This window comes from Jutongia huaianensis, from assembly GCF_014384985.1.
GTDB classification, from domain to species: Bacteria; Bacillota; Clostridia; order Lachnospirales; family Lachnospiraceae; genus Jutongia; species Jutongia huaianensis.
Map to the genome: position 1 here is coordinate 115,344 of NZ_JACRSX010000005.1, position 49,673 is coordinate 165,016.

Sequence of the window (49,673 nt, forward strand, 5' to 3'; positions counted from 1 at the left end):
GCATCCCATGAGGTGGATACAATGGGTCAGTTGATCGGACATATTGCAGATAATGTGGCAGAGCTGGATCAGGGAACTCAGGAGATTAAAGGCTCCAGTGACCGTTCAATCGATATTATCCGGGATCTTACAGAATCCAATGACAGGAGTATGGAGGCTGTTAGACATATTTCCCGTCAGGTTAACGCAACGAATGAGTCTGCATTAAAGATCCGGGCAGCTGTTGATCTGATCACTTCTATTGCAGAAGAGACCAATCTTTTGTCTTTAAATGCTTCCATTGAGGCAGCCCGTGCCGGAGAGCAGGGACGTGGCTTTGCTGTGGTAGCGGGTCAGATTCAGAAACTTGCAGAGCAGAGTAATGAGTCTGCCGGAAGCATTGCCGATATTATTGGAGAGCTTTTGAAGGATTCTGAGAATTCCGTACAGGTCATGGAAGAAGTTCAGAAGATTATGAACGAGCAACAGGAGAAGCTGCAGGCAACCAGAAAGCAGATTGCGGAGGTTGGTGATGGTATCAGTGGAGCTGCCCAGGCGGCAGGTATGATCCGCCAGCAGACAGAGCACTGCAATAGTGCCCGTGCCAATGTGGCAGATGTAATCTCAAACCTCTCTGCAATTTCGGAGCAGAATGCAGCATCCACAGAGGAAACAACGGCTTCTATGGAGGAGATGAATGCAGCGATGAATCTTCTGGCAGAGTCAGCAAGGCAGCTTCAGGAGCTGTCCAAGTCTCTGGAGGAGGATATTTCCTTCTTCCGTGTTGATAATATCAGAGAAAATATTCATGGTGTAATCGAGGGGTGAAACGATTAATATAGCAGCAAGAAAGGGACGACAAAATGCTTACATATACAGATGAGATTACGGTGGAGGAGTATAATGACCTGCGACGTTCTGTAAACTGGATCACCGTAAAAGACAAGAGAGCTCAGAAAGCATTGAACAATTCTTTCTATAAACTCATCGCCCGGAAGGACGGCAAGCCGGTTGGAATGGCGAGGATCGTCAGTGATGGAGGCTATACTTATTTTATTACTGATGTGATCGTGCGGCCGGAGTGTCAGGGAGAGCATATTGGTACGGCTCTGATCGACAGGCTTCTGGAGTATATCAAGCGGGATGTAATGGATGATGAGACCGTGATGGTCAGCCTGATGGCGGCATATGAGAGAGAAAGCTTTTATGAGCGCTTTGGGTTTCATACACGTCCTTTCGGCAATCATGGTCCGGGAATGTCTATGTGGGTTTCGCGGATTGCAGACGGAAGTATCATTACTTCATAAGGGCTTTATGATTTTGTTATTTACAGAATTGGCACAAGTGAATAAGTGCCCCAATATTTTGAATTAAACTGATAGTATAAACAGAAAACAGCAGTTTTGAACGGATATCACAAATTTGTGATTTCGTATCAAAGCTGCTGTTTTATTGTTTAAAGCCGGGCAGAGTATCCGAAAAGACAAAAGAGAACTTTCCGGATATCATCGATACGTCAGATAAAGCGGTTGGTGGCAGCGTCATAGCTGTAATCCACTGTTTTTAATTTGTCGCAGATCTGCTGCTGGTCTAAATCCAGTGATTTGCACAGCTCTTCCAGACTTGGATAAAAATCCCGGAGCTGTGTGTTTAAATAACTAACTAACATCATAGGATCATTTGGAATATTCATGGGAATCCTCCAATCTTTCGAGTTCGTTGTATCATTATTTCTTTTTATTTTTTGCAGAGACGTTGATCAGTTCCACAATCTTTTCAATGGAATTGTTGAGCTGGCTTCGCTGCATTGCCTTGATAAAGCGGTCTTTTTCTTCAAAAGCGGTATTTACGGCATTCAGGAGCTTTTCGTTGGTCAGCTCCTCCTCCTGGATCACGATGCTATAGCCCTGTTTCTCGAAGGAGGCGGCATTCAGGATCTGATCGCCGCGGCTTGCCTGAGCGGAAAGCGGGATCAGGATGTTTGGCTTACGAAGGGCAAGGATCTCGCAGATGGCATTGGCTCCGGCGCGGGAGATCATAATATCTGCGGCAGCCATAAGATCTCGTAATTCTTCCTTTATGTACTCAAATTGTACATAGCCCTTTGTGTCCTTGAGGGAATCATCCATCTTGCCTTTGCCGCACAGATGGATGATCTGGAAACGCTCCAGAAGCTGTGGCAGGATCGCACGAACAGCCTCATTGACCCGGACGGCACCAAGACTGCCGCCGATGATCAGGATAACAGGCTTCTCGTCGGTAAAACCACAGAAAGCAAGTCCCTTTTCTTTGCTGCCCTGAAAAAGCTCCTGGCGGATCGGAGAGCCGGTCAGAACGCCTTTGTGCTCCGGCAGATGCTTTAAGGTCTCCGGAAAGTTTGTACAGACTCTGTCTGCGCAAGGGATACAGATTTTATTGGCAAGTCCCGGTGTCATGTCGGATTCGTGGATCACACATGGGATATGACGGGATTTGGCTGCAACAACCACGGGAACAGAAACAAAGCCGCCCTTGGAAAATACCACATCCGGACGGAGGAGCTTTAACAGCTTTCGTGCCTGTCCGTAGCCGCGAATGACTTTGAATGGGTCACTTAAATTTTTCGGATCAATATAGCGGCGCAGCTTGCCGCTGGAGATACCATAATAAGGAATACCAAGCTCCGGGATCAGACGGCTTTCAATGCCTTCGTAGGAGCCGATGTAGTGGACTTCGTAGCCCTGCTTCTGAAGCTCCGGGATCAGGGCAATGTTTGGTGTTACATGGCCGGCTGTACCTCCGCCGGTAAGAACTATTTTTTTCATTTTATATACCAATCCTTTCTTGAAGAATAAACCGATTATTATCTAATTTATTATATTAGTATTGGAGTATTTTATCAACTGAAACTTCGTTTCACAATTTGAACACGGCTTCTACACTTTTTCAACAAGAAATTTGGGTATGATTTGGAACATATTATTCGATTGATTTGTTAGAAAGGTAAGGTGTCATATGAAAAAGAAACGTGGGAAAAAGTTTAAGGTGATTGTCTGTGGAGGTGTTGTTTTGGTTCTGGCAGGAGGGATTCTGGCAGGAAGACATTTTCTTCAGGCAAAAAAAGCCTCCTCGGAGGGAGTGACCGGACAGAGTACAACAACCCTGGCCAAAATGGATCTCACCGATTCCATTAGTGCATCCGGAACCATTGAGAGCCGGAAAACACAGACGGTATCGGCTTCGGTGAATGATGTGACCGTGAAAAAGATTTATGTCAAAGTAGGGGATAAAGTGAAAAAGGGGGATAAGATAGCTCTTTTTGATTCGGATAGTCTGGAGAGCAGTCTGGAGGAAGCACAGGATGCTTTATCGGAAGCACAGAGTTCTGCTGCGTTGGAGATAGAATCTGCGCAGGAGCAGTATGACACCGCGCTCAGTGACCAGAGCTACAATAATACGAAGGCTGCCAAAAATGTGAAGAAAGCGCAAAAAGCAAAGGAAACGGCTGCAAAAGCATTACAGACTGCCAAAAATAAAGTAAAGAAGCTCCAAACCGGTGCAAAGGGGAAGAACAGTCAGGAACTTACGGCGGCAAAGGAGGCTCTGACGAAAGCCCAGGAGGCATATGAGCAGGCAAAATCCGCGCTGGGGACAGCAAAGGACAATCAGACAGATACTGCAAGACAAAATAAATCCTCTGTGACCCAGGCAAAGAGTTCCGTGAGCAATGCCAGAAGCAATCAGACCAAGAGCGTCAAAGAGGCACAGAAAAAGGTTGAGGAAGCGCAGGAGTCACTGGATAAATGTACAGTGACAGCTCCTATGGATGGTGTTGTGACAACGTTAAATGTATCTGTGGGAGACACGTATACCGGTGGAACCATTGCAGAGCTGGATGATACCAGTGGATATACGATTACTACAAGTGTAGATGAATACGATATCAGCGATGTGAAAAAGGGACAGCGTGTGGTGATCCTGACGGAGGCGACAGATGAGGATGAACTGGAGGGTGTTGTAACATTCGTGGCGCCGTCTACCGGCAGCAGTTCCTCAGCAGAAACCACCGGAAATGCCGGGAATACAGGAAACAGCAGCAGTGATGGTTATGAGGTCCGCATTCGTTTGAAAACAAAAGACAGCCGTCTCAAAATGGGTATGACCGCTAAATGCAGCATTATTAAAGAGGAAGCAGATGATGTATATGCTGTACCATATGATGCGGTCAGCGAGGCACAGGATGGCAGCTGTTATATTACAGTGGTAGATAACGATAATACCGGTGATCAGAAAACGGAAAATAATACAGACCGACAAAAGAGTAATGACACTGGCGGACAGGGCGATGACGCCGGACAGATGAATGGAAATCCTGCGGATGATCAGAAGGGGCAGAAGCCACAGGACAGTGACAGTAAAGAGGACAGTGGAAAAAGCAGCAGACAGACCCGGACAAGTCAGATCACAGTAACCAAAGGAATGGAGACTGATTATTATGTGGAGATTTCCGGAGATGATCTGCAGGAGGGATTGGAGGTTGTGGTTCCGACTGACAAGGTTTCTTCCGGAAGTGATTCCTCCTCAGACAAAAACAGCAATGCTCTTGGCGGGATGGGAGGCATGAACGGAGGTGGTATGCCGGACGCTGGTAATATGGGCGGCAAAGGCGGCTTCGGCGGACCGGGAGGTGGAAAATAAATGAAAAAGCGACAAAAGGATTCCGCTGTAATCTCTTTGCATGGGATTGTAAAACGATTTTATATCGGAAAGCCGAATGAACTGGAAATTCTTCATGGGATTGACCTGCAGGTGGAGCAGGGCGAATTTGTATCCATCGTGGGGGAATCCGGTTCCGGTAAATCCACGCTGATGAATATCATTGGTGCGCTGGACCGCCCCACCGAGGGAGAATATTTTCTCCGGGGAAGAAATGTGGGAGAGACAGGAGATAAAGAATTGTCCATGATACGAAATCAGGAGATCGGCTTTGTGTTTCAGACATATAATCTGATTCCACGGACCACCGCTCTGGAAAATGTGGAGCTGCCGATGTTGTATGGCAAGGTGAAAAAGACAGAACGCCGTGCCAGGGCAAAGGAGCTTCTGGAATTGGTGGGGATGGGAGAGAGGATGTTTCATAAGCCGGAGGAATTATCCGGAGGCCAGAAACAGAGAACGGCCATTGCCCGTGCCATGGCGAATGATCCTTCTATCATACTGGCCGATGAGCCGACAGGTGCCCTTGATTCCGAGACCAGCCGGAAGATTATGGATATTTTCCATGAGCTTCACAAGGAGCAGGGAAAAACGATCGTACTGATCACACATTCCGGGGAGCTGGCGGAGGAAACGGACCGGGTTATCCGGATTTCGGATGGCAGAATATAAAAAAGGAGGCAGAAAATGCTGATTTGGGAAAATATCAAGATTGCATGTAAAGCACTGTTTTCCAATAAGCTTCGAGCGTTATTGACGATGCTGGGTATCATTATCGGTATTGGTTCTGTCATTGCGATCATGACGGTGAGTGAATCATTGACCACATCCATATCCGACAGCTTTCAGGAGATGGGAGCCAATAACATTACGGTAGGACTATCCGCCAAAAGTGAGGAAGAAGAGGTTCGTGTCGACGGAATGAGATTTGGAGCCGGTAATCGGAATGCATCTATTACGGAGGATGACAGGATCACGGATGCTATGCTGCAAAAAATGAAAAAAACATTTCAAAACCGGATTTCTGCGGTGGCGATCAGTGAATCGGCAGGATCTGTTACGGTAGAAAAGGACGGTGATTCTGCCAGTTTGAATGTATCAGGCGTAAATAAAGATTATTTTCGAAGTGACAAGGTTACCCTGCTGGCGGGGCGTTCTATCAAAAAAGCTGATCTGGAGGGAAATAAGCATGTCATTATGGTATCGGATCAGATGGTGGAAACCCTGTTTGATGGAGACAATGAAAGTGCATTATGGCAGAAGATCAGTCTGAATATTGATGGGAATTATCAGGATTTCTATATTGTAGGGGTGTATCAGTATGAAAGCGAGGGAACGGTCAGTGACAGTTCGGAGGATGTTACGACAAATGCGTATATTCCGCTGACAACCGCCAAGGAAATCATGCATTCCGATGATGGCTATACGCAGTTTACCATTGTGACAGACACTTCTGTTTCCAGTGTATCGGATTTCGCAGATCAGATCGAGACGTTTTTTACACCTTATTATATGAGTAATGACAATTATGAGATTGCCACATCTACAATGGAGTCAATGACGGAGTCTATGAGTGAAATGATCCGGACCGTGTCACTGGCGATTTCGCTGATCGCGGGTATATCCCTTCTGGTGGGCGGCATTGGCGTTATGAATATTATGCTGGTTTCCATTACAGAAAGGACAAGAGAGATTGGAACAAGAAAGGCGCTGGGAGCGACCAATGGATCGATCCGTCTTCAGTTTATCATAGAATCCATGGTACTTTGTGTGGTGGGTGGCTGCCTGGGAATCGCGCTGGGACTGATCCTTGGATCTGTGGCGGCATCGGTACTGGGATATTCCGCAACGACACCGGTGGCAGCAATTATGATTGCTGTACTGTTCTCTATGGTCGTCGGGGTATTCTTTGGATATTATCCGGCCAACAAAGCGGCCCGGCTGGATCCCATCGAGGCACTGCGATACGAATAAAGCGAATAGAATTTGCCTGGCAACTTTGTGAAAATAAAATAACACCTTCGAAAACGGCTCCAAACGCTGCTTTCGAAGGTGTTTCTTTATGCTTTCTGTTTCTTTTTGCGGTGACTTTCAAAGGAATCTTTCCAGATGGCAGGATGGAACAGGATCAGCAGCGGAAACAGCTCCAGCCGGCCGGCCAGCATATCAAACATCAGTACAAGCTTGGAAAAGACATTGAAATGTCCGAAGTTCTGTGTTGGTCCTACCTTGGAAAGACCGGGTCCCATATTATTGATGGTGGTGAGAACTGCGGTAAAGTTGGTGACCAGATCCTCATCCTCGAAGGAGATCGCAAAGACGGAAAGAGAAAAAATAATCATAAACGTAATAAAAAATACATTGATGGAACGGACGACCTCGTGGTCCACCGGTTTGCCCTCCACATTAATTTTGCGGACGCTCTTTGGATGGATATAACTGTTTAATTCCTTTAAAACAGTTTTAAACATAATGACAATCCGCGACACTTTAATACCGCCGCCGGTACTGCCTGCGCAGGCACCCACAAACATCACAATGATCAGAATGGTCTGGCTGGTCTGCGGCCACAGGTCAAAATCAGTGGTGGAAAATCCCGTGGAGGTGGCAAGGGACGCAACCTGAAAAACGGAATGTGTCATTGCTTCAAATCCGGTTGGATACATGGTACGGACATTTAAGAATATAATCGTTACGGCGATCAGGATCATGGCGAGATAATAATGAATCTCCTCCATAGATATCGCCTTGCGGAAATGACGGTACAGGATATAAAAATAAAAGTTGAAGTTGATACCAAACAATATCATAAAGATGGCAACTACCCATTGTATATAGGGTGAATAGCCCATTATACTGTCATTTTTGATACCGAAGCCTCCGGTGCCGGCAGTACCAAAGGCGGTAGTAAGCGCATCAAAAACAGGCATTTTGCCTGCCAGCAGAAAGATAAACTCAATAACCGTCATGCCAAAATAGATGGTATACAGGATCATTGCGGTATAACGTACCTTTGGTACCAGCTTGCCCACAGATGGTCCGGGGCTTTCTGCACGCATCAGGTTGATACTGGAGCCGCCACTCAACGGGAGGATTGCCAGAAGAAAGACAAGAACGCCCATGCCGCCGATCCAGTGTGTAAAGCTTCGCCAGATCAGTGCAGTGTGCGATAAGCCTTCTACATTGCTGAGAACCGTGGCTCCGGTGGTGGTAAAACCGGAGATTGTTTCAAAAAGTGCATTTTCCCATTGGGGAATCTCGCCGCTGATCCAGAAAGGGATCGCACCAAAAAGACTCAGAATGATCCAGCTTAAGGAGGTGGCAAGACATCCCTCCTTCAAATAAAAGACTGTGTTTTTGGGTTTGCGGTATGTCATAAGCACGCCCAAAAGCATGCAGACACAGGCGACGAGAAAGAAATAGCGTCCTTCTTCCTCATGGTAAATAAGAGATGTAACACAAGGAAGCAGCATAAACGCTGCTTCTATTTTTAGTACATAACCGAGAATATATTTTAATATCGAATAATTCATAACCCTTCATCCTTTATTTCAGAATATCCTGAAGATCATTAAAACCGGTATGGGTAGTTACTACCATAACCGTATCTCCGACCTGAATGGAATCAGAACCGGTCGGGATCAGAATGGATCCGTTGCGGCTGATAAAGCAGATTAACAGATTGTCCTTGAGAGACAGATCCATTAAAGGTATATCTGTGACAGCAGATAGTTCATTGACGCGGAATTCAATGGCTTCTGCACGGGAATCAAACATATGGTACAGTGTTTCGATATTGCTGCCCATAGAATCCTTTTTGGCGCGGACGTATGCAACGATGGTCTCGGAGATGATATACCGGGGGTAAACAACGCTTCCCAGATCCAGACGGCTGATCACGTCCTTAAAATTCATCCGATTGATCTTTGTGATGACTTTCGCTTTGGAAATCTGTTTGGCATGGAGAGTCAAAAGTATGTTCTCCTCGTCAATACCGGTCAATGGAACGAAAGATTCAATCGAATCAATGCCTTCCTCTTCCAGCAGGTCTTCGTCTGTACCATCTCCGTTGATAATGGTAGCTTTTGGAAGAAGCTCACTTAAGACTTCACATCGTTTCAGATCCTGCTCCACAATCTTGACGGAAACGCCCATCGGCAGGAGCTGCTTTGCGAGATAGTATGCCGCTTTGCTGCCGCCAATGATCATGGTACTTTTTACCTGATTTGTTTTGATGCCGATATCCTCCAGAAAAAAGCGACCGTGTCCCTTCGGTGCGACAAAGGAAATCTTATCTCCGCCCAGAAGAAGGGAATCGCCGGATGGGATGTACATGGCACCACTGCGCTCAATGCCACAGATCAATACACTTGTGTTGATCTTTTTACTGAGCATTGCCACGCTCATTCCGTCTAATATATTATTTTCGGGGATTTGAATCTTGATCAGCTCAGCCTGTCCATGGGCAAAAGAATTGACTTCTAATGCGGTTGGCAGATACAGGATCCTTGCAATCTCTCTGGCAGCCTCCAGCTCCGGATTGATGATCATGGCAAGTCCAAGCTTGTCCCGGAGATAACTTGCCTCTCCGCTGTAATCCGGGGTGCGGACGCGGGCAATCGTGGAGCAGTTTGCAACCTGATTTGCCACGGTGCAGCACAGAAGATTTAATTCATCCGATTCTGTTACAGCGATCAGCAGATCCGCAGAGGCAATACCGGCGTCCATCTGAACACGGTGGCTGGCACCGTTTCCGGCTACGCCCATAACATCATAAATGCTTCCGACTTCCTGGACCTTTTTGGCATCCTGATCAATGATCGTAATATCGTGTCCTTCTTTTACAAGCTGTTCGATCAGTGTAAGTCCTACTTTTCCGCAGCCAACGATAATAATATTTAGTCCCTGTTTCGCCGGCTTCTTTGCGATCAACATAAATCTTACCTCCCAAAACAAATACCCGGACGACACACAAAAAACGTGGAAGACAGGGTGACATATCTAAACACTCTATACTATATTCTTTTTTTACACAAGTTTCAAGAAAAATTTGTCCGGAATCATAAGAAAGAATTTTCTGCATAGGATGAAGTAAGGTATGAAATGAGGAGAAACACTCAGTGGAAAAGAAAAAATATGAAAAATATCGGTTAGGTTCATTGTCAGAATGTCTGGAGGAACGCGCCGTTTTGCTGGCACAGTATATGATCGAACATAAAGCAACGGTCCGGCAGACAGCGGCAGTATTCGGGGTCAGCAAAAGCACGGTACATAAGGATCTGACGGAGAAGCTTCCGGCGATCAATCACGCTCTGGCATCGCAGGTACGGGAGGTACTGGATGTCAATAAGTCTGAACGCCATATCCGGGGAGGACTTGCCACGAAAGAAAAATATCTTCTAAAAGAAAAAGAACAGGAGAAATTCCGGAATGCTTATTAAATGCATGGAAAATTCTCCTGCTTCAGGAAGCTCTCTGTCAGAGCTTAAAAACTGTATTATGACTGCTTCTCATTGATGGCACGGATCGTTTCCTGGATATCTTCCCAGGTCAGCTGGTCTGTGCTGAATGAGAGAATGGAATGCAGCGGGGTATCATTATACATTGCCCGCATCATCATTGCTGTTCCGCCACCCATACTGTCATTCTCTTTGTCAGCGGAATCAATAAAGCCGCTTTTGACCATCAGATCATCAAGAGGAGACGGATCGTTTGCGTGATCATATACATCACCGCAGGAGGTAATATCTGTTACGATAAACGGCAGTTTCTGCTCATTTTCCAGATGAAGCGTCAGACGCTGACGTACATCCCTGGAGGAAGCGGAGAGTAACAGTTCATAGTCTCCGGATGGTGCATACCAGTCATGGATCTGTGTATTGTAATAGGAAAAGGAACGTTCATCCAGCTCCAGGGTGATCGTTTTGGTTTCGCCCGGCTCCAGACCGATCTTGGTGAAGTTTCGCAGCTCCTGTTCCGGACGGATGGCATCGCATGCAGCATTTTTTACATAGAGCTGGACAACCTCTTTACCGTATACATCACCGGTATTTGTAATATCTACAGATACCAGGATCTGATCCTGCGGTTTTGCCGTAATGGAAGGGATCACATTTGGCTCGGAACCCTCTGCATTATTTGTGGCAGAGCTGCTGACAGACTGGCCGTTGACGATGAGCTTGGCATTGGAGTACCGGAAGCTTGTGTAGCTGAGACCGTATCCGAATGGGAAAAGGACATCCATTTCCCGTTTGTCATAGTAACGGTATCCTATAAAAATGCCTTCGCTGTAATGGGACTCATTCTGTGCTCCGGGAAAATTCAGATAGGTTGGATTGTCCTGGACACGGAGCGGGAAGGTTTCCGCAAGCTTGCCGGACGGATTTACTTTGCCGTAGAGCAGATCTGCTGCGGCAGCACCGCTCGCCTGGCCGGAAAGATACATTTCAAGTACGCCCTTTACCTCGGAAAGCCAAGGCATACGGATTGGAGAACCGTTGTGCAGGACAACGACGGTGTTTGGCTGTACCTTGCAGATTTCATGGATCAGATGGTTCTGGCTTTCCGGCATATCCAGATGGGTCCGGTCAAAGCCTTCACTTTCAAAGGAATCCGGCAGTCCCGCAAAAATCACAGCGACCTCAGCAGCCTTTGCTGCGTCAACCGCTTCTTTTAACAGAGCTTCGTCTGTCTCATCCTGTTCAGAACAGAAGCCCTTGCTGTAAGTAATGTTTGAATTATCCTTCAGGGCCTCCAGTGCACTTTCCACGCGGAAACAATTAATATGACTGGAGCCGCCGCCCTGAATACGGGGGATTTCCGCAAACTCACCAATGATGGCGATCTTCTGGGATTCCTTTAGAGGAAGGATTCCATCGTTTTTCAGAAGAACAGCGCTGTTGCCGGCCATTTTGCGGGCAAGCTGATGGTGGGCTTCCTTATCATAGGAAGCATTTTCTTTCTTATTAAAATAATATTTATCTACCGCAGTCAGGATCCGTTCTACGGTTTTGTCTAAAGTATCCATAGAAACGGTACCTTTTTTGACTGCTTCTACGATCTGTTTGTCAGTTTCTCCGTGACAGTCCGGCATCTCCAGATCCAGCCCGGCATTTAAGGATTTCACGCGGTTATTCATGGCACCCCAGTCTGTCATAACAAGACCCTCAAAGCCCCACTCATCCCGGAGGACTTTGTTTAACAGCCAGTCATTTTCGCAGGAATAAGTGCCGTTGATGCGGTTGTAGCTGCACATAATGGTCCATGGCTGCGCTTTTTTGACAACCTGCTCAAAAGCGGTCAGATATGTCTCACGAAGCGTACGCTCGTCCACCTGGGCACTGACATTCATACGACGGGTTTCCTGATTGTTCGCAGCAAAATGCTTCAGGCTGGTTCCGACATTCTTTTCCTGAACGCCATTTACAAAGGCCGCACCGATCTCTCCGGCTACATAGGGATCCTCGGAGTAATATTCGAAGTTTCTGCCTCCCAGAGGGGATCGTTTCATATTGATACCCGGTCCCAGAAGAACGGCAACATCCTCTGCCTGACACTCTTCTCCAAGGGCATTGCCTACCTCCCGGACGAGATCGCGGTCAAAGGAGGACGCCATAGAGGAAGCAGTAGGAAAGCCAACGGCGAGAATGCTTTCGGCCCATCCCATATTGTTTCCGACCTCTTCCTGCTTGCGAAGTCCGTAAGGTCCGTCAGAAACCATAATACTCTTTAAGCCGACCCGGTCCACCGCTTCGGTGTGCCAGAAATCTGCACCGGAGCAAAGGCTTGCTTTTTCTTCCAGTGTCATATCCTGTATCATTTTTTTGATGTTCATATATGTCTCCTTTCTTATTATATATAAAATTTATAGAAAGAATTATTCAATAAAACGGAAAAGCTTGACAACCATCAGATTAGATGGTAAGATGGAAAATGCACTTATTGTGGCAGATTATAAACTCAAACAGGTATAACGTATATTATATCATAGTTTATGAGGATTGAAAAGCCACAAAATACTCTACAAAATTAAGGAGTGAAACGGCGATGGAGAAAAACAGAATACGTCCGGTAAAAGTAGGCAATGGTGTGAGAATGAGTTATGCCCATCAGGGAGAAGTTCTGGAGATGCCAAACCTCATTGAGGTGCAGACCAATTCTTACCAGTGGTTTTTGGATGATGGTCTGAAGGAAGTATTTCGGGATATTTCCCCAATCTCTGACTTTGGCGGTCATCTCAGCCTGGAATTTGTTGATTTCAAGCTTTGCAGAGACGAGAGCAAGTACGATATTGACCAGTGTAAGGAGAGGGATGCTACTTATTCAGCACCTTTAAAGGTTAAGGTTCGTCTGCACAACAAAGAGACTGAGGAAATCAAGGAACACGAGATCTTTATGGGTGAATTGCCTCTTATGACAGCGACAGGTACCTTTATCATCAATGGTGCTGAGCGTGTTATCGTAAGTCAGTTAGTACGTTCCCCAGGCATTTACTATGCGATCGGTCATGACAAGATCGGTAAAGAGTTATTTTCATCTACAGTAATCCCGAATCGTGGTGCGTGGCTGGAGTATGAGACGGATTCCAATGATGTCTTCTTCGTCCGTGTAGATAGAAATAGAAAAGTTCCGATTACTGTATTCCTGCGTGCTCTTGGACTGGGCACCAATGCAGAGATCAAAGAGCTTTTCGGTGAGGAGCCAAAGATCCTTGCAAGTATCGAGAAGGATACAACAGAGAATTATCAGGATGGTTTGCTTGAGCTTTACAAAAAGCTTCGTCCGGGCGAGCCGCTTTCCGTAGACAGTGCCGAGAATCTTCTCAATGGTATGTTCTTCGATCCAAAGAGATATGATCTGGCAAAGGTCGGAAGATATAAGTTTAATAAGAAGCTGCATTTCAAGAACCGCATCGTAGGATGCAGACTGGCAGAGGATGCAGTAGATACTGTGACCGGCGAGAAGCTGGAGGCAGGTACACTGATCACAGAGGAGATCGCAGTCCAGCTTCAGAATGCTGCAGTTCCTTATGTGATGGTTGAGCATGAGGAGCATGTGACAAAGGTTCTTTCCAACCTGATGGTTGACCTTCGTTATTATCTCCCGGATGTGGATCCGAAGAGCATTGGTGTGACAGAGGATGTATATTATCCACTGTTAAAGCAGATCCTGGACGAGAACGAGTCTCAGGAGGATATCATCGAGGAGATCCAGTACAATATCTCTGAGCTGATTCCAAAGCATATCACCAAGGAAGATATCTTTGCTTCCATAAACTACAATATTCATCTGGAGTATGGTATTGGTAATGATGACGATATCGATCACCTGGGTAACCGTCGTATCCGTGCAGTAGGCGAGCTGCTTCAGAACCAGTATCGTATCGGTTTGTCACGTATGGAGCGTGTTGTTCGTGAGAGAATGTCCACACAGGATCTTTCTTCCATCACAGCACAGTCTCTGATCAATATTAAGCCGGTAACGGCAGCCGTTAAGGAGTTCTTCGGAAGTTCCCAGCTGTCACAGTTCATGGATCAGAATAACCCGCTGAGTGAGCTGACTCACAAGCGTCGTCTTTCTGCATTAGGACCTGGTGGTCTTTCCCGTGACCGTGCCGGATTCGAGGTACGAGATGTCCATTATTCTCATTACGGACGTATGTGTCCTGTAGAGACTCCTGAGGGACCAAACATCGGTTTGATCAACTCTCTGGCATCTTATGCACGCATTAATGAATATGGTTTTGTCGAGGCTCCTTACCGTAAGGTGGACAAGACAGATCCTGCAAATCCTCGCGTAACCGATGAGGTAGTTTACCTCTCTGCTGATGAGGAGGATAAATATACTGTTGCACAGGCGAACGAGGCACTTGACGCAGAAGGTCATTTTGTGCGTAACAGTGTATCCGGTCGTCGTCGTGAAGAGACATCTGAGTTCCCGAAGAAGGATATCGATCTGATGGACGTATCTCCTAAGATGGTGTTCTCTGTGGCAACAGCCATGATCCCGTTCCTGGAGAACGATGATGCGAACCGTGCCCTGATGGGATCCAACATGCAGCGTCAGGCAGTACCGCTTCTTGTGACAGAGGCTCCTGCGGTTGGTACCGGTATGGAGATGAAGGCTGCGATCGACTCCGGTAACTGTGTGATCGCAGAGGCAGATGGTGTGGTTGAGCGTTCCGCTTCCAATGAGATCATTGTGAAGGAGACAAACGGCACCATTCATAATTATAAATTAGCGAAGTTCCAGCGAAGCAACCAGGGAACCAGCATGAACCAGAGACCTCTGGTCAACAAGGGAGACGAGGTAAAGGCAGGTCAGGTCCTTGCAGATGGTCCTTCTACCTGTGGTGGTGAGATTGCCCTTGGTAAGAATCCGTTGATCGGTTTCATGACATGGGAAGGTTACAACTACGAGGATGCGGTTCTCTTAAGTGAGAGACTGGTTCAGGAAGACGTTTATACTTCTGTACACATCAGCGAGTACAATGCCGAGGCAAGAGATACCAAGCTGGGTGCAGAGGAGATTACCCGCGATGTGCCGGGCGTTGGTGACGATGCACTGAAGGATCTGGATGAGAGAGGTATCATCCGTATCGGTGCTGAGGTTCGTGCCAATGATATTCTTGTCGGCAAGGTTACTCCAAAGGGAGAGACAGAGCTGACCGCAGAGGAGAGACTTCTTCGTGCGATCTTTGGTGAGAAGGCAAGAGAAGTACGTGATACTTCCCTGAAGGTTCCTCATGGTGAGTTTGGTATCGTTGTGGATGCCAAAGTATTTACCAGAGAGAACGGTGATGAGCTTCCACCGGGAGTAAATGAAAATGTTCGTATCTACATTGCCCAGAAGCGTAAGATTCAGGTGGGTGATAAGATGGCTGGTCGTCACGGTAACAAGGGTGTGGTTTCCAGAGTACTTCCTGTGGAGGATATGCCATTCCTTCCAAACGGACGTCCTTTGGATATCGTGCTGAATCCTCTGGGTGTGCCTTCCCGAATGAACATCGGTCAGGTCCTGGAGATTCATCTGAGTCTGGCTGCCAAGGTACTTGGTTTTAATGTAGCAACTCCTGTCTTTGATGGTGCAAACGAGCACGATATCATGGATACATTGGAGATGGCAAACGATTATGCCAATACCCCGCTGGATCAGACAGAGCTTGAGGCAGAAAAGGCAAAGGCTGCAGCGGATGGCGTAGAGTATCCGGCAGACGTTGTTCCTTTCGTTGATAAATATAAAGATATTCTTGATCCGGAGGTTATGAACTATCTGGTAGAGAATAAGGATTACCGTCAGCAGTGGAAGGGTGTACCGATCCGCCGTGATGGTAAGGTTCGTCTTCGTGACGGACGTACAGGTGAGTACTTCGATGGTGAAGTTACCGTTGGTTTCATGCACTACCTGAAGCTGCATCATCTGGTTGATGATAAGATCCATGCACGTTCTACCGGTCCTTACTCACTGGTAACACAGCAGCCTCTGGGTGGTAAAGCCCAGTTCGGTGGACAACGTTTCGGAGAGATGGAGGTATGGGCGCTGGAGGCTTATGGTGCTGCATATACACTTCAGGAGATCCTGACTGTGAAGTCCGATGATGTGGTTGGACGTGTGAAGACATATGAGGCGATCATCAAGGGAGAGAATATCTCTGATCCTGGTATCCCTGAGTCCTTCAAGGTACTCCTCAAAGAGCTGCAGGCACTTGCTCTTGATGTAACTGTTCTGGATGAGAACGGTAATGAAGTACCGATGACGGAGAGTGTAGAAGAGGATAATGCTGAGGACATCAAGCCATTGATCGATGGCGATGCCAACTTTGCATTTGGCAGTGGTGAGTCCTTTGAATCTGCCGGTTTTAAAGAGGGAACTGCAGAAGAGTTAGAGAATGACGACATTTTTGGTGATTTTGAAGCTTCAGAGGAGCCGGATCTGTTATAAGACGAAACTTCGGATTTACACAACCTGGATGTGGAAGAATGGAGGTTACTATGATCGATAGTACTGTAAAGGAAGAAAAGCATATCACATATGATGCGATCAAGATTGGTCTTGCATCTCCGGAAAAGATCAGAGAGTGGTCCCGTGGTGAGGTAAAGAAGCCGGAGACCATCAACTACAGAACATTAAAGCCGGAAAAGGACGGACTGTTCTGTGAGAAGATCTTTGGACCGAGCAAGGACTGGGAGTGTCATTGTGGTAAATATAAAAAGATTCGTTATAAAGGCGTTGTCTGTGACCGTTGTGGTGTCGAAGTAACAAAGGCCAGCGTACGTCGTGAGCGTATGGGTCACATTGAGCTGGCAGCACCGGTATCACATATCTGGTATTTCAAGGGTATTCCAAGCCGTATGGGTCTGATCCTTGATGTGTCTCCAAAGAACCTGGAAAAGGTCCTTTACTTTGCGTCATATATTGTACTGGAGGCGCAGGATGGTATTGGTCTGCAGCAGAAGCAGATCCTCTCTGAGGCAGAGTATCAGGAGGCAAGAGCAAACTATGGCAATGCATTCCGTGCCGGCATGGGTGCTGAGTCTATTATGGAGCTTTTGATGAGCATTGACCTTGAGGAAGAGTCCAATACCCTCAAGGAGGAGCTGAAAAACGCATCCGGTCAGAAGCGTGCACGTATCATCAAGAGACTGGAAGTGATCGAGGCATTCCGTGGTTCCGGAAACAAGCCGGAATGGATGATCCTTACTGTTATTCCGGTAATTCCACCGGATCTTCGTCCTATGGTACAGTTGGACGGAGGACGATTTGCAACATCTGATATGAATGATCTGTATCGTCGTATCATCAATAGAAATAACCGTCTGAAGAGACTGCTGGAGTTAGGTGCGCCTGATATTATCGTCCGCAACGAGAAGAGAATGCTCCAGGAGGCAGTGGATGCCCTGATCGACAACGGTCGTCGTGGACGTCCTGTTACAGGTCCCGGAAACAGACCTCTCAAGTCTCTGTCTGATATGTTAAAGGGTAAGCAGGGACGTTTCCGTCAGAACCTGTTAGGTAAGCGTGTTGACTATTCCGGCCGTTCCGTTATCGTCGTTGGTCCTGAACTTAAGATCTATCAGTGTGGTCTTCCAAAGGAGATGGCTATTGAGCTGTTCAAGCCTTTCGTTATGAAGGAACTGGTAGCAGACGGAACAGCACACAATATTAAGCAGGCCAAGAAGATGGTTGAGAAGCTTCAGCCGGAGGTATGGGATGTGCTGGAGGAGGTTATCCGTGAGCACCCGGTTATGCTGAACCGTGCCCCTACACTTCACCGTCTTGGTATTCAGGCATTTGAGCCGACACTGGTAGAGGGTAAGGCAATCAAGCTTCATCCACTGGTATGTACCGCGTTCAACGCCGATTTCGATGGTGACCAGATGGCTGTGCATCTGCCGTTGTCCGTAGAGGCTCAGGCAGAGTGCCGTTTCCTTCTTCTTTCACCAAACAACTTGCTGAAACCGTCCGATGGTGGTGTGGTTGCCGTTCCTTCACAGGATATGGTACTTGGTATCTACTATCTGACACAGGAAAGACCGGGTGTAAAGGGCGAAGGCAAGTTCTTCAAGTCTGTCAATGAAGCGATCACAGCTTACGAAAACGGCGTGGTTACACTTCACTCACGTATTACAGTCCGCAGAAGCGGTGTTAATGCCGAGGGACAGGTTGAAATCAAAAACATTGAGTCTACTCTGGGACGTTTCATCTTCAACGAGATCCTGCCGCAGGATCTGGGCTTTGTAGACAGAAGCAATCCGGACAATTTCCTGACACTGGAGGTAGACTTCCATGTAGGTAAGAAACAGTTAAAGCAGATCCTGGAGAAGTGTATCGATGTACACGGTGCAACAGGTACTGCTGAGACAATGGATCATATTAAAGCATTAGGTTATAAGTATTCTACCCGTGCAGCAATGACCGTATCAATTTCTGATATGACCGTGCCTGCTGCAAAGAAGGATATTCTGGCAGATGCAGAAAAGACAGTTGAGACGATCACGCGTAAGTTCCACCGTGGTCTCCTGACCGAGGAGGAGCGTTACAAGGCAGTTGTCAATACATGGTTCGCAGCCGATGATAAGCTGACCAAAGCTCTGATGGCTGGTCTGGATCGTTATAATAACATCTTCATGATGGCTGATTCCGGTGCCCGTGGTTCTCAGGCACAGATCAAACAGCTTGCCGGTATGCGTGGACTGATGGCAGATACATCAGGACGTACTATCGAGCTCCCGATCAAGTCAAACTTCCGTGAAGGTCTTGACGTATTGGAGTACTTCATTTCCGCTCATGGTGCCCGTAAGGGTCTGTCCGATACAGCCCTTCGTACCGCCGATTCCGGATACCTGACCCGTCGTCTGGTCGATGTATCTCAGGAGCTTTCAATCCGCGAGGTAGACTGCAGCGTGGGACGTGATGAGATTCCGGGTATGGAGATTGGGGAGTTTGCCGATGGCAAGGAGCTGATCGAGTCTCTGGAAGAGCGTATTACAGGAAGATTCTCCTGTGAGAATATATATGATGACAATGGTGAACTGATCGTAAAGGCAAACCATATGATCACACCAAAGAGAGCAGCACGTATTGTCAAGACAAAGGCAATTATGGATGCCGGTTCTAAGGCGAGAGTCAAGATCCGTACAATCCTGACCTGTAAGTCACACATCGGTGTCTGCGCAAAATGTTACGGTGCCAACATGGCAACTGGTGAGCCGGTTCAGGTTGGTGAGGCTGTTGGTATTATTGCTGCACAGTCCATCGGTGAGCCTGGTACACAGCTTACCATGCGTACGTTCCATGCCGGTGGTGTAGCCGGTGATGATATCACACAGGGTCTTCCTCGTGTCGAGGAGCTTTTCGAGGCCCGTAAGCCGAAGGGACTTGCAATTATCGCTGAGTTTGGCGGTACTGTAAGCATCCGTGATACCAAAAAGAAACGTGAAGTGGTAGTAACCAATAAAGAGACAGGTGACAGCAAGGCATATCTGATCCCTTACGGTTCCCGTATCAAGGTGCTTGAGGGACAGGAGCTGGAAGCCGGTGATGAGCTTACAGAGGGTAGTGTAAATCCACACGATATTCTTGCGATCAAGGGTGTCCGTGCCGTACAGGATTATATGATCCGTGAGGTACAGAGAGTTTACCGTCTGCAGGGTGTAGATATCAACGATAAGCATATCGAGGTTATCGTTCGTCAGATGTTGAAGAAGATCCGTATCGAGAATAACGGTGATTCCAATTATCTGCCGGGTGTTATGGTAGATGCTCTTGACTATGAGGATACTGTAGAGGCACTGACCAAGGAAGGCAAGGAGCCTCCGGAGGGAAGTCAGGTTATGCTTGGTATTACCAAGGCTGCACTGGCAACCAATTCCTTCATGTCAGCCGCATCCTTCCAGGAGACCACAAAGGTTCTGACCGATGCCGCGATCAAGGGTAAGATCGATCCATTGGTAGGTCTGAAGGAGAACGTTATCATTGGTAAGCTGATTCCTGTTGGAACCGGTATGAAGAGATATCGTTCCGTAAAACTGGACTGTGATGAAGAGGCAGAGCGCGAGATTGCAGCAATCCGTGCTGCCAAAGCTGCAAAGTCTGAGGATGAGGACAAGAAGGACGACAAGAAAGATCGTGCAAAAGAGAAAGAGGTTGTGATCGAAGAGGAGCCTGCAAAGGATTTTGCTTCTTCTGACGGAGAATTGGTATATTCTACATCCACAGAGGATGATGGCGATATCGATGCATAATTATTCATAAAATTTTAAGGGACATTTTATCTGCGGATAGAATGTCTCTTTTTTGCTTTATAGAATATTTCTATTATTTATGGAATGTTCCACGCTAAATTGTGAAATGCACCATTTATCAGGGGCTGTAATGAATCTGTAATGTTGCAAACTGCATAAAAATGTGTTAGTATGAACGTATAGGTATAGTGGTTTTGCCTATAATGCAAATTTATATTTTAATAAAAAGGAAGGATAATACAATGAGGAAATTAAAAAAACAATTATTGGCGTCTTTTCTTTCGTTAGCAATGGTTGTGAGTTCCGTAAGCGGAATCGGCATTGCATCAGTGAAAAAGACCGTCAAGGCAGCAGAAACGGATGTGCCAAGTAATATTGGCGAGGAACGTACATTGCCAAGTGGTTTTAAGACCAGGGACAATGGCGAGATGAGAGACAATATGGATTCCGCCGCTTATATGAAAGAAATGGGACTTGGCTGGAACTATGGTAACTCTCTGGATCAGTCTATTGATACCAGCAGTATGACTGAGGATGAAAAGAAAAACGTAGACGTAAATTATTGTGAAACATCTGCAAACAATTCTGCATTAACACAGAAAAATGTAGATACGATCAAGGCATATGGCTTCAACAATGTCCGTATTCCGGTGGCATGGTCCAATCTGATGGATATTTCTGAGGATAAAATGACATATACTATCAATGAAAAGTATTTGGAGCGTGTGGAAGAGGTCATCAATTACTGTCTGAATGACGGATTATATGCAATCGTCAACATTCATTATGACGGTGACTGGTGGGGACAGTTTGGTGACAAGGATCCGTCTGTTCGTGAGCAGGCATGGGCCCGTTACAGACAGATCTGGACACAGCTGAGTGAACGCTATAAAGATTACTCAGACCGTTTGATCTTCGAGTCTGCCAACGAAGAGCTTGGAGATCGTCTGAACGATAACTGGGTTAAACGTGACACCAGCAATAAAACAGGTGTATTGTCCGTTGATGAGCAGTATGAGACAATGAACAAGATCAATCAGGAATTTGTAAATATTGTTCGTAAATCCGGTGGAAATAATGAAAAACGTTATCTGTTGATCGCAGGCTACAGCACCAATATTGAAAGAACCTGTGATGTTAGATTTAAAATGCCGACTGATCCGGTTAAGGGAAATGGAAAAAACAAGCTCAGCGTATCTGTTCACTATTACACTCCTTGGAACTACTGTGGTGGAAGCGAGTATCACCAGACCGAGGGCAGCGCTCCGCGTCTTTTTGACTGGGGTACGGATGCCGATATCAAGGAAATGCATGATAATCTTGATATGATGAGCAAGTTTACGGAGCAGGGGTATGGTGTAATCCTTGGCGAGTTTGGTGTCCAGACAACTGCAGCGGATGGTATTCCGAAATATATCAGTGAGTTTGGAAAATATGCAATCGAAAAAGGAATGGTTCCGGTACTGTGGGATAATGGTACATGGCTTGACCGTGAAAATAATGTGATCGCATTTGACAATGTAGCAGATGCCATTATTTCCGTAACAGGAGCAGAGGGCACCTTTGCAAAAACGGATGTAAATACAGGTAAACCAAAGTATACAGAGCAGACAGATGAAAGTGCATTAACCAAGATCTTTACCTGGGAGGGAAGCTGGAAGAAGAATGGTGGAGACAATAATACCTACTGTAATCCAAAGCTTTCCGTACAGACCAATGATGGAACAAATGACTGGACGTTCCACTGTAATACATATGGATACTGGGCTGTTATTTACTCTGAGGCTTTAAAGAATGTAAAGCATTTATACATTCGTGCAACCTGTCAGGACAATGATATTGACAGTGCGGCTCTTCAGCTTGCACCGGCAGAATTTAGAGCCTCTTATCCTCCGGAAAAGGGACTGTTCGATGAAAATGAAGAGATGTTTAGTGCAAGCAAGGCGGCTCTTGAAAAATGTAAAGCGGGAAAAGCAACAGATGTCAGTGCGGAAGATGAGTGGAGTGGTAAAATCTTTGCGCTGGAAGAGGGCTTCCTGCAGGGAAATGGGCTGTTATGGATTTCTGCCAGTAACAAACCGGTTTTCACAAAGATTGAGCTTTTCACAACGGATGATTTAACACCGGCAGAGTCTAATGCACCGGTCGAAAGTCCAACAGTAACACCAAGTCAGGTGCCATCTGCCGTACCAAGCGCACCGGCTGCACAGGTGCCATCTGCCGCACCAAGCGCACCGGCTGCACAGATTCCGACCCAGACAGCAATTGCAGCTGCACCGGCAAAGGGCGATGTTGTAAAGGACAAAAATGCGTCTTATACGGTTTCCGATGTTAAAAATAAAACGGTAGAGTATAAAGCACCTGCAAGCAAAACAAAGACATCTGCGGCGATTCCGGCGACAGTTAAGGTGAATGGTGTATCTTATAAAGTAACCTCCATTGCCAAAAATGCGTTTAAGAATAACAAGAAGCTGAAAAAGGTAACAATCGGTGCCAATATTACATCAATTGGTGCCAATGCATTCTCCGGTTGTAAATCACTGAAGAATGTTGTGGTGAAATCCAAAAGCCTGAAGAAGGTAGGAAAGAATGCCTTCAAGGGTATCCAGAAAAAAGCAGTATTCAAAGTACCGGCAAAGAAACTGAAAGCATATAAGAAGCTTTTTGGAAGCAAGGCCGGTGTCAAAAAATCAATGAAAATTAAAAAATAGTTTATATTAACGTAAGGCTAGGGACCTGGCAGAAGGATGCCGGGTCCCGTTTTGTATATTAAGAAATATAATATACTATAGACTAAAATGTTTCAGGAGGAAACGATCATGTCAGACAACAATACCAACAGAAACAATCCGCTGTGGGATACTGGGAAAACTATGGAAGAAAGACTGGATTATCTGGTAAAGGAATTAACTTTAGAAGAGAAATTCTCCTGTCTTGGTACAGGCAATCCTGCGATCGAACGGCTGGGTATTCCATCTTTTTTCGTGGGGTGTGAGGGTGCCCACGGTTTGCAGATGCGCCATGATCAGAGCTTTGATCAGGGAGAGCCGCAGCCAACGACGATTTTCCCGAATCCTATTGGGATGAGCGGTACATGGGATCCGGAATTGATCCAAAAAGCCGGAGAAGTTGTAGGAACAGAGGCGAGAGCTGTCTTTGAAAAGGACGGACGAAGGGGCGGCTTGTGTCTGTGGGCTCCAACCATTGACATGGAGCGCGATCCCCGCTGGGGGCGTACCGAGGAGGCGTACGGAGAGGATCCGTATCTGACGGGAAAGATGGCATCCGCCTATATTCGCGGGATGCGGGGAGAAGGAGATAATATACGTTGTGGAGCTACATTAAAGCATTTTTATGCCAACAATGTGGAGGATGGACGTGTCTGGAAGTCTTCTTCTATTGATCCGCGGAATAAACATGAGTATTATCTGGAGCCATTCCGTCGCGCCGTAACAGAGGGTGGCGCCGAGGCAATGATGACCTCTTACAATGAGATTAATGGTGTACCTGCGATCCTGAATCATGAAGTGCAGAAAATTGCCAAGGAGCAATGGGGAGTACATCATGTGGTGTGCGATGGCGGCGATATGAAACAGACCGTAGACTGTCATCATTATTTTGGATCTCATACGGAGACCATTGCCGAGGGATTGAAGGCGGGCATTGACTGCTTCACGGATGATATTGATGCTGTGATCGAGGGGGCAAGAGAAGCTTATGAGCTGGGGATGATCGATATGACAGATATTGACCGTGCTTTGCGGTGTCACTTTAGCACTCTGATCCGGCTTGGCCTGTTTGATCCACAGGAGACTAACCCAAATTACGGACTGAATCTCCCGGAGTTTCAGAAGCTGGCGAGACAGGTCACCGGGGAATCCATTGTGCTGCTTAAGAATGACGAAATCGACGGACAAAAGCTGTTGCCATTGGACTGCAAGCAGGTGACATCCCATCATAAGCTCGCAGTGATCGGACCTTCCGCCGAAGAGTGGTTTCTGGACTGGTACTCCGGCATTCCGCCATATGCCGTGACGCCGCTGCAGGGCATCCGTGATGCTGTCAATGATCCGGAAAATGTAATCTTTGAGTCTGGTGTGCCAAAGTTAAAGATCGCCTGCGGAGATAAATATCTGGGGCTTTTGGAGGATGGAGAGACTCTTGGACTGGTAGAAGAAGAGGAGGCAGAAATCTTTGAGTCCGTTTTATGGGACAAGGAACAGTTGACATTAAAGGCAGAAAGTAATGGACGATATCTGACGGCTCTGGATGGCTGTGATGAAGATGAGATATATCGTGGTGGTATTTTTAAGGCTTCAGCAGACAGAGCATTTGGATGGTTTGTCAAAGAGGTATTCCATGCACAGATAAATATTACGGATTTAAAGGAGTCAGAGGAAAAGGGAATGTCTCTGGCTGTTGGAAGCCGGTTTGCAGAGATTCTGGAAAATGAAGAAGAATTTCTGCTTAAGGCATGGAATGGAGCAGGTCTTTATGTGGACGAGCAGAACCGGATCCGGGTTATGGACGAACAGGGCTTTGCAGAGGATGGAGAAGTGCGTCGTATTGTCAGCTGCACAGATATCCAGGGGCACCAGGTATTTGCAGGGAATTTAAAAATGGACAGAAGGGGCGGCATCTATGAGACGGTGACAGGAAGAAAGTACCGTACTCTTCCGGCACTTTGTCCGGTTCTGGTCAAAAATGGTGTCAAAGAAGCGCAAAAGGCAGCAGCTCAGGCAGAAACGGTGGTTTATGTAGGTGGAGCACATCCGTTGATCACCTGTAAGGAAGAAGTGGATCGGAAGGATATCGATTTTCCGGTGTATCAGAGACAGCTTCTGCAGGCGGTGTACCGGGAAAATCACAGGGTCATCGCAGCGCTTGTGACCAGTGTGCCTTATGCCATTGGCTGGGAAAAGCAGCATTTGCCGGCAATCCTTACGATGGCAGGTGGCGGTATGGAGCTGGGAAATGGTCTGGCAGATATTCTGTTTGGAAAGGAAGCGCCGGCCGGGCGGTTAAATATGACATGGTACTGTGATACAGAGCAGCTTCCGGATATGGATGATTATGACATTATCCAGAAGGAAAGAACATATCAGTATTTTAAGGGAGATGTGCTTTATCCTTTTGGTTATGGCCTGACATATGCACCGACAGAGATAACAGCACTTACAGCAAAGGCTTCTGAGGATGAAAAATATATTGATGTCGCATGCACTGTACGGAATTTGGTACAGACGGGCAATGCACTTCCGGCACAGGATGAAGTGGTTCAGATATATTATACGAAGAAGGAGCCGGTTGTGAAACGTCCGATCCGGACTCTGGCTGCATTTGAAAGAGTGAAGCGGATGGAAGCAGGGGAAGAGAGGAGAGTTTCATTCCGGATTCCGGTTGAGGATCTGATGTATTACGATACGATCCGGCGAAAGAAGCTTTTGGAACCGGGAATTTATGAGATTCAGGCAGGCCATTCTTCTGCTGATATAGACGCTGTGGTTACGGTTGAATTGAAAGGGCAGGAGAGAGGATTCCGGGATGGCGGAAGCTGGCAGCCGGCAGATCACTATGACCGGTCACAGAATGGATTTTTGTGGGAAGGCCATATGGGGTATGACAGTGTTGCACATACAGCGGATGCACATGCACCGGAAGATCTATTTGAAAAAGTAGGCGGCTTGTGGCAAAATATAAATGAGGTGACTAGGGAGGAGCAGGTCGGAGAACGGATCGATGACTGCCTGATCCTGGAGTATGACCGCGTCTGCCTGCCTGCGGAGACGGCATATCTTGTTTTAGATGCAGATGCCGTGCCGGAAAGCACTGTAGATGTATTTATCAATGGGACGCATAATGCAGCATATATTGTGCCGGATTTTGAGGAGCTTTCCGGTGTCGGAGATAATCCCGGATGGGCGGCGGCAGCGACAGCAAAGAATGCACCTCACGGCAGAATATTCCGCCAGCATCTGATACCGGTAGACAATCTGAAAGCAGAAAAGGAACCTGTAACTTTACGACTTCGCTGTCAGGGAGATCTAAAGATCTGCCGCTGGAGGTTTGTAAAAGAAAGTACAAAGTAAATTTAAATCACATTACGTGTAGAACGGAGGATGATATGGAAACAAATTTTATCTGGAAAGAAAGAAAAAGGAATGCTCTGGGTCTGCCATGGACATTCACGAAGTATGCCCTGACGGATGACAGGCTCTTTATCACAAGCGGTCTGTTAAAGACTGTTGAAGACGAGGTGCGTCTGTACCGAATTATGGATCTGTCCCTGAGCCAGACACTGTCCCAGAAGATTTTTGGAATCGGAACCATTCAGGTTTCCTCAGCGGATAAGAGTATGAGAGACTTTGAGATAAAAAATATCAAGAAGCCAAGAGATGTCAAGGAGCAGTTATCCAAGCTGGTAGAGGAAAACCGTGACAAAAAGCGCGTGACAAACCGCGAGTTCATGGGAGAGGATGCCGATTTTGACGATGATGACGACCGGTAGAAATGATTCCCGTTATAAAAAATGTCAAAAAACTCTTTTCATACGTGGGAGGAGTGTGTTATACTAGAAACAGCGATGTGGCAGTCCGTGGGCGAAGTGCGTCCGTCTGTCGATATCAACAATATAATTACAAATATAGGAGGTAACTTTACAATGGCAAACAAATGGGTGTATATGTTTAGCGAAGGCGACATGACCATGCGTAACTTACTTGGTGGTAAGGGTGCGAACCTTGCAGAGATGACCAACATCGGTCTTCCTGTACCACAGGGTTTTACAGTAACTACAGAGGCTTGTACACAGTATTATGAGGATGGCCGTCAGATCAATGACGAGATCATGGCTCAGATCATGGACGGCGTAAAGAAGATGGAGGAGATCAACGGCAAGAAGTTCGGTGACTCTGAGAATCCACTTCTCGTTTCTGTCCGTTCCGGTGCCCGCGCATCTATGCCTGGTATGATGGATACAATCCTGAACCTTGGTCTTAACGATGACGTAGTAGCTACTATGATCAAGGGTAACCCGGATCCAACATTCGAGCGTTTCGTATATGATTCATACAGACGTTTCATCCAGATGTTCTCTGATGTCGTTATGGAAGTTGGTAAGAAGTATTTCGAGCAGCTCATCGACAAGATGAAAGAGGAGAAGGGTGTTAAGTATGACGTTGATCTGACAGCTCAGGATCTTAAGATTCTGGCAGAGCAGTTCAAGGCTGAGTACAAGAATCAGTTAGGTAAAGACTTCCCATCTGATCCTGTAGAGCAGATGAAGCTGGCTGTAGAGGCTGTATTCCGTTCATGGGACAACCCTCGTGCAAACGTATACCGTCGTGACAATGATATCCCTTATTCATGGGGTACCGCAGTTAACGTAATGCCTATGGTATTCGGTAACCTGAATAATGAGTCCGGTACAGGTGTTGCATTTACCCGTGACCCTGCAACAGGTGAGAACAAGCTGATGGGTGAGTTCCTGATCAATGCACAGGGCGAGGACGTAGTAGCCGGTGTTCGTACACCAATGCCAATCGCTCAGATGGAGCAGGAGTTCCCGGAGGCATATGCTGAGTTCGTTAAGGTTTGTGATACTCTTGAGAATCACTACCATGATATGCAGGATATGGAGTTTACTGTTGAGAACAAGAAGCTGTACATGCTTCAGTGCCGTAACGGTAAGAGAACAGCTCCAGCTGCATTAAAGATTGCTTGTGACCTTGTAGATGAGGGACATAAGACAGAGGAAGAGGCAGTAGCAATGATCGATCCTCGTAACCTGGATACACTTCTTCATCCACAGTTCGATGCTGCTGAGCTTAAGAAAGCTACTCCGATTGGAAAGGGTCTTGGTGCTTCTCCGGGAGCTGCTTGTGGTAAGGTTGTATTTACAGCAGAGGACGCTGTAGAGTGGGCTGAGCGCGGTGAGAAGGTTGTACTTGTTCGTCTTGAGACTTCTCCAGAGGATATCACAGGTATGAAGAGTGCACAGGGTATCCTGACTGTTCGTGGTGGTATGACATCACATGCAGCCGTAGTTGCCCGTGGTATGGGTACATGCTGTGTATCTGGTTGTGGCGACATTGTTATGGACGAGGAGAACAAGAAGTTCGAGCTCGCAGGTAAGACTTATACAGAGGGTTCTGAGATCTCTATCGATGGTACAACAGGTAACATCTATGATGGTCTTATTCCAACTGTTGATGCTACAATCGCTGGTGAGTTCGGCCGTGTAATGGCTTGGGCTGACAAGTATAGAAAGCTTAAAGTTCGTACAAACGCTGATACACCTGCAGATGCTAAGAAAGCTCGTGAGCTTGGTGCAGAGGGTATTGGTCTTTGCCGTACAGAGCATATGTTCTTCGAGGAAGACAGAATCGCTGCTTTCCGTGAGATGATCTGTTCTGATACAGTAGAAGAGAGAGAAGAAGCACTTGCTAAGATCCTTCCATATCAGCAGGGAGATTTCGAGGCTCTTTATGAGGCACTTGAGGGTAACCCGGTTACCATTCGTTTCCTGGATCCTCCACTTCATGAGTTCGTTCCTACTGAGGAAGCTGACATCAAGAAGCTTGCAGAAGCTAAGGGCAAGAGCGTAGAGGAGATTAAGGCAATCATCGATTCACTTCACGAGTTCAACCCAATGATGGGTCATCGTGGATGTCGTCTTGCTGTAACATATCCTGAGATTGCTAAGATGCAGACAAGCGCTGTTATCCGTGCAGCAATCAACGTAAAGAAGAATCATCCTGATTGGACAGTTGAGCCAGAGATCATGATCCCACTCGTTGGTGATGTAAAAGAGCTTAAGAATGTTAAGGATGTCGTTGTAGCAACAGCTGATGCTGAGATCGCAGCAGCAGGCGTTGAGATGAAGTACGAAGTTGGTACTATGATCGAGATTCCTCGTGCAGCACTGACAGCTGATCAGATTGCAACAGAGGCTGAGTTCTTCTGCTTCGGTACAAACGACCTGACTCAGATGACATTCGGTTTCTCCCGTGATGATGCCGGTAAGTTCCTGGATGCTTACTATGATGCTAAGATCTACGAGAGCGATCCATTTGCTAAGCTTGATCAGACAGGTGTTGGCCAGCTGATGGAGATGGCTGTAGAGAAAGGTAAGAAGGTTCGTCCTTCACTTCACTGCGGTATCTGTGGTGAGCACGGTGGAGATCCTTCATCTGTTGAGTTCTGCCACAAGATTGGTCTGGATTATGTATCATGTTCTCCATTCCGTGTGCCAATCGCACGTCTTGCAGCAGCACAGGCAGCAATCGCTGACAAGAGTAAATAAGAAGCAGTATGTTCACTGTTGCGATATAACGGTTACTCGTGATGATGTGAAAGCCTTTATGGCACAGCGTGATGAGTACACGAAAGCCAACAGATTTAAGGATATTACCGTTAAAGTATTTATCTGACATGCATACTATCAGCAAGGGAAAGTATTACACAATGCTTTCCCTTGTTTTGCGATAAAAGAAAGCAAAATTTGGGAATAAGTCTTAATTGTTAAAAACGGTTAGGATTTGTTCCCATTTTTTATTTTATACAATATGCAAATCTGGAGGTGATGAAGATAGGATTTTTGAACATCACAGATACGAGAAAAGAAGTTCGACACATGATCAAGAGATTAGAAAAAGACAAGCAATATAAGATTATTGAGGTGTCTGATATCAAGTCGAATTAAAAAAATCCAAAGTACTGTCATGCGTGTGTTCAGTATCGGCGGATCGGTAAAAAGCAGTAATAACAAATTAAAAAAATACGGAGGGTCAGAATTATGTGTAAAGTAATCGCTATATGCAATCAAAAAGGTGGTGTGTCCAAAACCACCACAACAGTGAATCTTGGAGTTGGCTTAGTCAGAGAAGGAAAGAAGGTGCTTGTGATCGATGCAGATCCACAGGGAAATCTGTCACAGAGTCTTGGCATTATGAATCCGGATGAGCTGGACGTAGCACTGCCTGACATTATGGAGCAGATCATTATGGATAAGGATGTGGATGTGACAGAGGGAATTGTTCAACACGAAGAGGGACTTGACCTTATGCCATGCAACATCAATCTGTCCGGTGTGGATGTATCGCTTGTGAATGCCATGAGTAGGGAGTTTGTTTTGAAAACTTATGTCGAAAGTATGAGGGAGTTCTATGACTACATTCTTATCGACTGTATGCCGAGTCTTGGAATGATAGCCGTAAATTCCCTTACGGCTGCGGACAGTGTGTTGATCCCGGTTCAGGCAGCCTATCTTCCGGTAAAAGGACTGGAGCAGTTGATCACAACAATCTGCAGGGTGAAGAAACATCTGAATCCGTCGATTCGGTTTGAGGGGATATTAATCTCCATGCTGAATGCAAGGACCAATTATGCGAAGGACATTATGGAACTGATAAACGAGTATTACGGAGATTCCATTCCTATCTTTGAGAGTAAGATTCCGTTTTCTGTAAAAGCCTCTGAAACATCAGCGGCTGGAGTAAGTATTTTTTCGCTGGATAAAAAGCATCCGGTAGCAAAAGCTTATGAAGAACTGACGAAGGAGGTAATCGCTCATGAGTAGAACAAAGGCTTTAAAAAATGTGAAATTGACGAGTTTTGATGACCTCTTTGGAGGCAAGGTTGTGGAGGAAACTGCAGAAACGGGCGATGTGAAAGAGATACCGATTTCTGAGCTGCATGAGTTTCATAACCACCCGTTTCAGATCCGTTCGGATGAAGAACTGGAGGAGATGATCGAGAGTGTCAGAGAGCATGCCGGGACTGGATCTGGGTGTAACCGCTTGCCAGACAGTTGTATCCCAAAGCGGATATCACGGTGGATGGATATGAAAAAACAACATTTCCGAATGATTTCTTTGATGCTGCTGTTGGTAATGTACCCTTTGGTCAGTATAAGGTGGCAGATAAGAAATATGATAAACATAACTTTCTGATCCATGATTACTTCTTTGGAAAGACCTTAGACCAGGTGCGTCCGGGTGGAGTGATCGCTTTTATCACCAGCAAGGGAACGATGGATAAGGAAAATCCAAAGGTACGCAGGTACATTGCACAGAGAGCAGAACTGTTGGGAGCGGTGCGGCTTCCGAATACTGCATTTAAGGCAAATGCCGGAACGGAAGTGACATCGGATATCATTTTCCTGAAAAAGCGTGACCGTATCATGGACATTGAACCAGACTGGGTGCATTTATCACAGGATAAAAACGGCATCGTCATGAACAGCTATTTTGTGGAACATCCGGAGATGATTGCTGGTTCTATGGAAATGGTCAGCGGGCCGTATGGGATGGAAAGTACCTGTGTGCCGGATGATACACTTCCTTTTCAGGAGCAGTTAGAAAAGAGTCTATCTTTTATCGAAGGTTCTTATGAAGAAATCGAACTGGAGGAGATGAATGAGGAGCTGACGGCTGAGGTGATCCCTGCCGTACCGGAAGTAAAAAACTTTAGTTATGCACAGATAGAGGATCGGTTGTATTACCGTGAAAACTCGGTGATGCGTCCGGTGGAAGCCTCCGAGGGAATGCTTGAGCGGATCAAGGGCATGGCTTCCATAAGGGACTGCACACAGGAACTGATTCGGCTGCAGTTAGAGGATTATCCGGAGGAACAGATCCGGTCTGCACAGAAGAAGTTAAATGATCTGTACGATGCCTTTGTAAAGGATTATGGAAGGATTTATTCCAAAACCAATAAGCGTGCCTTTCATCAGGACAGCAGCTACTGTCTGCTCTGTTCCTTAGAAAAGCAGGACGAGGAAGGCAACTTTATCGGAAAAGCGGACATGTTTATGAAACGCACGATCAAGAAAGCAGAAGTGGTGACCAGTGTGGACACGGCAAGCGAAGCACTGGCGGTATCTCTGGCAGAAAAAGCAGCGATTGATTTTGAATATATGTCGGAACTAAGTGGAAAAGACCGGGATACGCTGATTCGTGAGCTGACCGGAGTAATCTTTAAAAACCCGATCAGTGAGGAATGGGAGACAGCAGATGCTTATTTAAGCGGTAATGTGAGAAACAAACTGGAGACAGCCGAAAACTTTGCAAAGAATGAATCCATGTATGCGGTCAATGTGGAAGCACTCAAACGGGTGCAGCCAAAAGAACTGGATGCCAGTGAGATCGAAGTAAGGCTTGGAGCTACATGGATCCCGTCAAAGTACATCGAGGACTTTATGCGAGAGGTGTTTGAGACACCGGAGCATTTACTGGATCGGGATGTGATAAAGATTCAGTATTCCGATGCGACCGGGCAGTGGAATGTAAAAGGGAAAAATGCAGACTATGGAAATTCTCTTGTCAACATGACCTATGGAACCAGCCGGAGAAATGCGTATCAGATTTTAGAGGATTCCCTGAATCTGAAGGACAGCCGTGTGTATGACATTATAGTGGAGGATGGGAAAGAGAAGCGTGTGCTGAATAAAAAAGAAACCACGATCGCTGCACAGAAACAGGATACCATGCGGGAAGCTTTCAGAGACTGGGTATTTCGTGACAGAGAGCGGCGCGAGGTGCTGGTGGAAAAATACAATGTACTGTTTAACTCCACCAGACCAAGAGAGTATGACGGCTCGCATTTAGTCTTTCCGGGAATGACACCGGATATCGAGTTAAAGGATTACCAGAAAAATGCCGTAGCACATGTGCTGTATGGAAACAATACCCTGCTTGCCCACTGTGTCGGTGCCGGAAAGACCTTTGAAATGACTGCGGCTGCAATGGAGAGCAAGCGGCTGGGGTTATGCCGGAAGAGTCTGTTTGTCGTACCCAATCATCTGACCGAGCAGTGGGCAGGCGATTTTTTACGATTGTATCCGGGAGCCAATATTTTAGCGGCAACCAAGAAAGACTTCCAGCCTGCCAACCGCAAAAAGTTCTGCTCACGGATCGCTACCGGCGATTATGATGCCGTGATCATCGGGCATTCGCAGTTTGAAAAGATCCCGTTATCCGCAGAAAGGCAGACAGCAATGATCGAGCGGCAGATCGAAGAGATCACGCAGTCCATTGAAGAGATCAAGGCAGAGAGAGGGGAACGCTACACCATCAAGCAGATGGAAAAGATGAGAAAAAACCTGCAGACCAGACTGGAGAAACTAAATGATACTTCCAGAAAAGATGATGTTGTGACATTTGAACAGTTAGGAGTGGACAGGCTTTTTGTGGATGAAAGTCATTTTTACAAAAATTTGTTCCTTCACACAAAAATGCGGAATGTTGCGGGAATCGCACAGAGCGAGGCACAAAAATCTTCCGATATGTTTGCCAAGTGTCAGTATCTGGATGAACTGACCGGCGGAAAGGGAATCACTTTTGCAACGGGAACACCAATTTCCAACAGCATGACAGAATTATATACCAACATGCGTTATCTGCAGTATGGTACGCTGCAGCGGATGGGACTGGGACATTTTGATTCCTGGGCATCCTCCTTTGGTGAAACGCAGACTGCCATCGAGCTGGCACCGGAAGGAACCGGTTACCGGGCAAAGACACGATTTGCCAAGTTTTATAATCTGCCGGAACTCATCGCACTGTTTAAGGAGTGTGCGGACATTCAGACACCGGATATGTTAAATCTGCCGATCCCAAAGGCGGAGTATGAAAATGTGGTGCTGCAGCCAAGTGAGCATCAAAAGGAGATGGTAGCCTCGTTAGCGGAGCGGGCGGAAGCCGTCCGTGACCGCAGAGTAGAACCGCATGAGGATAACATGTTAAAGATCACGAACGATGGAAGAAAGCTGGCACTGGATCAGAGACTGGTCAATCCGTTGCTGCCGGATGAGGAACATTCCAAAGTAAATGCACTGGTGGAAAAGGCATATGAGATATGGGAGCAGACTGCAGATACTAAATCGGCACAGCTTATATTTTGTGATCTGTCTACTCCGAAGAATTTGGGAAAGACTACTGCAGCCGATGGAGAAGAAGTGCCGGAAGCGGAGATGTTTGATGATGTATATCATGACATCAAACGAAAGCTGATCCGTAAAGGTGTTCAGGAGAAAGAGATCGCCTTTATCCATGAAGCGAATACAGAATTAAGAAAGACGGAGCTGTTTGGCAAGGTAAGAAGCGGACAGGTTCGTTTTTTGATTGGTTCCACGCAGAAGATGGGAGCCGGAACGAATGTGCAGGATCGTCTGATCGCACTACATCATCTGGATGTTCCGTGGAGACCATCGGATGTAGGACGGATTTTGCGGACATTCAAAATAAAAAAGAATGTGGAGGTAACAGACAATGGCAAAATCATTATTTGAGGAACTGGGCGGCAAATACGAAAGGCAAGGGGATTATTTGATACCGTGCTTAACTGTACCCGCCGAAGAAGAACAGGCAATAGGCATCTGGGGGCAACGGCATTTAGATTATCTAAAACAGTACCGTAAAGTTACATACACCAATCTTCTTACAAGCGGCAGGCTAAACGCCTACCTTGCCGACATCAACAGACAGGCACAGGAACGCTTTGAAAGGCTCATAGAGGGTATGAAACAGGCACAGGGCATAACGGAACAGCTAAAGGCAGAAAACGCCTTAGAATGGACAGGATGCCTCAATAACATAAGGGCTTGTGCGAGGGAGATTGTGGAAAAGGAAATTATTTTTGCATAAACAGATGATTAGTGGCAGGGGGAAATCCTGCCGCTTTTTCTGCTTTAGTTTGTCAGCTTGACAAATAAAGGGTTAAGGAATATAATTAGATTCAGTATTATACAAGGAGTTAATAAATATGCGGCAAGGTATTCTTAAATAAACTGTCAATTTGATAGTGGGAACAAAAAGTAGCAGTCCCGTTTCACTTTTAATATGGGGCTTAGTTTTTTGTACCCAGTTTAAGAATACTTTTATCATGTAATTTTATATGCCCGAAAACATATAAGTGTTTTGGGGCTATTGGAGTTATTTACCCAGTGATAGGAGTATTTATCACTGGGTATTTTTATGCCCTTTTTTGGGTGTTGATAGGAGGAAAATCACATGAAAATAATTAACTTAGGCATTCTGGCTCACGTTGACGCAGGAAAGACAACATTAACGGAAAGTTTATTGTATACCAGTGGTGCAATTGCAGAACTAGGGAGCGTAGATGAAGGCACAACAAGGACAGATACAATGAATTTGGAGCGTCAAAGGGGAATCACTATCCAGACAGCAGTGACATCTTTTCAGTGGGAGGATGTAAAAGTCAACATTATAGATACGCCAGGCCATATGGATTTTTTGGCGGAAGTATACCGTTCTTTATCCGTATTAGACGGAGCAGTATTATTAGTTTCTGCAAAGGATGGCATACAGGCACAGACCCGTATACTGTTTCATGCACTACAGATAATGAAGATTCCGACAATTTTTTTCATCAATAAAATTGACCAAGAGGGGATTGATTTGCCAATGGTATATCGGGAAATGAAAGCAAAGCTTTCTTCGGAAATTATAGTGAAGCAAAAGGTTGGGCAGCATCCCCATATAAATGTAACGGACAATGACGATATGGAACAGTGGGATGCGGTAATTATGGGAAACGATGAACTATTAGAGAAATATATGTCAGGGAAACCGTTTAAAATGTCAGAACTGGAACAGGAAGAAAACAGGAGATTCCAAAACGGAACGTTATTTCCCGTTTATCACGGAAGCGCTAAAAACAATCTGGGGATTCGGCAGCTTATAGAAGTAATTGCCAGTAAATTTTATTCATCAACGCCTGAAGGTCAATCTGAACTATGCGGGCAGGTTTTTAAGATTGAATATTCAGAGAAAAGGCGGCGTTTTGTTTATGTGCGTATATATAGCGGAACATTGCATTTGAGGGATGTTATTAGAATATCTGAAAAAGAGAAAATAAAAATCACAGAGATGTGTGTTCCGACAAACGGTGAATTATATTCATCCGATACAGCCTGCTCTGGTGATATTGTAATTTTACCAAATGATGTTTTGCAGCTAAACAGTATTTTGGGGAACGAAATACTGTTGCCGCAGAGAAAATTTATTGAAAATCCTCTCCCTATGCTCCAAACAACGATTGCAGTAAAGAAATCTGAACAGCGGGAAATATTGCTTGGGGCACTTACAGAAATTTCAGATGGCGACCCTCTTTTAAAATATTATGTGGATACTACAACGCATGAGATTATACTTTCTTTTTTGGGGAATGTGCAGATGGAAGTCATTTGTGCCATCCTTGAGGAAAAATATCATGTGGAGGCAGAAATAAAAGAGCCTACTGTTATATATATGGAAAGACCGCTTAGAAAAGCAGAATATACCATCCACATAGAAGTCCCGCCAAATCCTTTCTGGGCTTCTGTCGGGTTGTCCATAGAGCCGCTCCCTATTGGAAGCGGAGTGCAGTATGAAAGCAGAGTTTCACTTGGATATTTAAATCAATCGTTCCAAAATGCGGTTATGGAGGGGGTTCTTTATGGCTGCGAGCAGGGGCTGTATGGATGGAAAGTGACAGACTGTAAAATCTGTTTTGAATATGGATTGTATTATAGTCCTGTAAGTACCCCCGCAGACTTTCGGCTGCTTTCCCCTATCGTATTGGAGCAGGCTTTAAAAAAAGCAGGGACAGAACTATTAGAGCCATATCTCCACTTTGAAATTTATGCACCGCAGGAATATCTCTCACGGGCGTATCATGATGCTCCAAGGTATTGTGCAGATATTGTAAGTACTCAGATAAAGAATGACGAGGTCATTCTGAAAGGAGAAATCCCTGCTAGATGTATTCAAGAATACAGGAACGATTTAACTTATTTCACAAATGGGCAGGGAGTCTGCTTGACAGAGTTAAAAGGATACCAGCCAGCTATTGGTAAATTTATTTGCCAACCCCGCCGCCCGAATAGCCGTATAGATAAGGTTCGGCATATGTTCCACAAGTTAGCTTAACAGCTTGCAAAAGTCATATAAAATGAGATTTGAAAGGATTAGAGACTAATTATGATGAAATGCGAATGGATATTGTGTCCTGTTTGTGGGAGCAAAACCCGTAATAAAATTAGGAAGGACACTGTTTTGGAGAATTATCCCCTTTATTGTCCAAAATGCAGACAAGGCTGTCTGCTTGAAGTCGTGAGGGAGCAATACACAGACTTCTACCGTGACAAGGAACGGTGGCGTTATCTGCAAAAATTAGATACAAAGAATAGACTGCTATCTCTCGACGGATTTACGGACAGCGAGGGGAATCCTCTGGACTTTATCACTGATGAAGCGGTGGACATTGCAGAAACCGTTGTCAATGCGGTCATGGTGGACAGGCTGAAAGCCGCCCTGCCTTTGCTGTCGGATAGTGAACAGGAGCTGATACAGGCAATCTTTTTTGACGGACTTTCCGAGCGTGAAGTCGGGGCGAGGTTGGGCATAACCCAGAGCGTTGTAAACAAACGCAAAGCCAGAATCCTAATAAAACTAAGAAAGATAATAGAAAATTAAAATTTAAGGCGTTCAGCCCCCTTGTTTTTTCCTTTGGGAAGATGAGGGGGCTTTTCTCTGCCCTCTCAATCAATTCTGATTGGAGGAAGTAAGAATGGCATACAACCACGGACGGGAGGACAGGAAATGGCGTATCTGGAAAGAAGCGGAGGAAAAGCTGCTGCGTGAGTGCGGCGTTGATGAAGCGACCATTGAGCAGATACGCATGGCGGACAGGGCAGACTTCAATTCCAACAGGCGGTTTTACCGATGGACGAATGACGTTGCGGAATATCTTGAGGACATGGCAGGCAGGGAGCGGCAGGCGGAAGTGGGTACGGTTGCGGAGTTACTGGAAGAGATTGAGAGCGAAAATCTCTATCAAGTATTAGTCACGGTGGACGGGCGTACCTTGAAAATCGTCCTGCTGAAAATGCAGGGGTATTCCACAAAGGAGATTGCCCCGCTTGTGCATTTGACGACTGGTGCCATCTATGCGAGGTTAGACCATCTGCGGAAGAAGCTGCGGAAAATTTTATAGCTTCTAAAACAGCCTGCCATCCTGCGGGCTACTGGGTGAGGGATGGAAATCCCCTCACTCATTTTTTGCAGGAGGACAACAGGATGGCATACAGGGTTAAGGCATACACGCTTCGGGAGGAATCCACGGAAAGCGGCACAAGGTATTTTATCAGCTTTAAGGACGGGCAGGGCAAATCCCACGAGTTGGAAGTGTCGGAACAGTTCTTTATGGAGTTTCGGCAGATGGAGCGCAGGAACAGGAATCTTTTCTAATGGGACGAGCGGCACAGGGAGTTTAACGAGGTATGGGACGAAACCCTTTACAGACGGGCGTTGCGTGTGCCTAAGAGCCTTGATGAACGCATGGTTGAGGAAGAACGGAATGAAACGCTCTATAAGGCGGTTGGGAGCCTTCCAGAGATACAAAGGCGGCGTTTCCTGCTCTACTACGAGTATGAGTTCAATTTTTACCAAATCGCCGCTATGGAGCATTGCACCGCTTCGGCAATACAGAAATCTGTTGCGATTGCAAAGGAGAAAGTAAAGGCGGAAATTGAAGAAATATCTCCAACCGTGACCGACACCGCCCGAAAAAGAAATCTGTTTTTTATTTGTGTGGGATTGGCGGCATTACATACTCTCACTTTTTTCCGTGGGAGTAAATCTATTTTTAAGGAGGTCAACGCCTATGTGCAACGAAAACAAAGACACCGCCCGAAAGGAGGAAAGCCATGCAGAAGTTACAGACAGTCAACGCCGAAACGCTCCTTTATGAACCGCTTGAGAAACCATCCTTTGTGGTGGACAGCCTTATCCCGACAGGCTTATCGCTGTTCTGCGGCTCACAGAAGATAGGCAAAAGCTGGCTCATGCTGAAGCTATGCTTATGCGTGTCGCAGGGAATCCCTTTATGGGATATGCCGACAATGGAGGGCGATGTGCTTTACCTCTGCCTTGAGGACACGTTCTGCCGCATACAGGACAGGTTATTTCGTTTGACGGACGAAGCAAGCGGGCGGCTCCACTTTGCCGTGGCAAGCTGCAAGCTGTCAGACGGTCTTATCGTGCAGCTTGAAGATTATCTGAAAGATTACCCAGACAGCAGGCTCATTGTCATTGATACCTTGCAGAAAGTCCGTACAGCTTCAAAAGACAATGCCTATGCAAGCGACTATGGGGACATCTCCCTCATCAAAGACTTTGCCGACAGGCACTCTCTGGCGGTCATTGTCGTACACCACATCCGAAAGCAGAATGACAGCGACGTGTTCAACAAGGTGTCTGGGACGACAGGATTAACGGGGAGTGCGGACGCTACCTTTGTTCTGGAAAAGGAGAAACGTGCGTCTGACACCGCCAAGCTGTATGTGACGGGCAGGGACACGCCTTATCAGGAATACACGCTGCGTTTCCGTGATTGCCGTTGGGAGCTTGTGGAGCGGAAAACGCAGGAGCAGCTTGCGAAAGAAACGATACCAGATGTCCTTTTTCGGTTGGTGGATTTTATGAGGGATAAGGAAGAATGGATAGGCACGGCAACGGAACTGTTAGCCGCTATGGGGGAAACGGAAACCATACCCACGGTGATTACGAAATGGCTGAATGAATACCGCACCACATTTTTAAGCGAGAACCGTATCTGCTACCAGTACAGCCGCAGGAAAGACGGCAGGCGGATTGCCCTTGCAAGGAGGGCGGGTGACAGCGGTGATGGTGGTGACAGCGATATTAGGATACCCCCCTGTTACTGTCATTGACGCTTAAAGCCATGTAAAGCTGGCGGCTCTGCCCTGCGGGTGACAGCAGTGACGGTGGTGACAGTGATTTTAGGATACCCTGCCGCTGTCATCCCTACGGGAGAACACCCCGTAAACGCAAAATGCAGGCGTGAGATTTACTCGCCCTTTTCGGTCGTGTAAAACCACCCCTGCGGTCAGAAAAATCATTCCGATTTTTCCGACTGCGTTTACAGGGTGTAACACACTACACTTTGCCCTGCAAAGTCGTGTGCCAGACGTTCCCTCTGGACTCCCTTAAGGCAGGGCTGTGCCCTGCTATCCTACGCCTTACGGCTTCGGATAAAAGAATGGCGGCATGACGGTGACGGCTCTTGCGAGGGGGGTATCCCAAAAACACCGTCATCATCGACATGACCGTCATGCAGGGGGTGAGGGTGACAGTTGCGGCAGTCGGCAGGGGGTATCCCAAAACTGCTGTCACCACCGTCACCGCTGTCACCCCAAAGGACGGTCACCCGCCGAAAGAAAGGAGGAATCCGCCTATGCCTTATGCAATCCTGCGTTTCCAGAAACGAAAAGCGGGCGGCGTTGCGGCTTGTGAACGCCACAACGAGCGGAAGAAAGAAGCCTACAAAAGCAACCCAGATATAGATATGGAACGCTCTAAAAACAATTACCATCTCATAGCACCACCAAAGTACACCTACAAGAAAGAGATTAACCGCATGGTAGCCGAAGCGGGGTGCAGGACAAGGAAAGACAGCGTGATGATGGTGGAAACGCTCATCACAGCTTCACCAGAATTTATGAACCAGTTACCGCCCGAAGAACAAAAAGCGTATTTCCAGACGGCTCTTGACTTCATTTCGGAGCGTGTTGGAAAGCAGAATATCCTCTCCGCTGTCGTCCATATGGACGAGAGAACGCCCCATATGCACCTCTGCTTTGTGCCGATTACGCCAGACAATAAGCTGTCAGCGAAAGCTATCTTAGGCAACCAGAAATCATTATCCGAGTGGCAGACCGCCTACCATGAGCGGATGTCCTCACGGTGGAATCAGCTTGAACGGGGGCAGTCCTCAATGGAAACCAAGCGGAAACACGTCCCCACATGGCTCTATAAATTAGGCGGCAGGCTTGATAAACAGTATGAAGAAATCGTGTCTGCCCTATCCGACATCAACGCCTTTAACGCAGGGAAGAAAAGGGATAAAGCGTTAGATTTACTCTCTGCATGGCTGCCAGACGTGGAGAAATTCTCTAAGGAAATCGGGAAACAGCAGGCGTATATCGACAGTTTGAAAGAGAGAATTGGGCAGGAATCAGACTATGCGGGGCGTATGCGTGATGAAAAGTACGAGCAGGAACTAAAGGTGCAGAAAGCGAATCAGAAGATATTTGAATTGCAGAGAACCAACGAGCAGATGGGGCGGCTGCTGTCAAAAATACCGCCCGAAGTGTTGGAAGAATTGCAGAAAAATCATAGAAGCAGAGCGAAAGAAAGGTAGATATGTGAATGAAGAAACAGGATTTTAAGGTGTTAAAGACCAAAGACTTGTACCCGTTCCCCGACAATCCGTTTCATGTGGCAGAAGATCTGTTTGATATTTCATCGGAGCAGCTTGCCTGTGTCAATGGAGCAGAGCCGGGAACAGGGCTTATCCGGTTTGGAGATAAGACCGTGCCTTTTGACAATACAATGGAAAAGGACAGCAGTCTGTACCAGTTATTTAATACGAATTTTCATGAGATGGTGAAAGATAAAAATGTAAAGCAGACAGTGGAAAAATAGGGACAAGTGAATTGACGAAAATCGTTGAATTGTGACAGGAAAAATGATATATTAGTAGCATGGCGAAAGCCATAGGAAAGTACCCATGACAGGGTGGTAGCCTCCCAACACCAATGACCGGCTTGCCGGAATACATAGGAAGGGAGGTGGCGCCAATGACAGCTTTTGAAATCCTTTCGATTTTCCTGGGCATATTGACATTGTTATGTGCCTTCGGTAGTCTTGTTATAGCGTTGCTTGCCTTTCTCGACAAGAGAAACAAGCGAAAATAAAAATGCCTATCCTGTCTGCAAACAGGATAGGCGGTGTCCGTAAGGACATTTAACCTTGATGGGAGCATCCACTTTGGAGTGGGTGCTTTCCTTTTCTAATATCAATATATCACATTTCTCCAGATGATTCAACAGAAAATTGAAAATCTCACGAAGTCCTATGATGAGAAATCGGAGGTGGTGATCAATGGATCAGCTTGACAGAGAGGTCATTGAATCCTTGAGTGAGCCGGCAAAGAGAGTATTTGGGAGTCTGGATTACCGTTCCAGACAGCGAATGTTAAAGAAAGCCAGAGCAATGGCGAAGGAAGAAAAAACAAGAAACCAAAAGAAAAGCCGGGTAAAGAAAAAGGGGATTGAAAAACAGAATAAAGCCAAAAGAAAGAAAAAGGGCAGTTCATTCAAAAATGAGCGTGTCCTTTTTTCTATTTATGAAACAAAGGAACTTATGGTGCAGTCCATGCAGTTGCTACTGCTTGGAAGCAGCGTGGGAGACAATGCTTATGAAGAAAAAGAATCCGCTCATACGGATGATACACAAGTTGCTTTATCCAGAGAGATCGTTCAAAAGAGCAGTCGGGTGGCAATGGGAGGTATGCGGACTTTAGTACAACGAAACCGACACAAAAAAGCACAGAGAAGGGCTGCAGGAAAATCTACACAGAAATCTGCACAGGCGGTTCAGACAGGTGCAAAAGCGGGAACGCAGGCTGCAAAAACACTTGTTAAGACAATGCAGAGCATCGTGAGATCAGTGGCAGCAAATCCGGTTGTGTGGATCGTGCTGCTTGTCATTATCTTGCTTGCTGTGATTGTCGGGGCAATCGGTACTATTGTTGGTTCCGGTGGAGCTGCTAATGAATCACAGGATGGAACCTATCAGGCACAGGTATCGGAAAAGACAGAAAGTTACCGGGAGATGGTTTCAGAGTATTGTGAAAAATATGGTATTGATGATTATGTGGATCTGTGTCTTGCCATGATCGAGCAGGAGAGTGGAGGAAATCCGCCGGATGTGATGCAGACAGCGCAGTCTTATTATAATGTGAATCCGCCTATCGACAGTGCAGAGGAAAGCATAGACTGTGGGACACATGAACTGTCAGACTGCCTGACAAAAGCAAAGTGCAAAGATCCCAATGACATCAACGGAATTTCCCTTGCCCTGCAGGGATATAACTTTGGCAATGGCTATATTGACTGGGCACTCAAAAACTATGGCTGTTATACCAAAGAAAATGCACAGATATTTTCAGCAAAGATGTGTGCCGAGCTTGGTTATGCTTCTTACGGGGATATGGAGTATGTGCCTCATGTCCTGCGGTACTATGTGATGAATGAAGAAACGAGCGTATCCAATGAATCTGCCAAAACAATCTTAGAAGAGTTAAAGAAAAACAATACGGCACCGGCGGAGGCATGGGATGTGATCGAGAAAGGTGCCTCCCTGATTGGAAGTGTGCAATACAGCATGGAGAAGCGGCAGGCAGACGGAAGAGACAAGCCTGAGTTTTTGGACTGCTCTTCTTTTTCGGCATGGGCATTTCATAAGGCAGGAGTGACCAGTGTGCCATATGGCTCAACGACGGCAACCTTTATCGGCTCCAAAAAGTTTCACGATATTTCTGCTGATCAGTTGCAGCCGGGCGATATCGGACTAAAAAGCAGGACCGGTGAAACCGGCGGAGCAAACCATGTAGGGATTTACTGTGGAAAACTGAAAGATGGCAGAGTAGTATGGCTTCACTGTACCAGTTCCAGTGGATCCTCTTTGACAGGGAATACCGAAGGTGCGATGTTTGGGGGATATACGAATTTTACATATTTCAGGAGACTAAAGAAGTGGGACAAGAAGTAGCGTTTGGACAAATTGTCCAGACACAGAGGCAGAGGACAGAAAGCAAGCGTTTAGACAAAATGTCCAGACGCAGAAAGAGAGGAGACTATGCTTAGAAAAATACGGCGATTTTACTGGAAACAACGAGACAGAGGACTTGGCAGGCAGACTGTTATGGCGGCGGTGGGCGCAGCTTTATTTTTGATGATCATTTTGGGAGCAGTGACAAAAAATGTGATTATGCCAAAAAATGAGAGTCAGAAAAATGTTGCGAGAACCGAGACTGCCAGTGGAACTGCTATCGGAGCCGAGCCAGCATCCGGAGGAGGTGTTGCGATAGAGAATATAGAAACAGGCGTTGAGTCGGAGGGTGAAAAAACGGATTCCACGGCAGATGATTCAAATAATGATGTGTCTGTAGACATGACGGATCTGGAACCCTTTTTGGGGTTTATGTCGGAGACAGCCTATGAAGAGTTAAAAACGCAGTTGGTTCAGAGATGTCAGGAAAGAAATTGCAGCTCAGTCAGAAAGCTGACTTATCAACAGACACAAGCCTTTGATGTGACAAGTTTTATCCTGTTGACCGATGGCAGTGTTTATCAGTGCAATTACAATCTGAAAAGTTGTCAGGTGTCTATTTCTAAAACGGATTATACGGAAGTCCAAATCAATCAGATGAAAGAAAAGCAGTTGCAGGAGGAAAGAAAAAGTGAAACTGGATATTGAAAAATTGGAAAAAGCATTTGCCCCGGTGGGCGATGACCGTGTGAAAATGATCGAAAAACTGAAACCGGAGTATGCAGCGATCTTTCCCTCTTTTAATCAGGGACAGGAGATGAAAGAAAAATCTTCTGTCCCTGAACCGGTTTCAGAGCAAACAGTGGGAAAAGTATTGGCTCTGGAAAAAATGAAAGAGCGTTATCAAAGTCCGGAATACATCCCGGTAACCTTTGACATGGAAACACAGATGGTGGCAGAATCGTCGAATCTCTATATTGCCAATCTTCCAAAGGAGCCGCAGGAATCCAAAGACTTTATCCGGTGTATTTCTTTGGATAAGACAAAGGTAAGTATTTCGGAGGATGGAAAACGGCTGCAGGCATACCTAAAGCGGAGCGAAACTTCTGAGGTTCGGGAAATTGATCTGGAGGGAAAAGAACTGCGAAAATACAGCAAAAAGAATGAAGACATTGCAGCGGAGTGTCTGAAGTATCAGAGAAGCAGAGGGAAAGAGAGGCGGCCGGTGCCGGAAGAGATATTGCGGCACAAACCGGATGTAAACCTTAAGAAACGATAGGAAAGCAGTGTGAAATAAATGATCAGATTTTTCACACTGCGAATTTATAGTTTTGGCTCAAACTTTGTGGGCTGAGAAAGGAATATAGAATCCATATGAAACGAAAGAAAGAACACTCCCGTGCAACGCATGTTGCCGGTGACAGCAGAAAAAGAAGATTACACCAATTATTCAAAGTGTGTGCGGTTTTGTTACTGCCCACGCTTTATTTATTTTACAGTCTGAGCGGCTTGTATCTTATGGATGTGGAAATATCAAAATTGAAAGAACAGATCGTCTGGTGTCTGCTGCATCCGCTGAAAGTTTATAATGACAAAAGCCTCAGTATGGTTCTAGTGGGAGGTTTGCTGTGGATGATCTGCAGTTTTCAGGCGTACAGTAAAAGTGACCATAACCGGATGCCCGGCAATGAGTTTGGTTCTGCCAAATGGGGCGAAGTGCGGGCATTCAATGAAAAGTATGCCGCAAGGACAGAAGAAACAAAGTCCGGTCTGTCTCCGGAAAACAAAGTGTTACCACAGACGAGGATGGTCTTGTCACAAAAACCTCCTACGACCCAGAAACTGGAGACGAAAAAGAAACTATAGAGGCAGTGGGGACGGAGTATGAATCCAAAGACAAGGGATATGTATCCACGGATGCCTTGAAAACCATGATGCTGGATGAGTATGGTCGCACCGCTATTGACATACAGGATGCTTTTGGCAATACAATCATCAGCAAGGATGAAGCATCCGGTACATGGACAGAAAGTGTTTATGAATATGGAACGGAAACTGGGGGACAGGAAGACGACCCGGACTTAGAGCAGGAAGAAAATGATCGTTTGCTGGAGGAACGGACGTATACATTCCAGCCCGATGAAAAGAAATTTATTGTTAATGAAGACGGCAAAACGATTCCTAATTTTTATATTACGGGCAGAGGAAACAAAGTCCTAAGTGGCAGTAAATATTTTTATGATGACCTAGGTGAACAGATAGGCAGTGCCAGTTTCAGCAATGGGGAACTTGATGCAAAACACTGTACTTCATGGAACTTTACTAAAGAGGACACAGAAGTCATTGGTGAGGAGGATGTCGCCCAGACGATTACTACCAGTTACAGCAAGGAACTAAATCCATCAGCATATCAGTCGGAGGTGGATACGGACAATTATTATGACCAGTTTAATGATGACGTGCTGAGCGAGAGTATTACAAAAACTGTGGCAGACGCAGAAGGAAACATCCTGTCCGAGACAAGAACAACCATCCGGGGAAAAAACCGTTCCGAGGTTGTTTCAACATATGAGACAGACAATTTTGGAAGAAATGTCAAGGAAAACATAGTTACGAAAAAACAGCAGGATGGTAAATGGCTTCCAATCTACGAGACACAGACTCTGTTTACTTATGATGATAACGGAAATATCAGCCGGACAGAGACAAAGAGCCGGAAAGAGGGTGAGGCAGATTGGCAGACACAGATTGTAAAAACAGACTATGACGACCAGGGAAATGTCACAAGGGAATATACTCCAAGGGGTGCGAAAGAAGGAGTTTCCTCAAACTACACTTATGATATTCTTGGCCAGATGATAAAGGCAGAATATCCATTGGAAAAGGAAGATGGAAACATCCATTACCAGACCACCATTACAGAGTATGATACCGCAGGAAATGTTATAGCACAGAATAACAAAATAGACGCTGACAGGACAGCAAGAACCGAGTATAGTTATGACAAACGGGGCAGTCTTGTTATGGTAAAAAACTGTATGGAAGATGGAAAAGCACAATATGTCCAGTATGTTTATGATATCATGGGAAACAAAGTGCGCCAGTTTGCCGGCATGACCAGCCCTTTAACCATATCCGTCTCCGAAATATCCGATAAAAACGGAGAAGCTTCTGGTAGCGGGACAGAAGCAGGAAATGCAGCGAAAGGAAGTGAATCCGGAGAAACGAGAGAGGAAGCAGATACCTTTTCCTATGCAGGAAAAATTTACCGCCTTACTGTCAATGGAAAGAAAAAGACGGACACTATTGCCGAGACAAAGTATGAGTATAATGAGAAAAATGAACTGGTGGCACTTATTGACCCGGAGGGGAGAAAAGAGAGTTATTCTTATGATGAAAACAGCAATCTCACAAAAACCGTAGATAAAAATGGCAATACCCTGAAAAACACCTACGACTATCAAAACCGCCTGACGGAGATGGTGGCAAAAGAGAAGAAGACAGGGAAAGAAACCGCTCACACTTATACTTACAATGCCTATGGGGATGTGGAAACCCGGGATGATACCAGATTTAGCTATGGTGATGTGTCTGGGCAGGTTACTAGAGAGACAACAAAACTTACCAAGAATAAGGACATTGTCAAAAGTTATGCCTACGACAGTGCCGACAATAAGTCTGCCTTTGACGTGACTATAGGCGGGGAAAATAAACTTTCTCTCCGCTATGCTTATGATGGGGAATCCAAACTGGCTTCCGTTACCGATGATAAAGGTAATCAGATAGTGGGATATGCCTATGACGACAATGGTAACCTGTCAGAGAGGAAAGTGTCGGGAAATAACCTGACCACCACTTACACCTGCGATTACCAGAACCGCCTGACAGGAATGAAGAACCAGACGGGCAGTGCCGGGGTGGTATCTGAGTACAGCTTGGAATACTTAGAAAACGGGCAGAAGTCCAAGGAAGTTTTTTCGGTTCTTGACAAAGATGGAAAGAAGCGAAGCAGCACAGCCGCCTATACCTATGATTTGCTGGGGCGTATCAGGAAAGAGACCAGAACCGAAAGCGAAGACATCACCTATTCTTACGACAGTAATAACAACCGTAAGGAAATGAAGGTGGGAAATAAGATCACTGCTTACCGTTATAATAAAAATGACGAACTGCTCCGCACAGACACCTTAAATACGAATACGGAGGAGGATTCCGTTGTTATCTATAAAAATGATAAGAACGGAAACCAGCTTGCCACGGTCAACCGTTATGAAATCCCAAGCGACAAGAAAGACAGCACGTATATTGATATCGACGTAACGTTGGGAGATAATCGTCTTAATGAAAATGTAGTCAATCATTACAATGCGCTAAATCAGTTGACACAGACGCTTACGAAAAATTATAAGGTAAACTATACTTACGATGCCGAGGGACTGCGTACTAGCAAGACTGTGAATGGAGAAAAAACAGTTTTTGTCTGGGACGGGGATCAACTGGTAATGGAACTCTCTGACAGCGGCAAGGTGCAGAAGCGGTATATCTGTGGAAATGACCTTGTATATGCGGATCAGGGAGAAGGAACAGAGAAGCAGTATTATGTCAAAAATCCTCATGGCGATGTGGTACAGTTGACGGATGAAAGTGGCAAAGTCATCAAGACCTATGAGTATGATTCCTTCGGGAATGAAGTGAACCCGGATAGAAAGGATGAGAATCCTTTCCGCTATTGTGGTGAATACTACGATAAGGAGACGGATGCCATTTATCTCCGAGCCAGGTATTACCAGCCATACTTGGGAAGATTTCTAACAAGGGATACCTATACAGGTGATGAGGAAGATTCTCTGAGTTTACACTTGTATACTTACTGCGGAAATGATGGGGTAAATAGGGTAGATCCGAGTGGGAATATTTGGGAGACTATATTTGATATAGTGAGTCTGGGAGATAGTATTTACTCAATGTGTACAAATCCGTCATGGGAAAATGCGGGATATTTACTATGGGATGCAGCCTCTCTTATTCCGGGAGTACCGGGTTCTTATGTAGCGAAAGTACCTGCGAAAACAGCTAAAGTTGCGAAGACTGCAGCGAAAGTAAGCAAAGTGGGAAAAGGTACAAGGGCAGCTTCAAAGTCATTAAGAACAGCAAGCAAGGCGAAACGAGCAAAAGTTCTTTATAAGAATAAAAAATATATCAACAAGGCAAAAAAACTAAAAGTAAAGAAGACAAAGATTAAAAAAGTTTCTATAAAAATAAATAAAAAAGTCGCAAGGAAAACAAACAAGCGTTCAATGTATATGGGAAGGACACCGGGAAAATCATCTCGAACAGGGAGACTGGTTATTGATCGGATGAAAAAAGAAGGAAAAATAACAACAACAAAGGGAAAAACTTGTTTTAAGGCAAGTGACGGTAAATGGTATGATTTATCAAAGGCAGATATGGCCCATAAAGTAGATGCAGTATCATGGTGGAATTCAGTAGGAAGAAAGTATGGTGCTAAGTCGAAGGAAGTGCGAAAATTTATGTTAAATCCAGATAATTACTATTTAGAGCATTATAGTATTAATCGTTCGCAAGGACCTAAATTAAAGCAAACCTATTTACCGCC

At 45.9% G+C, this 49,673-nt stretch carries 30 protein-coding genes and 3 pseudogenes (1 of these 33 only partly in view); 28 read left to right on the top strand and 5 right to left on the bottom strand.

Going from position 1 to position 49,673, the window contains the following annotated elements; translation table 11 throughout:
• Both H8704_RS06090 and H8704_RS06095 read left to right on the top strand, forming a co-directional pair.
• Positions 1-807, top strand: the 3' portion of a protein-coding gene (locus H8704_RS06090; RefSeq protein ID WP_249297693.1) for a methyl-accepting chemotaxis protein. Its footprint begins 966 nt before the window's first position; only the last 807 of its 1,773 coding nucleotides appear in the window; its start codon lies off the left edge, out of view; the stop codon is at positions 805-807.
• Positions 808-842: 35 nt separating this feature from the next.
• Positions 843-1,286, top strand: coding sequence for a GNAT family N-acetyltransferase (locus H8704_RS06095; RefSeq protein WP_249297694.1), 444 nt, complete (start codon positions 843-845; stop codon positions 1,284-1,286).
• 209 nt (positions 1,287-1,495) lie between these two features.
• On the opposite strand, the gene H8704_RS06100 is transcribed toward H8704_RS06095, so the two are convergent.
• Together H8704_RS06100 and H8704_RS06105 are read right to left on the bottom strand one after the other, a co-directional pair.
• The gene (locus H8704_RS06100) at positions 1,496-1,672 is read right to left on the bottom strand and encodes a DUF4250 domain-containing protein (RefSeq protein WP_118676887.1); all 177 of its coding nucleotides are present in this window, start codon (positions 1,670-1,672) and stop codon (positions 1,496-1,498) included.
• A 34-nt stretch (positions 1,673-1,706) separates the two neighbouring features.
• Positions 1,707-2,783: an undecaprenyldiphospho-muramoylpentapeptide beta-N-acetylglucosaminyltransferase gene (locus H8704_RS06105; protein ID WP_022464148.1), complete on the bottom strand. Its 1,077-nt coding sequence runs from the start codon at positions 2,781-2,783 to the stop codon at positions 1,707-1,709.
• A 190-nt stretch (positions 2,784-2,973) separates the two neighbouring features.
• Between H8704_RS06105 and H8704_RS06110 the strand changes: the two genes are divergently transcribed.
• From H8704_RS06110 to H8704_RS06120, 3 genes are read left to right on the top strand one after another with little or no spacing between them, the layout of a single operon-like run.
• Positions 2,974-4,656 carry an HlyD family secretion protein gene (locus tag H8704_RS06110; protein WP_249297695.1) on the top strand — a complete coding sequence of 561 codons (1,683 nt, stop codon included), beginning with the start codon at positions 2,974-2,976 and terminating at the stop codon, positions 4,654-4,656.
• Complete coding sequence (locus tag H8704_RS06115) at positions 4,657-5,346, top strand: ABC transporter ATP-binding protein (RefSeq protein ID WP_249297696.1); 690 nt, start codon at positions 4,657-4,659, stop codon at positions 5,344-5,346. It begins immediately after the preceding gene.
• A gap of 15 nt (positions 5,347-5,361) precedes the next feature.
• Positions 5,362-6,648 carry an ABC transporter permease gene (locus tag H8704_RS06120; RefSeq protein WP_249297697.1) on the top strand — a complete coding sequence of 429 codons (1,287 nt, stop codon included), beginning with the start codon at positions 5,362-5,364 and terminating at the stop codon, positions 6,646-6,648.
• 86 nt (positions 6,649-6,734) lie between these two features.
• Here H8704_RS06120 and H8704_RS06125 read toward each other — a convergent pair whose 3' ends face one another.
• Both H8704_RS06125 and trkA read right to left on the bottom strand, forming a co-directional pair.
• Complete coding sequence (locus H8704_RS06125) at positions 6,735-8,207, bottom strand: TrkH family potassium uptake protein (RefSeq protein ID WP_249297698.1); 1,473 nt, start codon at positions 8,205-8,207, stop codon at positions 6,735-6,737.
• A gap of 13 nt (positions 8,208-8,220) precedes the next feature.
• The gene (gene trkA, locus H8704_RS06130) at positions 8,221-9,609 is read right to left on the bottom strand and encodes a Trk system potassium transporter TrkA (protein WP_249297699.1); all 1,389 of its coding nucleotides are present in this window, start codon (positions 9,607-9,609) and stop codon (positions 8,221-8,223) included.
• A 224-nt stretch (positions 9,610-9,833) separates the two neighbouring features.
• Here trkA and spoIIID point away from each other — a divergent pair, with 224 nt between their 5' ends.
• Positions 9,834-10,115, top strand: a complete 282-nt coding sequence (gene spoIIID, locus H8704_RS06135) for a sporulation transcriptional regulator SpoIIID (RefSeq protein WP_118676919.1) — start codon at positions 9,834-9,836, stop codon at positions 10,113-10,115.
• A 56-nt stretch (positions 10,116-10,171) separates the two neighbouring features.
• On the opposite strand, the gene H8704_RS06140 is transcribed toward spoIIID, so the two are convergent.
• Positions 10,172-12,508 (bottom strand): glycoside hydrolase family 3 C-terminal domain-containing protein, encoded by a 2,337-nt coding sequence (locus H8704_RS06140; RefSeq protein WP_249297700.1) that lies wholly within the window; start codon positions 12,506-12,508, stop codon positions 10,172-10,174.
• Positions 12,509-12,720: 212 nt separating this feature from the next.
• Between H8704_RS06140 and rpoB the strand changes: the two genes are divergently transcribed.
• The 22 genes and pseudogenes from rpoB to H8704_RS06245 form a co-directional block, all read left to right on the top strand.
• Positions 12,721-16,614: a DNA-directed RNA polymerase subunit beta gene (gene rpoB, locus H8704_RS06145; RefSeq protein WP_249297701.1), complete on the top strand. Its 3,894-nt coding sequence runs from the start codon at positions 12,721-12,723 to the stop codon at positions 16,612-16,614.
• Positions 16,615-16,664: 50 nt separating this feature from the next.
• Entirely contained in the window at positions 16,665-20,417 is a 3,753-nt protein-coding gene (gene rpoC, locus H8704_RS06150) for a DNA-directed RNA polymerase subunit beta' (RefSeq protein ID WP_249297702.1), read from the top strand.
• 242 nt (positions 20,418-20,659) lie between these two features.
• A complete protein-coding gene (locus H8704_RS06155) occupies positions 20,660-23,128 on the top strand; it encodes a cellulase family glycosylhydrolase (RefSeq protein WP_249297703.1) in 2,469 nt (822 codons plus the stop codon).
• Positions 23,129-23,236: 108 nt separating this feature from the next.
• A complete protein-coding gene (locus tag H8704_RS06160) occupies positions 23,237-26,506 on the top strand; it encodes a beta-glucosidase (protein ID WP_249297704.1) in 3,270 nt (1,089 codons plus the stop codon).
• Positions 26,507-26,541: 35 nt separating this feature from the next.
• A complete protein-coding gene (locus H8704_RS06165; protein WP_249297705.1) occupies positions 26,542-26,925 on the top strand; it encodes a PH domain-containing protein in 384 nt (127 codons plus the stop codon).
• A 153-nt stretch (positions 26,926-27,078) separates the two neighbouring features.
• Complete coding sequence (ppdK, locus tag H8704_RS06170; protein ID WP_249297706.1) at positions 27,079-29,721, top strand: pyruvate, phosphate dikinase; 2,643 nt, start codon at positions 27,079-27,081, stop codon at positions 29,719-29,721.
• A gap of 492 nt (positions 29,722-30,213) precedes the next feature.
• On the top strand, positions 30,214-30,996 hold the full coding sequence (locus H8704_RS06175; protein WP_249297707.1) for a ParA family protein: 783 nt from the start codon (positions 30,214-30,216) through the stop codon (positions 30,994-30,996).
• Between the two features lie 219 nt (positions 30,997-31,215).
• Positions 31,216-34,707 (top strand): annotated as a pseudogene (locus H8704_RS06180) (DEAD/DEAH box helicase family protein); the annotation flags it as partial.
• Positions 34,688-35,062 (top strand): TnpV protein, encoded by a 375-nt coding sequence (locus H8704_RS06185; protein WP_001129922.1) that lies wholly within the window; start codon positions 34,688-34,690, stop codon positions 35,060-35,062. The pseudogene H8704_RS06180 and the gene H8704_RS06185, both read left to right, overlap by 20 nt.
• 366 nt (positions 35,063-35,428) lie before the next feature.
• A complete protein-coding gene (gene tet(O), locus H8704_RS06190; RefSeq protein WP_000691758.1) occupies positions 35,429-37,348 on the top strand; it encodes a tetracycline resistance ribosomal protection protein Tet(O) in 1,920 nt (639 codons plus the stop codon).
• Between the two features lie 51 nt (positions 37,349-37,399).
• Positions 37,400-37,894 carry a cysteine-rich KTR domain-containing protein gene (locus H8704_RS06195; protein WP_249297708.1) on the top strand — a complete coding sequence of 165 codons (495 nt, stop codon included), beginning with the start codon at positions 37,400-37,402 and terminating at the stop codon, positions 37,892-37,894.
• A 94-nt stretch (positions 37,895-37,988) separates the two neighbouring features.
• On the top strand, positions 37,989-38,414 hold the full coding sequence (locus H8704_RS06200; RefSeq protein WP_000323895.1) for an RNA polymerase sigma factor: 426 nt from the start codon (positions 37,989-37,991) through the stop codon (positions 38,412-38,414).
• Between the two features lie 83 nt (positions 38,415-38,497).
• Positions 38,498-38,972: pseudogene (locus tag H8704_RS06205) on the top strand (RNA polymerase sigma factor).
• A 154-nt stretch (positions 38,973-39,126) separates the two neighbouring features.
• Positions 39,127-40,159: pseudogene (locus H8704_RS06210) on the top strand (AAA family ATPase).
• A 517-nt stretch (positions 40,160-40,676) separates the two neighbouring features.
• Positions 40,677-41,642 carry a MobV family relaxase gene (mobV, locus tag H8704_RS06215; protein ID WP_001820668.1) on the top strand — a complete coding sequence of 322 codons (966 nt, stop codon included), beginning with the start codon at positions 40,677-40,679 and terminating at the stop codon, positions 41,640-41,642.
• Positions 41,643-41,650: 8 nt separating this feature from the next.
• Positions 41,651-41,926 carry a hypothetical protein gene (locus H8704_RS06220; protein WP_249297718.1) on the top strand — a complete coding sequence of 92 codons (276 nt, stop codon included), beginning with the start codon at positions 41,651-41,653 and terminating at the stop codon, positions 41,924-41,926.
• A gap of 155 nt (positions 41,927-42,081) precedes the next feature.
• Positions 42,082-42,198, top strand: a complete 117-nt coding sequence (locus H8704_RS14520) for a putative holin-like toxin (RefSeq protein WP_270393713.1) — start codon at positions 42,082-42,084, stop codon at positions 42,196-42,198.
• A gap of 187 nt (positions 42,199-42,385) precedes the next feature.
• Positions 42,386-44,056: a lysozyme family protein gene (locus H8704_RS06225; protein ID WP_249297709.1), complete on the top strand. Its 1,671-nt coding sequence runs from the start codon at positions 42,386-42,388 to the stop codon at positions 44,054-44,056.
• An 87-nt stretch (positions 44,057-44,143) separates the two neighbouring features.
• Entirely contained in the window at positions 44,144-44,764 is a 621-nt protein-coding gene (locus tag H8704_RS06230) for a hypothetical protein (protein ID WP_249297711.1), read from the top strand.
• A complete protein-coding gene (locus H8704_RS06235) occupies positions 44,748-45,335 on the top strand; it encodes a hypothetical protein (protein ID WP_249297712.1) in 588 nt (195 codons plus the stop codon). Before H8704_RS06230 ends, H8704_RS06235 begins: the two co-directional genes overlap by 17 nt.
• Before the next feature lie 95 nt (positions 45,336-45,430).
• Positions 45,431-45,922 carry a hypothetical protein gene (locus H8704_RS06240; protein ID WP_249297714.1) on the top strand — a complete coding sequence of 164 codons (492 nt, stop codon included), beginning with the start codon at positions 45,431-45,433 and terminating at the stop codon, positions 45,920-45,922.
• A 5-nt stretch (positions 45,923-45,927) separates the two neighbouring features.
• The coding region (locus tag H8704_RS06245; protein WP_249297715.1) for an RHS repeat-associated core domain-containing protein at positions 45,928-49,673 on the top strand (3,746 nt) is incomplete at its 3' end.

What these genes read in the sequence shown, in the direction of transcription:
- H8704_RS06095 (WP_249297694.1), top strand. Translation starts at nt 843, where the DNA reads ATGCTTACATATACAGATGAGATTACGGTGGAGGAGTATAATGACCTG.
- H8704_RS06100 (WP_118676887.1), bottom strand. Translation starts at nt 1,672, where the DNA reads ATGAATATTCCAAATGATCCTATGATGTTAGTTAGTTATTTAAACACA.
- H8704_RS06105 (WP_022464148.1), bottom strand. Translation starts at nt 2,783, where the DNA reads ATGAAAAAAATAGTTCTTACCGGCGGAGGTACAGCCGGCCATGTAACA.
- H8704_RS06110 (WP_249297695.1), top strand. Translation starts at nt 2,974, where the DNA reads ATGAAAAAGAAACGTGGGAAAAAGTTTAAGGTGATTGTCTGTGGAGGT.
- H8704_RS06115 (WP_249297696.1), top strand. Translation starts at nt 4,657, where the DNA reads ATGAAAAAGCGACAAAAGGATTCCGCTGTAATCTCTTTGCATGGGATT.
- H8704_RS06120 (WP_249297697.1), top strand. Translation starts at nt 5,362, where the DNA reads ATGCTGATTTGGGAAAATATCAAGATTGCATGTAAAGCACTGTTTTCC.
- H8704_RS06125 (WP_249297698.1), bottom strand. Translation starts at nt 8,207, where the DNA reads ATGAATTATTCGATATTAAAATATATTCTCGGTTATGTACTAAAAATA.
- trkA (WP_249297699.1), bottom strand. Translation starts at nt 9,609, where the DNA reads ATGTTGATCGCAAAGAAGCCGGCGAAACAGGGACTAAATATTATTATC.
- H8704_RS06140 (WP_249297700.1), bottom strand. Translation starts at nt 12,508, where the DNA reads ATGAACATCAAAAAAATGATACAGGATATGACACTGGAAGAAAAAGCA.
- rpoB (WP_249297701.1), top strand. Translation starts at nt 12,721, where the DNA reads ATGGAGAAAAACAGAATACGTCCGGTAAAAGTAGGCAATGGTGTGAGA.
- rpoC (WP_249297702.1), top strand. Translation starts at nt 16,665, where the DNA reads ATGATCGATAGTACTGTAAAGGAAGAAAAGCATATCACATATGATGCG.
- H8704_RS06155 (WP_249297703.1), top strand. Translation starts at nt 20,660, where the DNA reads ATGAGGAAATTAAAAAAACAATTATTGGCGTCTTTTCTTTCGTTAGCA.
- H8704_RS06160 (WP_249297704.1), top strand. Translation starts at nt 23,237, where the DNA reads ATGTCAGACAACAATACCAACAGAAACAATCCGCTGTGGGATACTGGG.
- H8704_RS06165 (WP_249297705.1), top strand. Translation starts at nt 26,542, where the DNA reads ATGGAAACAAATTTTATCTGGAAAGAAAGAAAAAGGAATGCTCTGGGT.
- ppdK (WP_249297706.1), top strand. Translation starts at nt 27,079, where the DNA reads ATGGCAAACAAATGGGTGTATATGTTTAGCGAAGGCGACATGACCATG.
- H8704_RS06175 (WP_249297707.1), top strand. Translation starts at nt 30,214, where the DNA reads ATGTGTAAAGTAATCGCTATATGCAATCAAAAAGGTGGTGTGTCCAAA.
- H8704_RS06185 (WP_001129922.1), top strand. Translation starts at nt 34,688, where the DNA reads ATGGCAAAATCATTATTTGAGGAACTGGGCGGCAAATACGAAAGGCAA.
- H8704_RS06195 (WP_249297708.1), top strand. Translation starts at nt 37,400, where the DNA reads ATGATGAAATGCGAATGGATATTGTGTCCTGTTTGTGGGAGCAAAACC.
- H8704_RS06200 (WP_000323895.1), top strand. Translation starts at nt 37,989, where the DNA reads ATGGCATACAACCACGGACGGGAGGACAGGAAATGGCGTATCTGGAAA.
- mobV (WP_001820668.1), top strand. Translation starts at nt 40,677, where the DNA reads ATGCCTTATGCAATCCTGCGTTTCCAGAAACGAAAAGCGGGCGGCGTT.
- H8704_RS06220 (WP_249297718.1), top strand. Translation starts at nt 41,651, where the DNA reads ATGAAGAAACAGGATTTTAAGGTGTTAAAGACCAAAGACTTGTACCCG.
- H8704_RS14520 (WP_270393713.1), top strand. Translation starts at nt 42,082, where the DNA reads ATGACAGCTTTTGAAATCCTTTCGATTTTCCTGGGCATATTGACATTG.
- H8704_RS06225 (WP_249297709.1), top strand. Translation starts at nt 42,386, where the DNA reads ATGGATCAGCTTGACAGAGAGGTCATTGAATCCTTGAGTGAGCCGGCA.
- H8704_RS06230 (WP_249297711.1), top strand. Translation starts at nt 44,144, where the DNA reads ATGCTTAGAAAAATACGGCGATTTTACTGGAAACAACGAGACAGAGGA.
- H8704_RS06240 (WP_249297714.1), top strand. Translation starts at nt 45,431, where the DNA reads ATGAAACGAAAGAAAGAACACTCCCGTGCAACGCATGTTGCCGGTGAC.